Annotated in this window: 50 protein-coding genes and 1 tRNA gene (1 of these 51 running past the window's edge); 27 read left to right on the top strand and 24 right to left on the bottom strand. The window is 72.7% G+C overall.

What is annotated here, in order from left to right; all coding sequences use genetic code 11:
• From pknB to GHR20_RS17965, 6 genes are all read right to left on the bottom strand, one after another.
• On the bottom strand, positions 1–1,119 hold the 5' portion of the coding sequence (gene pknB, locus GHR20_RS17990; RefSeq protein WP_111583323.1) for a Stk1 family PASTA domain-containing Ser/Thr kinase. It extends 879 nt beyond the left edge of the window; only the first 1,119 of its 1,998 coding nucleotides appear in the window; its start codon is at positions 1,117–1,119; its stop codon lies beyond the left edge, outside the window.
• A gap of 182 nt (positions 1,120–1,301) precedes the next feature.
• Entirely contained in the window at positions 1,302–2,777 is a 1,476-nt protein-coding gene (locus GHR20_RS17985; protein ID WP_153813752.1) for a penicillin-binding transpeptidase domain-containing protein, read from the bottom strand.
• Positions 2,774–4,213 carry an FtsW/RodA/SpoVE family cell cycle protein gene (locus GHR20_RS17980; RefSeq protein ID WP_148024302.1) on the bottom strand — a complete coding sequence of 480 codons (1,440 nt, stop codon included), beginning with the start codon at positions 4,211–4,213 and terminating at the stop codon, positions 2,774–2,776. The genes GHR20_RS17985 and GHR20_RS17980 overlap by 4 nt, the downstream gene beginning before the upstream one ends.
• Positions 4,214–4,240: 27 nt before the next feature.
• On the bottom strand, positions 4,241–5,806 hold the full coding sequence (locus GHR20_RS17975) for a Stp1/IreP family PP2C-type Ser/Thr phosphatase (protein ID WP_194858911.1): 1,566 nt from the start codon (positions 5,804–5,806) through the stop codon (positions 4,241–4,243).
• Positions 5,807–5,946: 140 nt separating this feature from the next.
• Entirely contained in the window at positions 5,947–6,489 is a 543-nt protein-coding gene (locus tag GHR20_RS17970; protein WP_111583319.1) for an FHA domain-containing protein, read from the bottom strand.
• A gap of 10 nt (positions 6,490–6,499) precedes the next feature.
• Complete coding sequence (locus GHR20_RS17965; protein ID WP_153813751.1) at positions 6,500–7,381, bottom strand: DUF3662 and FHA domain-containing protein; 882 nt, start codon at positions 7,379–7,381, stop codon at positions 6,500–6,502.
• A 680-nt stretch (positions 7,382–8,061) separates the two neighbouring features.
• Between GHR20_RS17965 and GHR20_RS17960 the strand changes: the two genes are divergently transcribed.
• Together GHR20_RS17960 and GHR20_RS17955 are read left to right on the top strand one after the other, a co-directional pair.
• A tRNA-Leu gene (locus GHR20_RS17960) sits at positions 8,062–8,145 on the top strand.
• Between the two features lie 369 nt (positions 8,146–8,514).
• Positions 8,515–8,763: a helix-turn-helix transcriptional regulator gene (locus GHR20_RS17955; protein WP_111583317.1), complete on the top strand. Its 249-nt coding sequence runs from the start codon at positions 8,515–8,517 to the stop codon at positions 8,761–8,763.
• A 12-nt stretch (positions 8,764–8,775) separates the two neighbouring features.
• Here GHR20_RS17955 and GHR20_RS17950 read toward each other — a convergent pair whose 3' ends face one another.
• Both GHR20_RS17950 and GHR20_RS17945 read right to left on the bottom strand, forming a co-directional pair.
• Positions 8,776–9,288: a hypothetical protein gene (locus GHR20_RS17950; protein ID WP_153813750.1), complete on the bottom strand. Its 513-nt coding sequence runs from the start codon at positions 9,286–9,288 to the stop codon at positions 8,776–8,778.
• 110 nt (positions 9,289–9,398) lie between these two features.
• Positions 9,399–10,448, bottom strand: a complete 1,050-nt coding sequence (locus tag GHR20_RS17945; protein WP_153813749.1) for a LuxR C-terminal-related transcriptional regulator — start codon at positions 10,446–10,448, stop codon at positions 9,399–9,401.
• Positions 10,449–10,835: 387 nt separating this feature from the next.
• Between GHR20_RS17945 and GHR20_RS17940 the strand changes: the two genes are divergently transcribed.
• The 5 genes from GHR20_RS17940 to GHR20_RS17920 all read left to right on the top strand — a co-directional run bounded on the left by GHR20_RS17940 (position 10,836) and on the right by GHR20_RS17920 (position 16,249).
• The gene (locus GHR20_RS17940; protein WP_194858910.1) at positions 10,836–12,275 is read left to right on the top strand and encodes an MFS transporter; all 1,440 of its coding nucleotides are present in this window, start codon (positions 10,836–10,838) and stop codon (positions 12,273–12,275) included.
• Between the two features lie 286 nt (positions 12,276–12,561).
• A complete protein-coding gene (locus GHR20_RS17935; protein WP_153813748.1) occupies positions 12,562–13,095 on the top strand; it encodes a MarR family winged helix-turn-helix transcriptional regulator in 534 nt (177 codons plus the stop codon).
• Positions 13,096–13,291: 196 nt separating this feature from the next.
• A complete protein-coding gene (locus GHR20_RS17930) occupies positions 13,292–14,812 on the top strand; it encodes a DUF2252 domain-containing protein (RefSeq protein ID WP_153813747.1) in 1,521 nt (506 codons plus the stop codon).
• 215 nt (positions 14,813–15,027) lie between these two features.
• Positions 15,028–15,840 (top strand): hypothetical protein, encoded by an 813-nt coding sequence (locus tag GHR20_RS17925; RefSeq protein ID WP_153813746.1) that lies wholly within the window; start codon positions 15,028–15,030, stop codon positions 15,838–15,840.
• A 79-nt stretch (positions 15,841–15,919) separates the two neighbouring features.
• Positions 15,920–16,249: a rhodanese-like domain-containing protein gene (locus GHR20_RS17920; RefSeq protein WP_111583313.1), complete on the top strand. Its 330-nt coding sequence runs from the start codon at positions 15,920–15,922 to the stop codon at positions 16,247–16,249.
• Between the two features lie 125 nt (positions 16,250–16,374).
• On the opposite strand, the gene GHR20_RS17915 is transcribed toward GHR20_RS17920, so the two are convergent.
• The 6 genes from GHR20_RS17915 to paaA all read right to left on the bottom strand — a co-directional run bounded on the left by GHR20_RS17915 (position 16,375) and on the right by paaA (position 21,235).
• Positions 16,375–17,517 (bottom strand): acyl-CoA dehydrogenase family protein, encoded by a 1,143-nt coding sequence (locus tag GHR20_RS17915; protein ID WP_153813745.1) that lies wholly within the window; start codon positions 17,515–17,517, stop codon positions 16,375–16,377.
• A 77-nt stretch (positions 17,518–17,594) separates the two neighbouring features.
• Positions 17,595–18,659: a 2Fe-2S iron-sulfur cluster-binding protein gene (locus tag GHR20_RS17910; RefSeq protein ID WP_153813744.1), complete on the bottom strand. Its 1,065-nt coding sequence runs from the start codon at positions 18,657–18,659 to the stop codon at positions 17,595–17,597.
• Positions 18,659–19,195: a 1,2-phenylacetyl-CoA epoxidase subunit PaaD gene (gene paaD / locus GHR20_RS17905; protein ID WP_153813743.1), complete on the bottom strand. Its 537-nt coding sequence runs from the start codon at positions 19,193–19,195 to the stop codon at positions 18,659–18,661. Before paaD ends, GHR20_RS17910 begins: the two co-directional genes overlap by 1 nt.
• A complete protein-coding gene (paaC, locus tag GHR20_RS17900; protein WP_153813742.1) occupies positions 19,189–19,920 on the bottom strand; it encodes a 1,2-phenylacetyl-CoA epoxidase subunit PaaC in 732 nt (243 codons plus the stop codon). Before paaC ends, paaD begins: the two co-directional genes overlap by 7 nt.
• A complete protein-coding gene (paaB, locus tag GHR20_RS17895; RefSeq protein ID WP_014673816.1) occupies positions 19,917–20,204 on the bottom strand; it encodes a 1,2-phenylacetyl-CoA epoxidase subunit PaaB in 288 nt (95 codons plus the stop codon). Before paaB ends, paaC begins: the two co-directional genes overlap by 4 nt.
• On the bottom strand, positions 20,201–21,235 hold the full coding sequence (gene paaA / locus GHR20_RS17890) for a 1,2-phenylacetyl-CoA epoxidase subunit PaaA (RefSeq protein ID WP_148024293.1): 1,035 nt from the start codon (positions 21,233–21,235) through the stop codon (positions 20,201–20,203). The genes paaB and paaA overlap by 4 nt, the downstream gene beginning before the upstream one ends.
• Positions 21,236–21,966: 731 nt before the next feature.
• Between paaA and GHR20_RS17885 the strand changes: the two genes are divergently transcribed.
• Genes GHR20_RS17885 through GHR20_RS17875 form a run of 3 tightly spaced genes read left to right on the top strand, consistent with a single transcriptional unit; the run spans position 21,967 to position 24,847 of the window.
• Entirely contained in the window at positions 21,967–22,902 is a 936-nt protein-coding gene (locus tag GHR20_RS17885) for a DUF5819 family protein (protein ID WP_243878063.1), read from the top strand.
• Positions 22,899–24,098, top strand: coding sequence for an HTTM domain-containing protein (locus GHR20_RS17880; RefSeq protein ID WP_153813741.1), 1,200 nt, complete (start codon positions 22,899–22,901; stop codon positions 24,096–24,098). Before GHR20_RS17885 ends, GHR20_RS17880 begins: the two co-directional genes overlap by 4 nt.
• Positions 24,095–24,847, top strand: coding sequence for a TrmH family RNA methyltransferase (locus GHR20_RS17875; protein ID WP_111583305.1), 753 nt, complete (start codon positions 24,095–24,097; stop codon positions 24,845–24,847). Before GHR20_RS17880 ends, GHR20_RS17875 begins: the two co-directional genes overlap by 4 nt.
• A gap of 49 nt (positions 24,848–24,896) precedes the next feature.
• Here GHR20_RS17875 and paaN read toward each other — a convergent pair whose 3' ends face one another.
• A complete protein-coding gene (gene paaN, locus GHR20_RS17870) occupies positions 24,897–26,591 on the bottom strand; it encodes a phenylacetic acid degradation protein PaaN (protein WP_153813740.1) in 1,695 nt (564 codons plus the stop codon).
• A 159-nt stretch (positions 26,592–26,750) separates the two neighbouring features.
• Here paaN and GHR20_RS17865 point away from each other — a divergent pair, with 159 nt between their 5' ends.
• Both GHR20_RS17865 and GHR20_RS17860 read left to right on the top strand, forming a co-directional pair.
• Complete coding sequence (locus GHR20_RS17865) at positions 26,751–28,265, top strand: 3-hydroxyacyl-CoA dehydrogenase (RefSeq protein WP_153813739.1); 1,515 nt, start codon at positions 26,751–26,753, stop codon at positions 28,263–28,265.
• Positions 28,262–28,852 (top strand): TetR/AcrR family transcriptional regulator, encoded by a 591-nt coding sequence (locus GHR20_RS17860; protein ID WP_111583302.1) that lies wholly within the window; start codon positions 28,262–28,264, stop codon positions 28,850–28,852. The genes GHR20_RS17865 and GHR20_RS17860 overlap by 4 nt, the downstream gene beginning before the upstream one ends.
• Positions 28,853–28,931: 79 nt before the next feature.
• Here the strand turns inward: GHR20_RS17860 and GHR20_RS17855 are convergent, their stop codons facing one another.
• Positions 28,932–29,429, bottom strand: a complete 498-nt coding sequence (locus GHR20_RS17855) for an Lrp/AsnC family transcriptional regulator (RefSeq protein WP_181516269.1) — start codon at positions 29,427–29,429, stop codon at positions 28,932–28,934.
• 175 nt (positions 29,430–29,604) lie between these two features.
• Here GHR20_RS17855 and pdhA (GHR20_RS17850) point away from each other — a divergent pair, with 175 nt between their 5' ends.
• The 7 genes from pdhA (GHR20_RS17850) to GHR20_RS17820 all read left to right on the top strand — a co-directional run bounded on the left by pdhA (GHR20_RS17850) (position 29,605) and on the right by GHR20_RS17820 (position 37,745).
• Positions 29,605–30,759, top strand: coding sequence for a pyruvate dehydrogenase (acetyl-transferring) E1 component subunit alpha (gene pdhA, locus GHR20_RS17850; RefSeq protein WP_153813738.1), 1,155 nt, complete (start codon positions 29,605–29,607; stop codon positions 30,757–30,759).
• Complete coding sequence (locus GHR20_RS17845; RefSeq protein WP_111583299.1) at positions 30,756–31,760, top strand: alpha-ketoacid dehydrogenase subunit beta; 1,005 nt, start codon at positions 30,756–30,758, stop codon at positions 31,758–31,760. The genes pdhA (GHR20_RS17850) and GHR20_RS17845 overlap by 4 nt, the downstream gene beginning before the upstream one ends.
• Positions 31,760–33,181: a dihydrolipoamide acetyltransferase family protein gene (locus tag GHR20_RS17840; protein ID WP_153813737.1), complete on the top strand. Its 1,422-nt coding sequence runs from the start codon at positions 31,760–31,762 to the stop codon at positions 33,179–33,181. The genes GHR20_RS17845 and GHR20_RS17840 overlap by 1 nt, the downstream gene beginning before the upstream one ends.
• A 135-nt stretch (positions 33,182–33,316) precedes the next feature.
• Positions 33,317–34,168, top strand: coding sequence for an NTP transferase domain-containing protein (locus GHR20_RS17835; RefSeq protein ID WP_243878362.1), 852 nt, complete (start codon positions 33,317–33,319; stop codon positions 34,166–34,168).
• Positions 34,165–35,565, top strand: coding sequence for a molybdopterin molybdotransferase MoeA (locus GHR20_RS17830; protein ID WP_153813735.1), 1,401 nt, complete (start codon positions 34,165–34,167; stop codon positions 35,563–35,565). Before GHR20_RS17835 ends, GHR20_RS17830 begins: the two co-directional genes overlap by 4 nt.
• A gap of 128 nt (positions 35,566–35,693) precedes the next feature.
• Complete coding sequence (locus GHR20_RS17825) at positions 35,694–36,707, top strand: potassium channel family protein (RefSeq protein WP_111583407.1); 1,014 nt, start codon at positions 35,694–35,696, stop codon at positions 36,705–36,707.
• Between the two features lie 57 nt (positions 36,708–36,764).
• On the top strand, positions 36,765–37,745 hold the full coding sequence (locus tag GHR20_RS17820) for an NAD(P)H-quinone oxidoreductase (protein WP_153813734.1): 981 nt from the start codon (positions 36,765–36,767) through the stop codon (positions 37,743–37,745).
• 21 nt (positions 37,746–37,766) lie between these two features.
• Here the strand turns inward: GHR20_RS17820 and GHR20_RS17815 are convergent, their stop codons facing one another.
• The gene (locus tag GHR20_RS17815; RefSeq protein ID WP_153813733.1) at positions 37,767–38,450 is read right to left on the bottom strand and encodes a hypothetical protein; all 684 of its coding nucleotides are present in this window, start codon (positions 38,448–38,450) and stop codon (positions 37,767–37,769) included.
• Between the two features lie 181 nt (positions 38,451–38,631).
• Between GHR20_RS17815 and GHR20_RS17810 the strand changes: the two genes are divergently transcribed.
• On the top strand, positions 38,632–39,174 hold the full coding sequence (locus tag GHR20_RS17810; RefSeq protein WP_153813732.1) for a bacterial proteasome activator family protein: 543 nt from the start codon (positions 38,632–38,634) through the stop codon (positions 39,172–39,174).
• A 123-nt stretch (positions 39,175–39,297) separates the two neighbouring features.
• Here the strand turns inward: GHR20_RS17810 and GHR20_RS17805 are convergent, their stop codons facing one another.
• Positions 39,298–40,932, bottom strand: coding sequence for a protein kinase (locus GHR20_RS17805; RefSeq protein ID WP_153813731.1), 1,635 nt, complete (start codon positions 40,930–40,932; stop codon positions 39,298–39,300).
• A 344-nt stretch (positions 40,933–41,276) separates the two neighbouring features.
• Between GHR20_RS17805 and GHR20_RS17800 the strand changes: the two genes are divergently transcribed.
• The gene (locus tag GHR20_RS17800) at positions 41,277–42,905 is read left to right on the top strand and encodes a protein kinase (protein WP_111583291.1); all 1,629 of its coding nucleotides are present in this window, start codon (positions 41,277–41,279) and stop codon (positions 42,903–42,905) included.
• Positions 42,906–43,022: 117 nt separating this feature from the next.
• Here GHR20_RS17800 and GHR20_RS17795 read toward each other — a convergent pair whose 3' ends face one another.
• Positions 43,023–44,042 (bottom strand): phosphotransferase, encoded by a 1,020-nt coding sequence (locus GHR20_RS17795; protein WP_194858909.1) that lies wholly within the window; start codon positions 44,040–44,042, stop codon positions 43,023–43,025.
• A 521-nt stretch (positions 44,043–44,563) separates the two neighbouring features.
• On the opposite strand from GHR20_RS17795, the gene pdhA (GHR20_RS17790) reads away from it, so the two are divergent.
• Genes pdhA (GHR20_RS17790) through GHR20_RS17780 form a run of 3 tightly spaced genes read left to right on the top strand, consistent with a single transcriptional unit; the run spans position 44,564 to position 48,202 of the window.
• Positions 44,564–45,823: a pyruvate dehydrogenase (acetyl-transferring) E1 component subunit alpha gene (gene pdhA / locus GHR20_RS17790; protein ID WP_148024281.1), complete on the top strand. Its 1,260-nt coding sequence runs from the start codon at positions 44,564–44,566 to the stop codon at positions 45,821–45,823.
• Position 45,824: 1 nt separating this feature from the next.
• A complete protein-coding gene (locus GHR20_RS17785) occupies positions 45,825–46,802 on the top strand; it encodes an alpha-ketoacid dehydrogenase subunit beta (RefSeq protein WP_153813730.1) in 978 nt (325 codons plus the stop codon).
• A gap of 11 nt (positions 46,803–46,813) precedes the next feature.
• Complete coding sequence (locus GHR20_RS17780; protein ID WP_153813729.1) at positions 46,814–48,202, top strand: dihydrolipoamide acetyltransferase family protein; 1,389 nt, start codon at positions 46,814–46,816, stop codon at positions 48,200–48,202.
• 80 nt (positions 48,203–48,282) lie between these two features.
• Here the strand turns inward: GHR20_RS17780 and GHR20_RS17775 are convergent, their stop codons facing one another.
• The gene (locus GHR20_RS17775) at positions 48,283–49,128 is read right to left on the bottom strand and encodes a DUF5707 domain-containing protein (RefSeq protein ID WP_153813728.1); all 846 of its coding nucleotides are present in this window, start codon (positions 49,126–49,128) and stop codon (positions 48,283–48,285) included.
• A gap of 466 nt (positions 49,129–49,594) precedes the next feature.
• Between GHR20_RS17775 and GHR20_RS17770 the strand changes: the two genes are divergently transcribed.
• Positions 49,595–50,371, top strand: a complete 777-nt coding sequence (locus GHR20_RS17770) for a hypothetical protein (protein WP_153813727.1) — start codon at positions 49,595–49,597, stop codon at positions 50,369–50,371.
• A 25-nt stretch (positions 50,372–50,396) separates the two neighbouring features.
• Here GHR20_RS17770 and GHR20_RS17765 read toward each other — a convergent pair whose 3' ends face one another.
• The 3 genes from GHR20_RS17765 to GHR20_RS17755 form a co-directional block, all read right to left on the bottom strand.
• The gene (locus GHR20_RS17765; protein ID WP_243878062.1) at positions 50,397–51,401 is read right to left on the bottom strand and encodes a DUF1648 domain-containing protein; all 1,005 of its coding nucleotides are present in this window, start codon (positions 51,399–51,401) and stop codon (positions 50,397–50,399) included.
• Positions 51,401–51,748 (bottom strand): GntR family transcriptional regulator, encoded by a 348-nt coding sequence (locus GHR20_RS17760; RefSeq protein ID WP_111583286.1) that lies wholly within the window; start codon positions 51,746–51,748, stop codon positions 51,401–51,403. Before GHR20_RS17760 ends, GHR20_RS17765 begins: the two co-directional genes overlap by 1 nt.
• Before the next feature lie 201 nt (positions 51,749–51,949).
• Complete coding sequence (locus GHR20_RS17755; protein WP_153813726.1) at positions 51,950–52,852, bottom strand: serine hydrolase; 903 nt, start codon at positions 52,850–52,852, stop codon at positions 51,950–51,952.
• A gap of 188 nt (positions 52,853–53,040) precedes the next feature.
• Here GHR20_RS17755 and GHR20_RS17750 point away from each other — a divergent pair, with 188 nt between their 5' ends.
• Both GHR20_RS17750 and GHR20_RS17745 read left to right on the top strand, forming a co-directional pair.
• Complete coding sequence (locus tag GHR20_RS17750; RefSeq protein ID WP_111583403.1) at positions 53,041–53,712, top strand: GntR family transcriptional regulator; 672 nt, start codon at positions 53,041–53,043, stop codon at positions 53,710–53,712.
• Positions 53,709–55,004, top strand: coding sequence for an MFS transporter (locus GHR20_RS17745; RefSeq protein WP_153813725.1), 1,296 nt, complete (start codon positions 53,709–53,711; stop codon positions 55,002–55,004). Before GHR20_RS17750 ends, GHR20_RS17745 begins: the two co-directional genes overlap by 4 nt.
• A 21-nt stretch (positions 55,005–55,025) precedes the next feature.
• Here GHR20_RS17745 and GHR20_RS17740 read toward each other — a convergent pair whose 3' ends face one another.
• Positions 55,026–55,778, bottom strand: coding sequence for a class I SAM-dependent methyltransferase (locus tag GHR20_RS17740; RefSeq protein WP_153813724.1), 753 nt, complete (start codon positions 55,776–55,778; stop codon positions 55,026–55,028).
• Between the last annotated feature and the right edge of the window lie 97 nt (positions 55,779–55,875).

Raw genomic sequence — 55,875 nt, 5'->3', positions numbered from 1 at the left:
ACCGTGCCCGCTGAACGCGTACTTCCCGATCAGGATGGCGCCGATCAGCACCAGGACACCGGCGACGATCAGCAGGATCGTGGAGGTGTTCGACTTCTTCGGCTGCTGGCGGCGCCGGTCGGGGCGGTCGTCGTAGCCGAAGCCGCCGTCGTCCCCGTTCATCGGCGGGAGCATGGCCGTGGCGGCCGCGGGCGAGTCCGAGCGCAGCGCGGTGGTCGCCTGCTCGTCGCCGTAGCCGGCGTAACCGACCGCGCCCAGCGCGGCGGTCGCGCCGACCGGCTGGCCATCCAGGCACGCCTCGATGTCGGCCCGCATCTCGTCGGCCGACTGGTAGCGGTAGTTCGGGTCCTTGACCAGCGCCTTGAGGACGATCGCGTCCATCTCGGGGGTGATCTCGGGGTCGAAGACGGAGGGGGCCTGCGGCTCCTCGCGGACGTGCTGGTAGGCCACGGCCACCGGGGAGTCGCCGACGAAGGGCGGCCGGACGGTCAGCAGCTCGTAGAGGAGGCAGCCCGTGGAGTACAGGTCGGAGCGGGCGTCGACCTGCTCGCCCTTGGCCTGCTCGGGGGAGAGGTACTGGGCCGTGCCGATGACCGCGGCGGTCTGCGTCATCGTCATGCCGGAGTCGCCCATCGCCCGGGCGATGCCGAAGTCCATGACCTTGACCTGGCCGCCCCGGGTCAGCATGACGTTGGCCGGCTTGATGTCGCGGTGCACGATGCCGTTGCGATGCGCGTACTCGAGGCCCTGGAGGATGCCGATGGTCATCTCCATGGCGCGCTCCGGCAGCAGCTTGCGGCCGGAGTGCAGCAGCTCACGCAGGGTGGAACCGTCGACGTACTCCATCACGATGTACGGGATGGAGACCCCGTCGATGTAGTCCTCGCCCGTGTCGTAGACCGCGACGATGGCGGGATGGTTGAGCGAGGCGGCCGACTGGGCCTCCCGGCGGAACCGGGCCTGGAAGGACGGGTCGCGCGCGAGGTCGACGCGCAGCGTCTTCACCGCCACCGTGCGGCCGAGCCGGGTGTCATGCGCGAGGTGGACCTCCGCCATGCCACCACGGCCGAGCACGTGGCCCAGCTCGTACCGGCCGCCGAGGCGACGCGGCTCTTCCATAGCTACCTACCAGCCCTCTCCGTCGGTCCCGGCCGTCACATCGCTGTGCGCCGAGGCTGCCGTCCGGGCCTACGGTACCCGGCTCCCTTTGTATGACCTGGCCAAGCCCGGATCCCGATATCGGACCGGTACCGCAACGTGCGTCCTTGTGAAGTGGATGTGATGGTCGTCACTTCCGCTCGTCACTTCTTGGAGTTGATGACCGCCTCCATCACGTTCTTCGCGATCGGTGCGGCCAGGCCGCCGCCGGAGATGTCGTCACGGTTGGCGTGCTCGTCCTCGACGACCACGGCCACGGCCACCGGGGAGCTGCCGTCGGGCAGCTTGGCGTAGGAGATGAACCAGGCGTACGGATTGGCGCTGTTGGCCACACCGTGCTGGGCGGTACCGGTCTTGCCGCCGACCTTGACGCCGGAGATCCGGGCGTTGGTACCGGTGCCCTTCTCGACCACGGTCTCCATCATCGACTGGAGGACCTGCGCGTTCTGCGGAGACAGCGGCCGGCTCATCTCCTGCGGCTTGGTCTTCTCCACCGGGTCGAGGTTGGAAGCCTCCAGCTCGTCCACCATGTACGGCTTCATCAGCTTGCCGTCGTCGGCGACCGCCGAGGCGACCATGGCCATCTGGAGCGGGGTCGCGGCGGTGTTGTACTGGCCGATGGAGGACAGCGCGGTCTGCGAGGCGTTCATGTTGTCCGAGAACACCGAGGCGTTGGAGCGGACCGGGGTGAACTGCTGCGCGTCGAAGCCGAACTTCTTCGCCTCCGCCAGCATCTTGGCGTTGCCGAGGTCGGCGCCGATCTTGCCGAAGACGGTGTTGCAGGAGTACTGGAGCGCGACCCGCATGGTGGCGTTCTTGCAGGGCAGATTGCCCTCGTTGGGCAGCGGGGTCGTGGTGCCCGGCATGATGTACGGCAGCGGCGAGTCGGTCGGCTGGTCGGCCGAGGTGTACTTGCCGTTCTCCAGCGCCGCCGCCGCGGTGACCACCTTGAAGGTGGAGCCCGGCGGGTAGGTCTCGCGCAGCGCCCGGTTGAGCATCGGGTCGGCCGGGTCGTTCTCCTTCAGGAGCTTGTTCCTGGCCTTGGCGTCGTCGTCGGTGTTCCCCGCGAAGGACGAGGGGTCGTACGACGGGTACGAGGCCAGCGCCAGGATCTTGCCGGTGGCCGGGTCGAGGGCGGCGACCGCGCCCTTGCCGCCGACCCCCTTCAGGCCGTTGTACGCGGCCTTCTGCGCGGCGCCGTTGAGCGTGGTGACGACATTGCCGCCCTGCTTCGGCTTGCCCGTGATCATGTCCAGGGTGTTGCGGAAGAAGAGCCGGTCGTCGTTGCCGGTGAGGATGCCGTCGTCCAGGTTCTCCAGCTGGGTGCCGCCGAACGCCTGGGAGGAGAAGCCGGTCACCGGGGCCCACATGGGCCCGTTCTTGTACGTGCGCTTGTACTTGAAGTCGCCGTGCTTGACCTCGACCGAGCCGGTCACCGGGTTGCCGTCCACGATGATGTCGCCGCGCGGCGCGGAGTAGCGCTCGATGGCGACCCGCCGGTTGAGCGGGTCGGTGCGCAGGCTGTCGGCCTTGACGTACTGGAGGTAGTTGTCGCGGACGAGCAGGGCCAGCACGAGCAGGCCGCAGAAGATCGCGATCCGGCGCAGGGGCTTGTTCATGACGGGCGGACCACCTGGGTCATCTCGGCGTCGGGGTTGGCCGCGGGGGCGGGTGCCGGGCGGCGGGCGGTGTCGCTGATGCGGATCAGGATGCCGATGAGCGCCCAGTTGGCGATCACGGACGAACCGCCGTACGCGAGGAACGGCATGGTCATACCGGTCAGCGGGATGAGGCCCATCACACCGCCGGCCACGACGAAGACCTGGAGCGCGAAGGCGCCCGAGAGGCCGATGGCCAGCAGCTTGCCGAACGGGTCGCGGGCGGCGAGGGCGGTGCGCACGCCGCGTTCCGCGATCAGGCCGTACATCAGCAGGATCGCCATGAGGCCGGCCAGGCCCAGCTCCTCGCCGAAGGTGGCGAGGATGAAGTCCGAGTTGGCGGCGAACTTGATCAGCTCGGAGTGGCCCTGGCCCCACCCGGTGCCGAGGGTGCCGCCGGAGCCGAAGGCCCACAGGGCCTGCATGGCCTGCTCGGAGTGGCCGCCGACGCCCTGCTGGGAGAGCTTGTACTCCTTCAGCGGGTCGAGCCATGCCTGGACACGCATCTTCACGTGCGGCTCGAAGCTCGCCACGCCGACGGCGCCGACCGCGGACATCAGCAGACCGAAGACGATCCAGCTGGTCCGCTCCGTGGCGACGTACAGCATGATCACGAACATGCCGAAGAACAGCAGCGACGTACCGAGGTCGGTCTCGAAGACCAGGATCAGGATGGACATCGCCCAGACCACGAGGATCGGACCGAGGTCGCGGCCGCGCGGCAGGTAGAGGCCCATGACCCGGCGGCTGGCGAGGGCCAGCGCGTCGCGCTTCACCATCAGATAGCCGGCGAAGAAGATGGCCAGCACGATCTTGGCGAACTCACCGGGCTGGATGGTGAAACCGCCGACGGAGATCCAGATCTTGGCGCCGTAGACGTTCAGGCCGAGGCCCGGGACCAGCGGGAGCAGCAGCAGGAGCAGCGCGCTCATCATGGAGATGTAGGTGTAGCGCTGGAACGTGCGGTGGTCCTTGAGGAAGTACAGCACCGCCACGAACAGGGCGATGCCCATCGCCGTGTACATGAGCTGGTTGGTCGCCTTGCCGCCCGCGACATGGATCTGCTGGAGCGCCTTGGACTGGTCCAGGCGCCAGATGCAGACCAGGCCGAGCCCGTTCAGCAGGGTGGCCAGCGGCAGCAGCAGCGGATCGGCGTACGGGGCGAACTTCCGTACGACGAGATGGGCCACGCCGGCCAGCAGGCCGAGTCCCAGGCCGTAGCTCAGCAGCCCGGCGGGAACCTGGTTGTCGATGGCCAGGCCCACGTTGGCGTAGGCGAACACCGGGATCAGCACCGCGAAGACCAGCAGGGCCAGCTCGGTGTTGCGGCGGCTCGGCGCACCGATCGCGCCGATGGTGGACGTGTGGTGCGTCGGCGAGTTAGTCGTACTGCTCATCGTGTGACAGGGCCTCTCACGGCTTGCCTACTGCTTACCGCACAGCGAGACGACCTTCTGCTCATCCTCCGAGAGGGTGGGGCCGGGGCTGGGGGTCGCGGACGGGGTCGTGGACGGAGACTTCGAAGATCCCGGTGTGCCCGTGGTCGGGGACGCCTTCGGGTTCGCGGTCGCGGTCGTCTGGGTGAAGGCGGCGGTGCTCACGGTGCCGGTGGCGCCGCCCGCGTCGGGCTTGGTGCCGCTGGTCTTGCCCGTGTGCGGCTTGCCCGGCTGGGTGCGCTCGGCGTCCTGGCGCTCCGTCTCCTTCTTGCAGGCGGACGCCTGTACGGCCAGTTCCTGGATCTTCGACCGGGCGTCCTCGAGGCCGCCCTCGGCGATCGTGGCCTTGACCTGCTTCTGCTGGTACGACGGCAGGTACTTGAGTTCGATCTCCGGGTGGTCCTGCTGCATCTTCGACAGCGACACCCAGGCCAGGTCCTGGCTGATCCCGCGGTACAGCGCGACGTGCTCCTCGCTGGCGCCGACGTAGTACTGCGTCTGCGTCCAGCGGTAACCGCCGTACAGGCCGCCGCCGATGACCGCGAGGGCGAGGGCGCTGTACAGCGACGCCTTCAGCCATCTGCGGCCCTTGCGTTTGGTGAAGTCGCCCTCGGCGTAGTCGTCGAAGCTGCCCGTGGGGACGTAGCCGGTGCTGTCGCCGGAGCCGGGCGGGCCGAACTCGCCGCCGCCGTGGCCCTGGCGGCCCAGGTGGGAGGCGCGGCCGGCCGGGGTCTGCATGATCCCGTTGTCGTGCAGATGGCTCTGGTTCTCGGCGACCGCGCCGACCACGACCGGCTGGTCGGACAGCTGGCCCGCGAGCGTGTCGCCGGTGTCCAGGTCGAGGACGTCGGCCACGATGACGGTGATGTTGTCCGGGCCGCCGCCGCGCAGCGCGAGCTGGATCAGCTCCTGCACGGTCTCCTGCGGGCCCTGGTAGCTGGCGAGGGTCTCCTCCATCGTCTGGTGGGAGACGACGCCGGACAGGCCGTCGGAGCAGATCAGGTACCGGTCGCCGGCGCGCACCTCGCGGATGGACAGGTCGGGCTCGACGTGGTCACCGCTGCCGAGGGCACGCATCAGCAGCGAGCGCTGCGGATGGGTGGTGGCCTCCTCCTCGGTGATCCGGCCCTCGTCCACGAGGCGCTGCACCCAGGTGTGGTCCTGGGTGATCTGGGTGAGCAGACCGTCGCGCAGCAGATAGGCGCGGGAGTCGCCGACGTGCACCATGCCGAGCCGCTGCCCGGTCCACAGCAGCGCGGTCAGCGTGGTGCCCATGCCCTCGAGCTGGGGGTCCTCCTCGACCATGGAGCGCAGCTGGTCGTTGGCGCGCTGCACGGCCACGCCGAGGGAGGTGAGGATGTCGGAGCCGGGCACGTCGTCGTCGAGCGTGACCAGGGTGGAGATCACCTCGGAGGAGGCGACCTCGCCGGCCGCCTGGCCGCCCATGCCGTCGGCGATCGCGAGCAGGCGGGGGCCGGCGTAACCGGAGTCCTCGTTGCCCTCGCGGATCATGCCCTTGTGCGAACCGGCGGCAAAGCGCAGTGACAGACTCATGCGCACCTCGCCCGTCGGCTCCGAATGCAGCCGGTCGTGTCGAGCCACACTGCCCACCCTCCGGTCGGGAGCGCGCCGGGGACCGGAAGACGGTCCGCCGCCGCGTGCTCGCTCCGCTCGCGCTCACTCATGATGTAGCACTACTTCCGCAGCTCGATGACGGTCTTGCCGATGCGGATCGGCGCGCCCAGCGAGATCGGCGTGGGGGTCGTCAGCCGGGACCGGTCCAGGTAGGTGCCGTTGGTCGACCCCAGGTCCTCGACGATCCACTGGCCGTCGCGGTCGGGGTAGATCCTGGCATGGCGGCTGGAGGCGTAGTCGTCGTCCAGCACGATCGTGGAGTCGTGCGCCCGGCCCAGCGTGATGGTCTGGCCCTGGAGCGCGACGGTGGTGCCGGTGAGGGTGCCTTCGGTCACGACCAGCTTGCTGGGGGCGTTGCGCCCGCGCCGGCCGCCGCCACCGCCCTGCTGGCCGCGCTGCTGCGGGGGCGCGGCCTGGGCCTGCTGGCGGGCGGCCTGGCGGCCGCTCGGGGGCTGGGCCCGCGCGGCCTCCCTACGCGATCCGCGCTGAGTGACGCGCGTACCGAACAGGTCGCTGCGGATGACCTGCACGGCCACGATCACGAACAGCCACAGTACGGCCAGGAAACCCAGCCGCATGACCGTGAGGGTCAGCTCTGACATTGCCCCCGCTTCACCCTTCGGCTTGCCTATAGATAACGGTGGTGCTGCCCACGACGATCCGCGAGCCGTCGCGGAGCGTAGCGCGGGTGGTGTGCTGCCCGTCCACCACGATGCCGTTGGTGGAACCGAGATCCTGGATCGTCGAGGGCGTTCCGGTCCGGATCTCGCAGTGCCGGCGGGAGACGCCGGGATCGTCGATCCGCACATCGGCCTCGGTGCTGCGGCCCAGCACCAGGGTCGCCCGGGAGATCTGGTGGCGGGTGCCGTTGATCTCGATCCAGTAGCGGGTGCGTCCGCCGCTCATCGGGGCGGCCGCGGGGCGCTGGGTGGCGGGCTGCGGGTAGCCGTAGCCGCCGGGGCGGGCGCCGGGCGGCGGGGCGGCGGGCATGGGGGGCGCGCCGGCGGGCGGATAGCCGTACCCGTCCTGGTCCTGTGCGCCCGGTCCCGGGCGGCCCGGGGCGGCCGCGGGGCCCTGGCCCTGCGCGCCCTGCGCCGAGGGCCCGGCCTGCTGGTCGCTGGAGGAGGCGAGGGTACGCGAGCGCACCCGGTAGAGCCCGGTGTCCAGGTCCTCGGCCTTCTCCAGGTTCACCTTGATCGGGCCCATGAAGGTGTAGCGCTGCTGCTTCGCGTAGTCGCGCACCATGCCGGCCAGCTCGTCGCCGAGCTGCCCGGAGTAGGGGCTGAGGCGCTCGTAGTCGGGCGCGCTGAGCTCCACGATGAAGTCGTTGGGTACGACGGTGCGGTCACGGTTCCAGATGGTCGCGTTGTTGTCGCACTCCCGCTGGAGCGCGCCGGCGATCTCCACGGGCTGGACCTCGGACTTGAAGACCTTGGCGAAGGTGCCGTTCACCAGACCTTCGAGACGCTGCTCGAACTTCTTCAGGACTCCCATGGGGCACCTCCTCCGTCCCTTGTCGGTTCCTTGCCCTGCTCTGTGTGGTGCGTGTGGTGCTCTGTGCGTTGCCTTGCCCGGTACCGCCGGTACTGCTTACTGATCGTATCCACGCCCCGGGTAAACAGCCGGTTCCCCCAGCGGCTCCGCTTGGAACTCCTCCCCGGCATGGATCGTAGAGCCGGGCGAAGACCAGTGTCCCGCACCGGGCCCCGCCCCCGCCCCTCTCCTGGGGAGATGGCCGGGACCGGTACGAGGTTGATACGTGAACCGGGACTCCTTGATACGCGGTGAAACGGCCGGGCGCTGTGCGGATGGTCACGGGTGTGGGGACGGTCACGGTGCGGGAGGGGTGAGGCGGGGGTGGGAGGTGAGTACGGCGACGGGGGCGGCCGGGGCGCCGACCGGAGCGCGGAGGGGCGTGCGCGCGGTGCGTGGGCGGGGCGTGCGGACGGCGCCCGGTCGACGGCGGTCTTCCGCCGCGGTCCTCCCGTGGTCATCTTCCGGCGGTGCTCCGCGACAGGGGCGGGCCGGACCCGGCCGGTGCCGGGGGCCGGCCGCGCGCGGGCTGGTCAGGGGCCCTGGGGAAGGGATGTGAACCCACCCCGTACGACGTGCTAATGTTCTGCATGTCGGAAGGGGCCAGCCCGAAAGGGCAGAAGCCGGAAGACACACCCAATGCGCGGGTGGCGGAATAGGCAGACGCGCTGGATTCAGGTTCCAGTGCCCGAAAGGGCGTGGGGGTTCAACTCCCCCCTCGCGCACAGAGGGAATGGGCGGCATCGCGATGGCGATGCCGCCCATTCCTCTTTTTCGTGTTCCTCGTGATCCCCGTGTTCCTCGTGTCTCTCGTGTACTTACGTGGTGACACCCGTCTTCTTACGTGGTGACACCCGCCCCCGCCGGGCGTGGCGAACGAGGCCCGGCCGACGGGGAGTCGCCCGGGCGCGGCCGTGTGAGCAAGCTCTCAGCCGATGGTCGCGGCCGTCGGCTCCCGTCGTTCCTGATACCTCCCCTTGGTGTCGCGCACTTTGCTGAGGGGGGCGGGAGGTGGTGGGGCGGGGCGGGGGTTCGCATGCTGGAAGAGCGTTCCCAGCGCGCTTCCCGTGCGTTCGACGAATGAGAGGAACCCCATGTCTTCGCCCGCCGGCACGATGCCGTCACCGGATTTCTCCCCCCGCGAGCGGGAGGTGCTCGCCTCCCTGTGCGACGGGGAGACCTACCCGTCCATCGCCCGCCGGCTCGGCATCAGCCGGCACACGGTGGACACCTATGTGCGCCGGCTGCGCAGCAAGACGGGCGCGGTGAGCCGTTCGCAGCTCGTCGTCGCCGCGGTCAGGTGCGGGGTGTTCGACGTGCACACCCCGGCGGACCGTGGCTGAACGGATCCGGGATCAATGGGGGCGTTGGGCCGTGCGGAACGGTTCGCGGTCCGGCCGCCGCCCGTGGGCCGGGGCGGCCAGGGAGAGGGCGATGAGCCGGCTGCCGGCGGCCGCGGTGACCGTCGTCCGGGCGCCGCGCGGCAGATAGAGGACCTCGCTGGTCAGCAGCGGCAGGACCAGGGGCCGTTCGGGCTCCTGTGCCGTGGTGACGGACCAGTGGGTGCGGCCCGCGGTCTGCACCACCAGGGTGCGGGTCGGCGCGGGGCCGTCGAGCGACGTGCCGGAGGTTTCGTGCACGGGCACGCCCAGAGCGGACGTCAGGCTGCGCGCGAGGTACGCGGACAGCCGGCGGTCGGCCGCCGGGGAGGCCCGGTCCATCGTGTCGTACACGGTGGGTTCGTGCTCGGGCCACAGCAGGGCGGGCGAACGGTCCGTGCAGGCGCGGAGGAAGAGCACGACCTCCTCCACGTACGCCTCCCGGGACCCTGGAACGTCCGTGCCGTCGTACGCACTTCCCCAGAGCATGCAGGCTTCACCATCGTCGTCGTGACTCGCGGCCGTCCCGCGCTCCTCGCCCGTGGGCGGGAGCGGAGACACTTTCGTGCAGCATGCCGTATCGGCGCGCGCACCGTCAGTCACGGGTTCGCGTGACCGTCCACCTCCTCCAGCAGCCCGGAACGGACCGCGGCGACGCCCGCCTGGAAGCGGCTCGACACGTTCAACTCGGAGAGGATGTCGGCGACATGGCGGCGTGTCGTGCGCAGCGACATGCCGAGGCGCCGCGCGATCGCCTCGTCCTTGAGGCCGTCCGCGAGCAGCCGCAGGATCGTGCGGTGCAGTTCCCGGGAGACCGCCTCCATGGCGCGCCCGGTGGCGTCGACGAACGGCCTGGCGTGGGTCCAGGCCAGCTCGAAGACGTCGTACAGGTAGGCCACCACCGGCGGTTCGCTGATCAGGATCGCGCCCTGGCCGTCGTGTCCGGGCGCGGGGATGAACGCGGTCTCCCGGTCCACGATGATCAGGCGGCCGAACAGTTCGTGCAGCGTGCGGTACTCCGCGCCCCGGGCGGAGAGCTCCGCCACGTATGCCTGGCTCGGGCCGTTGAAACGCGCCGTGTGGTGGTAGAGCGTGCGGATGCGGACGCCCCGGTCGAGCATCGCCCGGTCGCGTCCCATGGCCTCGGCCATCGCCGCCGGGACCCGGGAGCCGCCGCCCGGCTGGCAGGAGACCAGTTCGGTACGGCAGCCGTCGCTCAGCCGGTTGAGCCGGTCGCGGACCTCGGCCACCGTGGAGATCTCCTGGAAACCGCCGCCCCAGGAGCGCGATTCCCGCTGGAAGACCAGGCTGAAGGGATCGACGCTGCTCCTGATGTGCGCGATCGCCTCCTGGCGCTCACGGATCTGCGCCTCCAGGGGCGCGGTACGACGGCTCGCCGCGGCCTCGGCGGGTACGACGGTCAGCCGGGACCCCGGCAGCGGCTCCTCGGCCACCAGCCCGGTCTGGAGGAGGCGGGAGAGGGCGAGGCGGACGTCGGCAGGGTCGGCGGGCAGCTCGCGGGCGATGGTCTCCGGGTCGTGCGCGCCCGCTCTCTGGTTGCGGACAAGCCAGGCGTAGACCCTTAAGTCCAGCGACTCCGACTTGAGTTCATCGGGGGTCGATCGTGGGCAATGAGGAGCTATGTCCATGTTCGCTCCGTCCTCCCCTTGCTGCCTTGCCGTTTGATGAGGCATCGGAAACCTGGCGGACGACATTGAGTTTTCCGAGACTGAGATCACCGTAACGTCCTTGTGTTTGGAACGGAGTTCGCGTCATGAGGCGCTTCCTCATTGCTGTGACCGGCCTGTTGGCCGTCTTCGCCCTCGGAATGACCTCCTCGCACCACGGCACCCCGGAGCGCGGCACGCAGGTCCAGGCGTCCTGCCATGCGCTGCCGCCCGGGATGAGCGGAACGTGTGGTGACAGCTCCTGGGGTGGGTGAGTGCATTTCCCGGGGGTTGGTTGCTCCGGGCCCGGGAGGAAGATCGGGATAGGACGCTAGCCAAGTATTTCGGTGACCGATGTAATCTGGAGACATGGTCACCGACACGCGACCGCACCCCTCCGTACGGCGCTCGCTCGCGCTGCTGACCTCGGAGCGGCCCCGCCCCGAGGCGATCCGCGCGCGGCCGAACGGCTGGTGGCTGGCCGTGGCCGCGGTGTGCTTCGGCGCCTTCATGGGCCAGCTGGACGCCAGCATCGTCACGCTCACCTACGGCGGGCTGCGCACCGGCTTCAACGCCTCGCTCGCGGCCGTCGAATGGGTCTCGCTGGCCTATCTGCTGGCCCTGGTGGCACTGCTCGTGCCCGCGGGCCGCCTTGCCGACGCCCACGGCCGCAAACTTCTCTACCTGTACGGCTTCGCCGTCTTCACCCTCGCCTCCGCGGCCTGCGGCTTCGCGCCCTCGCTCGGGGCGCTCGTGGCGTTCCGCGTGGTCCAGGCGGCCGGCGCGGCCATGATGCAGGCCAACAGCGTGGCGCTGGTGACCACCAGCGCGCCGCGCGAGCGGATGCGCAGCGCGCTCGGCGTGCAGGCCGCCGCGCAGGCCCTGGGGCTGGCCCTGGGACCGACGGTCGGGGGCGCCCTGGTGTCCACCCTGGGCTGGCGCTGGGTGTTCTGGGTGAACGTGCCCGTCGGTGTCGTCGCGCTCGTCGGCGGCCACTACCTGCTGCCCCGCACCCGGGCCCGTACCCGGGTCACCCGCTTCGACTGGCCCGGGCTCCTGCTGCTGGCCCTCGCCACCACCGGTGCCCTGATGGGCGTCTCCGCGGCCTCCGGGCTGCCGGTCCCCGGCTGGGGCGTGGCCGCGCTGTTCGCGGGCGCGGCCGGCGCGGGATGGGCCTTCGTACGGCGCCAGCGGCGGGCGGCCGCGCCCCTGCTCGACCTCGCCCTGCTGCGGGTACGGGCGGTGGCGTACGGCCTGGTGGGCGCCCTGAGCGGCTATCTGGTGCTGTTCGGGCCGCTGGTGCTGGTGCCCGTCGTGCTCACCGCGCGGGGCGTCTCCGAGCTGACGGCGGGGCTGGTGCTCACCGCGCTGCCGGCCGGGTTCGCGCTGGCCGCGACCGGGGGCGACCGGGTGCTGCCGCGCGGCCTCTCGGACCGGGCGCGGTGCCTGGCCGGTGCGGGGATCTTCACCCTGGCGTCGGCCGCGCTGCTGGTGGTGCCGCCGGGGATCGGCGCGCTGGTGCCGGTGCTCGCGGCGACCGGGCTGGGGCTGGGGGTGTTCACCCCGGCCAACAACGCGCTGATCATGGGCGCGATACCCGCGCGGTCGTCCGGGACGGGCGGCGGGCTGGTGAACATGACCCGGGGGCTGGGGACGGCCCTCGGGGTCGCGCTGGTCACGCTCGCCCTGGAGGCAGGGGGCGGCGGGAGCGCCGGGGCGGGCGGGGGTGCGGCGGCCGCGGTGGTGCTGGTGGTGGCGTCGGTGGTCGCGGTGGGGGCGGCTTGGTTCGGGCCCCGGGAGAGGGCGTAGGGGGCAGGGGGGGTGTGAGGCCGTGCCGGGGGCGGGGGCGTGAGGGGCGGCTCTCCGAGGTCCCTTGGGGGCCCTTGGGGGTTCCCTCGGGCTCCCTCGGGGGCCGGACTTCGGGGGGTCTCGCTGGCGGGGCTGCCGGGAGGGGCGAGGCCGGTCTCGGGGGCGTCCGCGCTCTGGACGGCGGGCGGCCTTGCCCGGATGCCACCCGGCCGGTCGGTCTCGGGGGCCGTCCGGGTGCTGCACGGCGGCCCGCCGTGCCCGGATGCCGCCCGGCTACGCTTTCGGCATGTCCGCGCAGTCACGCTCCGACGTCTCCGCGCCCGGCCCTGCCGCGGCGGCGGGGTCCGGCCCCGCCGCCCAGGCGCCCGAGGCGCGTCTGCTCACCGAGGCCGTCACCCGGCTGCGCCGCGCGCTGCGCTCCTCGATCCGCACGGACTACCCCTGGGAGACGCTCCCCATGGCGCAGGTCGAGCTGCTCCAGGTGCTCGGCGAACACTCGCCCGCGCGGATCAGCGACCTCGCCGCCCGCCGGCGCCTGGCGCCGAGCACGGTCAGCGGGCTGATCGGTCAGATGATCAGCGCGGGACTGGTCGCGCGGGACGTCGACGCCGCCGACCGCCGCGCCTCCGTCGTCACCCTCACCGACGCGGGCCGCGAGAAGCTCGCGGCCTGGACCACGGCGCACGAACGCCGCATCGACGCCGCGCTCGGCGCGCTGGACGACGACGCCCGCGAGGCCATCGGCAACGCCCTGCCCGCGCTGTTCCAGCTGGCGGAGAACCTGGGCGGGGAGCCGGGGGACGGCACGCCGGAGCGGTGAACCGGCTGCCGGGACGTTGGACTCGTCCACGACGGACGGGGTTGACGGACCGGCGGGCGGGCGGACCGGAGGGCGGCCGGACAGAACGGCCGGCGGGCCGCGGCGAGCGGGTTGTCCACAGCCGCCGGGTTGTCCACAGGGCTGACGCGGATTCCGGCAGCGGCTGTACGGTCTTGCCGAGTCGGTGTTCGTCGCGATGCGTGCGGTCGTGCCGCGTGCGGTCGTGAGGTGTACGGGGGAGGCGGTCGCTGTGGCCGGAAGCGGTGCGGGCGTGGTGAGCGAGCCGCGGCAGGAGGCGCGCGCGGAGCTGGGGGAGCGGTCCGCGGGCGGGGCGCGCAGGCTGCCCCGGGTGCGCGGATTCGCCGAGTGGCCCCGGCGGGGCTCGCCCAAGGCGGAGGGCAAGGCGCTGCGCAGGAAGGTGCCGCGCGGCGACCACGCCGTTCTCGCACCGGACGCCGCCCGCCCGGACGCGGTGAGCGCCGTCGCCGGGTCCAACGCCGGCCGGATACCCGAACTGACCCCGATCCGCGTGGGCCGGATGGCGGCCACCCCCTTCGCCTTCCTGCGGGGTTCCGCCGGACTCATGGCGTACGACCTGGCGCGCACCCCCGTCACCGGGCTGGGCGCACAGCTCTGCGGCGACGCGCACGCCGCCAACTTCGGGCTGTACGGCGACGCCCGCGGCGGCCTCGTCATCGACCTCAACGACTTCGACGAGACCGCGCACGGCCCCTGGGAGTGGGACCTGAAGCGGCTCGCCACCTCGCTGGTGCTGGCCGGCCGCGAGGCCGGTGCCGACGAGGACACCTGCCGTGCCGCGGCGCGGGACGCGGCCGGCGCCTACCGCCGCACCATGCGGCTGCTGGCGAAGCTCCCGGTGCTGGACGCGTGGAACGCCATCGCGGACGAGGAACTGGTCTCCCACGCCGACGCCCACGACCTGCTCGGCACCCTGCGACGGGTCTCGGAGAAGGCGCGGGCCAACACCAGCGGCCGGTTCGCGGCGAAGTCGACCGAGCCGCACCCGGACGGCGGGCGCCGTTTCGTCGACGCCTCCCCGGTGCTGCGCCGGACACCGGACGGCGAGGCCGCCGCGGTCGCCGCATCCCTGGAGGAGTACCTGACGACCCTGTCCGAGGACCGCCGCCCGCTGCTCGCCCGGCACACGGTCCACGACGTGGCCTTCCGGGTGGTCGGCACCGGCAGCGTCGGCACCCGCTCGTACGTGGTCCTGCTCCTCGACCACCGCGGGCATCCGCTGGTCCTCCAGGTGAAGGAGGCCCGCCCCTCCGCGCTGCTCCCGCACCTGGCCGCCGCCGGCTTCGGGAACCCGCCGGTCGCGCACGAGGGCCGCCGGGTGGTGCTCGGGCAGCAGCGGATGCAGGTGGTCAGCGACACCCTGCTGGGCTGGACCACGGTCGGCGGGCGGCCTTTCCAGGTACGGCAGTTCCGCAACCGCAAGGGCAGCGTCGACCCGGCCGCCCTCGCCGCCGACCAGGTCGACGACTACGCCCGCATGACCGGCGCCCTCCTGGCCCGCGCCCACTCCCACAGCGCCGACCCCCGCCTGATCGCCGGCTACTGCGGCAAGAACGAGGACCTGGACGACGCCATCGCCGCCTTCGCCCTGGCCTACGCCGACCTCACGGAGTCCGACCACGCCACCCTGCTCACCGCGATACGCGCCGGCCGCATAGCGGCGGAGCTGGGCGTATAGGCGGGGACCCTTTGGGAGGGGGCGCCACCGCAGCCCCCTGAGGGGCGCGGGGAAACCAGCAACGACCCACAACGCACCCGCACCCGCCGACGCACCCGCCCCGGAACGAGGCGTCACCCCCCGCCACCAGCGCACTTCCCCACCGACCCGCACCGATCCGGACGGCCCCCCTCCGCCCCCGCCCCGCGCCGAGCGCAGCGGCTACGCTGGGGCGGGTGACCACCCCGGAAGCCGAACAGCCCCAGGCCCCCCGCCCCGAGGCGCGGCTCGAACAGGCCGTACGGGCCGCCGAGCAGGCGTTGATCGAATACGAGATCGCCGTGGAGACCTTCCGCGTCGAGGTCGAGAACTTCTCCCGGCTGCACGAACAGCGACTCGGTCCGCTCTATCTGCGCCTGGAGGAACTGGACGCCGAGATCGCCGAGGCGACGGCCGCCCGCACCGGTGACCCGGAGGACGTGCGCCGCGCCCAGGAGGCCCGCGCCAACGTCCTGCCGCTCGCCGGCGTCGAGGAGCTGATGCACGGCTGGATGGACGGCCAGGGCCTCTACCCCGAGGCCGCCGCCATGCTCACCGACCAGGCGGTACGTCCCCCGGAGCGGGTACGGCCCAGCGAGGAGGCCCGCAAGCTCTACCGCGACCTCGCCCGCAAGGCCCACCCCGACCTGGCGCAGGAGGAGGACGAGCGCACCCGGCGCGAGGAGTTCCTCACCCGCGTCAACGCCGCCTACGCCCGCGGTGACGAGGCCCTGCTGAAGGAACTGGCCGAGGAGTGGGCCGCCGGACCGGTGCCGCCCGAGCGGCGCCCGAGCCCCGCCGAGGAGCTGTACGCCCGCCTCGAATGGCTCTCCCAGCGCAAGGAACTGCTCAACCTGGTCGCCCGCGAACTGGAGGACGGCGCCATCGCCGGCATGCTCCGCCTCGCCCCCGACGACCCGGACGCGCTGCTGGAGGAGATCGCCGGCAAGCTCCGCGCCGACATCACCCGGCGCGAGGAGGAGCTGGCGGCCCTGCTGGCGCAGGACTGAGCAGGACTGGGCAGAAATGAGCAGGACCGGGCCGGGCCCGCGGTCGGGTAGCGTCGGAGCCATGAATTTTGGAGCTGGTGTGCCCACCGTCGGTGTCACGGACCTCAAGGACGACGCTTTCCTGCTGGACGTCCGCGAGGACGACGAGTGGCAGGCGGGCCACGCCGAGGGAGCGCTGCACATCCCGACCAGTGAGTTCGTGGCCCGTTACGGCGAGCTGACCGAGGCCGCCCCGCAGGACGGCCGCGTCCATGTGATCTGCCGCTCCGGCGGCCGGTCCGCCCAGGTCACCATGTATCTGGTGCAGCAGGGCATCGACGCGGTCAACATCGACGGCGGCATGCAGTCCTGGGCCGCCGCGGGCCGCCCGGTCACCACCGACGACGGCCGCCCGGGCCACGTGATCTAGAGCCTCTCGTTCGGATCATGCCGGGCGCGCGGGTCCTGGCACCGCGCCTCGCGGCACCGGACCCCGCTCCCTGATCCGGCCTGGTCCAGACGAAAGACCCTGGCTTCTCCGGCGGCCACCGGCGGTCAGCCCAGCGGGTGCGCCGCCAGCAGGTCGCCGAGCCGCTCCTCGTACGCCGCCGCCGGACCGAGCGCCAGTTCCAGGTGCTTGGCCCAGGCGTGGTAGCGGTGCAGGGGGTAGTCGGTGTCCGCGCCGAAGCCGCCGTGCAGATGCTGCGCCGTCTGCACCACCCGGCGCACGCCCTCCGCCGCCCAGATCTTCGCCACCGCGACATCCCCGGCGGCGGGCAGCGCCCCCGGCGCCCCGGAGGCGATCCGCCACGCGGCCTGCCACAGGGTGGCCGCCATGGCCCGCAGATCGATGTACCGGTCGGCGACCTGCACGGCCACCGCCTGGAAGGTCGCGATCGGATGCCCGAACTGCTCGCGCCTGCCGGTGTATTCACCGGTCATCTCCAGCACCCGCTCACCCAGCCCGAGCGCCTGCGCGCAGGTGCCGGTGGCGAGCAGCGCGTGCAGCCACTCCCAGGCGCCCTCGGTCTCGATGACCTCGCCCGCATCGAGGCGCGCCCCCGCCAGCCGCAGCTCGGCCAGCCGCTCCCCGCTGGTGGACACCTGCTCGACGAGCAGCACCCCGTCCAGCCCCCGGGGCAGCAGCGCGAGCACGCTCCCCCCGGCCGCCGCGCCCTCGAGGTGCGCCGGTACGACGACGAGGTCCGCGTCGTACGCCCACGGCACCGCCGTCTGCACCCCGTCCAGCACCCAACCCGGGCCCTCACGGCGCGCGGTGACGGCGAGTTCGGCCGGGTCATGGCCGCTGCGGCCGCTCGCGGCGACGGTCAGCACCAGCTCCCCGCGCCCGGCACGCTCCAGCAGTCGCTCCCCCGACTCCTTGCTCCCGTAGGCCCCTACGACCGCCGCCGCCGCGCTGTGCTCCAGCAGCGGAACCCGCGCGAGGACCTTCGCCGACTCCCGCAGCACCAGGCACAGGGCGATCGCGTCCAGGCCCGCCCCGCCGTACGCCTCGTCGAGCAGCAGGCTCAGCAGATCCGCGCCGGCCAGCCGGGACCACAGCTCCCGGTCGAGGCCCTCGGCGACGGCGCCCGGGGTCAGCGCCGGGCTGGGCACCGCGTCCGGCGCGACACCGGCGAACACCCCCCGCGCCGCCTCGGCCGCCGCCTGCTGCTCCTCGGTGAAGGTGAAGTCCACGGCCTGTCCCTCCGACGGTGCGGCGTCATCTGACGGGCCGTCAAGATAGAACAGGTTCTAGAAGAAGGGAACCTCCCTCAGCGGTCGAAGTCCAGCTCCACCTGTTCGGTCAGCGGATGGGACTGGCAGGCCAGTACGTACCCGGCGTCCGTCTCCTCCTCTTCCAGGGCGAAGTTGCGGTCCATGCTGACCTCGCCGGAGACCAGGAAGGCCCGGCAGGTGCCGCAGACGCCGCCCTTGCAGGCGTAGGGCGCGTCGGGGCGGTTGCGCAGCACGGTCTCCAGCAGGGACTCGCCTTCCCGCACCGGCCAGGTGCCGCCGCGTCCGTCGAGGCGGGCGGTGACGGTGCTGTGCGCGGCCCCGGGCACGCTGCCCGCCGCGGTCGGACCCGCGTCCACGTGGAAGATCTCCTGGTGGATCCGGGCGCGGTCCACGCCCAGCTCGCGCAGCGCCCCCTCGGCGCCCTGCACCAGCCCGTAGGGCCCGCACAGGAACCATCCCGCCACCCGCCCGGGCGGCAGCAGCGCGGGCAGCAGCGCGGTGAGGCGCCCCTGGTCGAGCCGGCCGGACGGCAGGCCCGCCTGCTGCTCCTCCCGGGAGAGCACGGTCACCAGCTGAAGCCGTTCCGGATAGCGGTCCTTCAGGTCGGCGACCTCTTCCAGGAACATCGTGGACGCGGCCGTGCGGTCGCCCCGTATGAGGCAGAACCGGGCCGCCGGCTCCCGCGCCAGCAGGGTGGAGACGATGGACAGCACCGGGGTGATGCCGCTGCCGCCGACGATCGCCGCGTACAGCCCCGGCGCCGGGTCCAGGGTGAAGCGGCCGGCCGGGGTCATGACCTCCAGCTCGTCCCCGACGTTGATCTCCTTCAGCGCGTAGGTGGAGAAGGCGCCGCCCTCCACGAGGCGCACCCCCACCCGCAGGCTGCTCGGGCCCTCGCCGTCCGGGGCGGGGGCGGGGGAGCAGATCGAGTAGGTCCGCCGCACCTCCGTGCCGTCCACCCGGCGGCGCACCGCGAGGTGCTGGCCGGGCGCGTGCCGGTACTCCGCGCGCAGCTCGGCGGGGACGGCGAGGGTGAGGGCGACGGAGTCGTCGGTGAGCCGGTCGACCGCGGCCACCTGGAGCGGGTGGAAGCGCGCCATCACAACTCCTTGAAGTGGTCGAACGGTTCGCGGCAGGACAGACAGCGGCGCAGCGCCTTGCACGCGGTGGAGGAGAACCTGCTCAGCAGCTCGGTGTCGGCCGAGCCGCAGTGCGGGCAGTCGACCGGCTCGGCCTCGGCGGTGCCGCCGGTCCCGGTGCGGGTCGGGCCGAGGGCCAGCGGTACCGGACCGGGGGTCCCGAGCGTCCTCGGGGGAGCTATGCCGAACTCCCGCAGTTTGCGGCGGCCTTCGGGGGTGATGTCGTCGGTCGACCAGGCGGGCGAGAGCACCGTACGCACCGAGACCTCGCGCAGGCCGTGCTCCCGCAGGACCCGTTCGATGTCGAGGGACATCGCCTCGATGGCGGGGCAGCCGGTGTAGGTGGGGGTCAGATCGACCTCGGCGGCATCGGTGCCGCGCAGGCGCAGCGCGCGCACCACGCCCAGTTCGTGGAGCGTGAGCACCGGAAGCTCGGGGTCGGGGACCGAACCCGCCAGCTCCAGCAGCTCCGCCTCCAGGGCGGTGGCGGTCACCACGACGCCCCCGGATGACTGCGGTGCAGATGCTGCATCTCGGCGAGCATCCGTCCGAAGGACTCGGTGTGCACGCCCTGGCGCCCGGCGCCCGCCGACCAGGCCCCGGTGCGGGGCCCCTCCGGGACGGTCAGGGTGGCCCGGCCGAGTACCTGGGTGACCGACTCCAGCCAGCGGGACTCCAGGACTGCCCGGTCGACGTCCAGCCCCTCCACGGGCTGGAACATCTCCCCGGTGAACCGCCACAGCGCGTCGCAGGCGCGCCGCATCCGCTCATGGCTGGTCTCGGTGCCGTCGCCGAGGCGCAGCGTCCACTGCTCGGCGTGGTCGCGGTGGTAGGCGACCTCCTTGACCGCCTTCGCGGCCAGCGGGGCGAACGGGCCGTCGCCCGAGGCGAGTTCGGCGTGCAGCAGGTGCTGGTAGGTGGAGAAGTACAGCTGCCGGGCGATGGTGTGGGCGAAGTCGCCGTTCGGCTGCTCGACCAGCTGGAGGTTGCGGAAGGACCGCTCCTCGCGCAGGAAGGCCAGTTCGTCCTCGTCGCCCGCCAGGGACAGCAGCACCCGGGCCTGGCCGAGCAGGTCGAGGGCGATGTTGGCGAGGGCGACCTCCTCCTCCAGGACGGGGGCGTGCCCGGCCCACTCCCCCAGGCGGTGGGAGAGCACCAGGGCGTCGTCGCCGAGCGCGAGCGCGGCGGTCACCGGGACGGTGGCGGGGCCGGTGGCGGTCACAGGTGCTTCACCCCTTCCGGGATCTCGTAGAAGGTCGGGTGCCGGTACGGCTTGTCGGCGGCCGGCTCGAAGAAGGGGTCCTTCTCGTCCGGCGAGGACGCGGTGATCGCGGCGGCCGGGACGACCCAGATGGAGACGCCCTCGCCGCGGCGGGTGTACAGATCGCGGGCATTGCGCAGCGCCAGCTCGGCGTCCGGCGCGTGCAGGCTGCCGGCGTGGGTGTGGGACAGGCCGCGGCGCGAGCGCACGAAGACCTCCCACAGGGGCCAGTCGGTGGTGCTCATGCTCGCTCCGCTCCCGTCGTCCGGTGTCCGGCGGCTCCGGTGCCGCCGCTGTGCTTGGCCGCGTGGGCGGCGGCCGCTTCCCGTACCCACGCGCCCTCGTCGTGGGCGCGCTTGCGCTGGGTCAGGCGCTGCTCGTTGCACGGCCCGTTGCCCTTGAGGACCTCCCAGAACTCCGTCCAGTCGATGGTGCCGAAGTCGTGCTTCCCGCGCTCCTCGTTCCACGTGAGGTCCGGGTCGGGGAGGGTGAGGCCCAGGGACTCGGCCTGGGGGACGCAGATGTCGACGAAGCGCTGGCGCAGCTCGTCGTTCGAATGGCGCTTGATCTTCCAGGCCATCGACTGGGCGGAGTGCTGGGACTCGTCGTCGGGCGGGCCGAACATCATCAGCGAGGGCCACCACCAGCGGTCCACCGCGTCCTGCGCCATCGCGTGCTGCTCCGGGGTGCCCCGGCTCAGGGCCAGCAGCAGCTCGTAGCCCTGGCGCTGGTGGAAGGACTCCTCCTTGCAGACCCGCACCATGGCGCGCGCGTACGGGCCGTAGGAGCAGCGGCACAGCGGCACCTGGTTGGTGATCGCGGCGCCGTCCACCAGCCAGCCGATCGCCCCGACGTCGGCCCAGGTCAGCGTGGGGTAATTGAAGATCGAGGAGTACTTCTGGCGGCCGCTGTGCAGCTTGTCGAGCAGTTCGTCCCGGCCGGTGCCGAGGGTTTCCGCCGCGCTGTACAGATACAGGCCGTGCCCCGCCTCGTCCTGGACCTTGGCCATCAGGATCGCCTTGCGGCGCAGGGAGGGCGCGCGGGTGATCCAGTTGGCCTCCGGCTGCATTCCGATGATCTCGGAGTGCGCGTGCTGGGCGATCTGGCGGACCAGCGTCGCGCGGTAGGCGTCGGGCATCCAGTCGCGCGGTTCGATGCGCTCGTCGGCGGCCACCGCCGCGTCGAAGGCGTCCTGGTACTGCACCTCGTCCCCGGTGGTGTTCCGGGCGCCGTCCGCCTCCGGGCGGGCCGTGCCCTGCGCGGCTGCTGTGGCCATGCGATCCCCCTGACCTCGGGCTCTGCGGCGGGAGTCTCCCGACCGATCGTTCGGTCCGTGCGTCATCAATGGTTGCCGGGCCGCCGGACAGTGTCAACCGCTGTGGAAAACTCCGCGCGCAACCTGTGGACGAGCGGTACCTGTGGACGAGCGGGGGCGGTGGGCGAGCGCGATCCGCGGGCGCGGGGATCCGGGCGGCGGTGTCTGTGGACGAAGCGTGCGGGGACGGCGGGGTCCGGGCCCCGGGGCTGCGCTCGGTGGCCGGGGCTGAGTACCGTTCCGTGCATGTGCCGCGACGGGGGCGCTCGCGTACCGCGCGGCGTCCGGGCCGGGCGGCCGTATCGAAGGGGCCGGCTGCTGGGGGCCGGCCCGGTGGGCCGACCCACGACTGAGCGGGAATTGGGGGACGGGGCGGAATGGACGCGTACGACGAGGACCCGAGGGCCGCGCGCGGCCCGGACGGGCCGGCCGGGGCGCGTCCCCCGGAGAAACCAGAGGCTCCGGAGCATCCGGGAGACCCCGAGAACTCGGAGACCCGTGGGGGTCCGGAGATCTTTGAGAGCCCGGCGGCCCCTCAGCGCCCGGAGGCTCCTGCGAGTCCGGAAATCCCTGCGAACCCGGAGGCCCCCGAGAACGCGGGGCGTTCGGAGTCCCTGAGGAACTCCGAAGACGCTCCGAACCGCCCGGACCGCCTTCCGGAGGGCGAACGCGTCGGCGGATCCGCCGAGCGGGTGGCGGATCAGGGGTCACCGGACGAGGAGCCGGGCCACGGCCCGGCGGACGAGAAGCCGACGGGCCACCAGCCGACGGGCCACGAACCGGAGAGCCAGAAGCCTCTTCGTCACGAGGCGACGGGCCACGAGCCGACGGGCCACGAGCCGGAAGGTCAAGAGCCCTCTCGTCCCGAGCTGACGGGCCAGGAGCCCCCTCGTCACGAGCCGACGGGTCAGAAGCCCCCGAGCCACCAGCCCCCGGAGCCGGCCCCGGCCCCGGCCCCCGACCCGACCTCCGGCCCGGCCCGCCGCGGTCTCGCCGCCCTCTCCCCCCGCTATCAGGCCGGCGCCGCGCTGGCGGTCGCCGTCATCGTCGTCGGCGTCGGGGTGCACCTGCTGATGGTGTTCCTCAGCCTCGCGCCGCAGAACACGGTGTCGAAGCAGCACGGCAAGGCCATCGACGCATGGGTCTTCCCGGAGTTCGAGCAGAACTGGAAGCTGTTCGCCCCCAACCCGCTCCAGCAGAACATCGCCGTGCAGGTGCGCGCCGATGTGCGGATGAAGGACGGCAGTGTGCGCACCACCGGCTGGACCGACCTGTCCGCCCAGGACGGCGCCGCCATCAAGGGCAACCCGGCGCCCAGCCACACCCAGCAGAACGAGCTGCGCCGCGCCTGGGACTTCGTCACCGCGACGCACACCGCGGACAACCGGCCCGTCGGCATGCGCGGCGCGCTGTCCGAGGAGTACCTGCGCCGGATCGCGGTGATGCGCCTGTACCGCACCGATCCGACCAGCCGGATCGGCGTCGTCCAGCGGGTGCAGATCCGCTCCTGCACCATCAATGTGCCGCCCCCCTCCTGGAGCGGTGAACAGGTGCCCGACAAACCCGTCTACCGGCTGCTGCCCTGGTGGACGGTGAGCGCCGCCGAGGCCGCCGGAGGTGTGCGGTGAACCAGCCCTCCCAGGCCCTGTCGCGCGGGCTCGCCCGGATCACCGAGGCGGCGCTCGGGCCGTACCAGAGCGCCGTGATCCGGATCGGCTTCGCCGGCACCTGGCTGTTCTTCCTGCTGCGCGAGTTCTCCCACCGCCAGGAGCTGTACGGCCCCGACGGTCCCTGGGACTGGAACATGGGCCGGCGGCTGACCCTGGACAACCACGCCTTCACGGCCCTCATGTGGTCGAGCGGGCAGCTGTGGTTCGAGTGCTTCTACGTGCTCGCGATCCTCGCCAGTGCCGCGCTGCTGCTCGGCTGGCGCACCCGTACGGCGTCCGTGCTGTTCATGGTGGGCGTCCTGTCGCTCCAGAACCGCAGCGTCTTCGTCGGCGACGGCGGCGACAACGTGCTGCACCTGATGGCCATCTACCTCGTGTTCACGCGCTGCGGGCAGGTGTGGTCCCTCGACGCGCGGCGCCGGGCCCGCGAACGGCGGACCTCCACCGACCCGACCGGCCTCGTGCTGTGGACGGTCCTCGGGTTCGTCCTGGTCACGATGACCGCGGCGGGCACGCTCTTCGACGCGACCTGGCTGATCCCCGCCCTGCTGTGGGCGGCGTGGGTGGGCCTCGCCCTGTGGTGGCTGGTCCAGCGCCTGGCGCGCTCGGCCGAGCCGCGCATCCTGCTGGACGTGATCGCCAACGTCCTGCACAACGGCGCCCTTGTGGTGATCATGGCCGAGGCGTGCCTGATCTACGCCACGGCCGGCTGGTACAAGATCCAGGGCTCGCGCTGGCAGGACGGCACCGCCGTCTACTACCCGCTGCACCTGGACTACTTCTCGCCCTGGCCCGGTCTCGCCGATCTGATGTCCGCCAGCGGCACCATCATGACGGTCGTGGCGTACGGCACCGTCATCGTGCAGGTCGCCTTCCCGTTCACCCTGCTCAACCGGCGGGTGAAGAACGTGCTGCTGGTGCTGCTGATCCTGGAGCACTTCGTGATCGCGATCGCGCTCGGGCTGCCGTTCTTCTCGCTGGCGATGATCACCGCCGACGCGGTCTTCCTGCCGACGTCCTTCCTGCGCCGGCTCGGCGCCCTGGCCGCCCGCGCGCGGGGACGGTTCGGCCGGGGCGGCGGCGAGGACGGTGCGGTGCCCGCGCCCCGCTCCCCAAAGGACAGCACGCCCGGCCGCGTAGGGTTCACGGCATGACCGACCCGCTGACCCGCTGGCGCGAGCACGCCTCCGGTGCCGTGCTGCTCGACGGCTTCCACGCCCTCAAGCACGCGCTGCGCTTCGGGGCCGAGGTGCCGGTGGCGGTCACCACCGACCGGCGGGCCGCGCTCGCCCTGGCCGGGGAACTGGCCGGGGACGTACGGGAGGCCCTGGACGGACTGCTCGTCGAGGTGCCCGAGCGGACGTACGCCGCGCTCGTGGCCCGCCCGCATCCGACCGGCGTCGCCGCGCTCGCCGTACGACCCGCGCGCGAGGCCGGTCTGGAGGCGCTCGCCAGGATGCCGCGCACCGCCCCCGTGGTGGTCCTCGACAACCCCCGCAACCTCGGCAACGCGGGCGCCGTGATCCGGCTGGCCGCCGGCTTCGGGGCGACCGGCGTGGTCACCACGGGCACGCTCGACCCCTGGCACCCCACGGTGGTGCGCGGCGGGGCGGGCCTGCACTTCGCGACCGCCGTGGAGCGCCTCGGCGCCGACGAACTGCCGCCGGGCCCGCTGTTCGCCCTCGATCCGGAGGGCGAGGACATCCGGGGCACCGAGCTGCCCGACGACGCCGTCCTCGCGTTCGGCTCGGAGCGCACCGGCCTCTCGGCGGAGGTACGCGCGCGGGCCGACCATCTGCTGCGGCTGCCGATGCGCCCCCAGGTCTCCAGCTACAACCTCGCCACCAGCGTGGCGATGACGCTGTACCACTGGAGCGCCGGCGCGGGCGCACCCGCCGCCTAGGCTCCGCGGCCGTCGGGAGGAGAAACCCGCTCCTCCCGACGGATTTCGCTCACTGGCCCTGGTGGCGCACCTCGACCACGCGGAAGCGGTTCGCCACGAAGGCGCCGTCGCACAGGGCCGCGTTCGCCGCCGGGTTGCCGCCCGAGCCGTGGAAGTCGGAGAAGGCGGCCGTCTGGTTCACGAACACCCCGCCCGTGAGGTTGAAGGACAGCTGGGCGGCCTCCTCCAGGCACACCTCCTCGATGGCCCGCTCCACCTCGCTGTCGGTGGTGTACGCGCCGACCGTCATCGCGCCCTTCTCGCGGACCGTGCGCCGCAGCAGCTCCACCGCGTCGGCCACCGAGTCGAGGGCGACGGCGAAGGAGACCGGGCCGAAGCACTCGCTCATGTAGGCGGCCTCGGCGTCCGGCTTGGCGCCGTCCAGCTTGACGATCACCGGGGTGCGCACCACCGCGTCCGGGAACTCCGGGTTGGTGATCTCCCGCGAGGCGAGGGCGACCTCGCCGAGGCCGGCCGCGGCCTCCAGCCGGGCCTTGACGTCGGGGTTGACGATCGCGCCCAGCAGTCCGTTGGCCCGGGCGTCGTCGCCGAGCAGGCCGTCGACCGCGCGGGCGAGGTCGGCGGTGACCTCGTCGAACGTCTTCGGGCCCTGGTCGGTGGCGATGCCCTCGCGCGGGATCAGCAGGTTCTGCGGGGTGGTGCACATCTGGCCGCTGTACAGGGACAGCGAGAACGCCAGGTTGGACAGCATGCCCTGGTAGTCGTCCGTGGAGTGCACGATCACCGTGTTGACGCCGGCCTTCTCCGTGTAGACCTGCGCCTGGCGGGCGTTGGCCTCCAGCCAGTCGCCGAAGGACGTCGAACCGGTGTAGTCGATGATCCGGATCTCCGGGCGGGTCGCGAGGGCCTTGGCGATGCCCTCGCCGGGGCGCTCGGCGGCCAGCGCGACCAGGTCGGCGGCGAAACCGGCCTCGGTGAGCACCTCACGGGCGATCCGCACGGTCAGCGCGAGCGGGAGCACCGCGCGCGGGTGCGGCTTGACCAGGACCGCGTTGCCGGTCGCCAGGGAGGCGAACAGGCCCGGGTAGCCGTTCCACGTCGGGAAGGTGTTGCAGCCGATGACCAGGCCGATGCCGCGCGGCACGGGCGTGAACTTCTTGGTGAGCACCAGCGGGTCGCGCTTGCCCTGCGGCTTGGACCACTCGGCGCCGAGGGGGGTGCGGACCTGCTCCGCGTACGCGTACGCCACCGCCTCCAGGCCGCGGTCCTGGGCGTGCGGGCCGCCCGCCTGGAACGCCATCATGAATGCCTGGCCGCTGGTGTGCATCACGGCGTGCGCGAACTCGTGCGTCCGGTCGCTGACGCGCTTGAGGATCTCCAGGCAGACCACGGCACGCACCTCGGCGCCCGCGTCCCGCCAGGCCGGCTGCCCGGCCTTCATCGCGGGCAGCAGCACGTCCAGGTCCGCGTGCGGGTAGCTCACGTCCAGCTCGATGCCGTACGGCGAGATCTCACCGCCGACCCAGTCGTCCGTGCCCGCCTGGCCGAGGTCGAGGCGGGTGCCGAGCAGGGCGTCGAAGGCGGCCTTGCCGGCGGCCGCGTCCAGGCTGCCGTGCTCGCCGTACGCCTTGGGGTGCTCGGGGTGCGGGGACCAGTACGCGCGGGTGCGGATCGCTTCCAGGGCCTGATCGAGAGTGGGCCGGTGCTTCGCGATCAGCTCGGGGGCGGTCAGTTCGGCGGCCATGCGGGACCAACTCCTCGTCTGGAGAACTCGCCTTCGAGTTCAGGACCTGGCGGAAAGAGCAGCGGGATGGGACGGTCAGGGCTAGAGTAACCGAACGATCGGTCGGTTCAAGGGGGTCCGCCGCATCTGTGGAAAACCCCGTGCGGGAGGATCGCGCACATGACAGCACTCGACCTCAGCAGCCCCGTGGCAGTCGTCGGCACCGGCACCATGGGCCAGGGCATCGCCCAGGTCGCACTGGTCGCCGGCCACCCGGTGCGGCTCTACGACACCGCACCCGGGCGGGCCCGGGAGGCGGCCGCGGCGATCGGCGCGCGCCTGGACCGGCTGGTGGAGAAGGGCCGGCTCGACGCCGCCGCCCGGGACGCGGCCCGCGCCCGTCTCGAACCGGCCCAGGCGCTCGCGGAGCTGGCCGACTGCGGCCTCGTCGTGGAGGCCGTGCTGGAGCGGCTGGACGTCAAGCAGCAGCTCTTCGCCGAGCTGGAGGACGTCGTCGGCGAGGACTGCCTGCTCGCCACCAACACCTCCTCGCTGTCGGTGACGGCGATCGGCGGCGCCCTGCGCCATCCGGGCCGCTTCCTCGGCCTGCACTTCTTCAACCCCGCGCCGCTGCTGCCGCTGGTCGAGGTGGTCTCCGGCTTCGCCACCGACGTCACCTCCGCGACCCGGGCGTACGAGACCGCCCGCGTCTGGGGCAAGACCCCGGTGGCCTGCGCGGACACCCCCGGCTTCATCGTCAACCGGATCGCCCGGCCCTTCTACGCCGAGGCGTTCGCCGTCTACGAGGCCCAGGGCGCGGACCCGGCCACCATCGACGCGATCCTGCGCGAGTCGGGCGGCTTCCGCATGGGCGCGTTCGAACTCACCGACCTGATCGGCCAGGACGTCAACGAGGCGGTGACGCACTCGGTGTGGCAGTCCTTCTTCCAGGACGTGCGCTTCACGCCCTCGCTGGCCCAGCGCCGCCTGGTGGAGTCCGGCCGCCTGGGCCGCAAGGCCGGTCACGGCTGGTACGAGCACGGGGAGGGCGCCGAGACGCCCGAGCCGCACACCGCCGACAAGGAGCGGCCGCCCGCCTACGTGCTCGTCGACGGCGACCTCGGCCCCGCCGCCGCACTGCTCCCGCTGATCCGCGAGGCGGGCATCCAGGTCCGCACGGAGGACGGCGACGAGGACGGCCACCTGGAGCTGCCCGGCGGCGGCCAGCTGGTCCTCGCCGACGGCCAGACCTCGGTGGAGTTCCGCGACGTCGTCTACTTCGATCTCGCCCTCGACTACCGCAAGGCCACCCGTATCGCCCTGTCCGCCTCCCAGGACACCGCGCAGGCGACCCTCGCCGAGGCCATCGGCCTGTTCCAGGCGCTCGGCAAGGACGTCAGCGTCATCGGCGACGTCCCCGGCATGATCGTGGCGCGCACGGTGGCCCGGATCATCGACCTCGCCCATGACGCGGTCGCCAAGGGCGTCGCCACCGAGGAGGACGTCGACACCGCGATGCGCCTCGGCGTCAGCTACCCGCTCGGCCCCTTCGAGTGGGACCGCAGGCTGGGCGACGAGTTCGCCTACGACGTCCTGGACGCGATGCACGAGCGCGACCCCTCCGGACGCTACGCGCCCTCCCTCGCGCTCTACCGCCACGCCTACGCCGACGAGAAGCGGGAGGGCACCTCATGACCACGCCCCGGCGCGACACGTACACCCCCGAGACGCTGCTCTCCGTCGCCGTCCAGGTCTTCAACCAGCGCGGTTACGACGGGACCTCCATGGAGCACCTGTCCAAGGCGGCCGGCATCTCCAAGTCGTCGATCTACCACCACGTCAGCGGCAAGGAGGAGCTCCTGAAGCGGGCCGTCAGCCGCGCCCTGGACGGCCTTTTCGCCACCCTGGAGGAGCCGGCGGCACGCGAGGGGCGGCCCGTGGAGCGCCTGGAGCACGTCGTACGGCGCATGGTCGAGGTGCTCATAGCCGAGCTGCCCTACGTGACCCTGCTGCTGCGGGTGCGCGGGAACACCGCCACCGAGCGCTGGGCGCTGGACCGCCGCCGCGACTTCGACCACCGGGTCGCCGAGCTGCTCAAGGCGGCCGCCGCCGACGGGGACGTACGCCCCGACGTGGAGGTGCGGCTGGCCACCCGGCTGGTCTTCGGCATGATCAACTCCATCGTGGAGTGGTACCGGCCGGAGGCCCGCGGCGCCTCGGGCCGCGAGGTGGCCGACGCGGTCGTCCAGCTGGTCTTCTCCGGACTGCGCCGGGCCGCCTGACGTTCCGGTGATCTGACGAAAACGGCCGCCTGTTCAGAAAATCCGGAACAGGCGGCCTAGGCGTCCAATCCGGAACGGCCTAGGCGTCCGGTTCCAGGTCCTCCTCCTCGAACACCAGCAGCGTGCGGGTGCTCAGCACCTCCGGGATCGCCTGGAGCCGGGTGAGCACCAGCTCCCGCAGCGCCCGGTTGTCGGGCGTGTGCACCAGCAGCAGGACGTCGAAGTCGCCGCCCACCAGCGCGATGTGCGAGGCGCCGGGCAGCTGGCGCAGCTGCTCGCGGACCGTGCGCCAGGTGTTCTGGACGATCTTCAGCGTGATGTACGCCGAGGTGCTGTGCCCGGCCCGCTCGTGGTCCACGCGGGCGCCGAAGCCCCGGATCACCCCGTCCTCGACCAGCCGGTTGATGCGCGCGTAGGCGTTGGCCCGCGAGACGTGGACGCGTTCGGCGACCGACCGTATCGAGGCGCGGCCGTCGGCCTGGAGGATGCGCAGGATGTCCTGATCGATGGCGTCCAGTGGCCGCGCCGGCGGTGGCAGCGCCTCCTGCGCCGGCTCGGCCATTTGTTCAGGTGCCATGTCCCCCCGCTTCATCGCCGTGGACGTCCTGCGTTCATTGCAGGCTGTGGAGAACCGTTTGTCCACAGCCTGGAGGTGCCTGTAGCCAAAATGTGCCGGCGACCGAACAATCGGTAGGTGAGGCGGGTCACAGCCGACCCGTCTCCCGTAGCCGCTCCCACGAGGAGGTGCCGTCATGACGGTTCTGGAGCAGCGGGGTGCGTACCGGCCATCGCCGCCGCCCGCCTGGCAGCCCCGTATGGACCCCGCGCCGCTGCTGCCCGACGCCGAGCCGTACCGCGTCCTCGGCACCGAGGCGGCCGCCCAGGCCGATCCCGGTCTGCTCCGCAGGCTCCACGCCCAGCTGGTGCGCGGCCGCCGCTACAACACGCAGGCCACCGCGCTCACCAAGCAGGGCCGCCTCGCCGTCTACCCCTCCAGCACCGGTCAGGAGGCATGCGAGGTCGCCGCCGCCCTGGCCCTCGAAGAGCGCGACTGGCTCTTCCCGAGCTACCGCGACACCCTGGCCGTCGTCGCCCGCGGGGTGGACCCGGTCGAGGCCCTCACCCTGCTGCGCGGCGACTGGCACACCGGCTACGACCCGTACGCGCACCGGGTCGCCCCCCTCTCCACCCCGCTGGCCACCCAGCTGCCGCACGCCGTCGGCCTCGCCCACGCCGCCCGCCTCAAGGGCGACGACGTGGTCGCGCTCGCCATGGTCGGCGACGGCGGCACCAGCGAGGGCGACTTCCACGAGGCACTGAACTTCGCCGCCGTCTGGCAGGCACCCGTCGTCTTCCTGGTGCAGAACAACGGCTTCGCCATCTCCGTCCCGCTGGCCAAGCAGACCGCCGCGCCCTCCCTGGCCCACAAGGCCGTCGGCTACGGCATGCCGGGCCGCCTGGTCGACGGCAATGACGCGGCCGCGGTGCACGAGGTGCTCACCGACGCCGTACGGCACGCCCGCGCGGGCGGCGGACCGACGCTGATCGAGGCGGTCACCTACCGCATCGAGGCTCACACCAACGCCGACGACGCCACCCGCTACCGGGGCGACGCCGAGGTCGAGGCATGGCGCGCGCACGACCCGGTGCGCCTGCTGGAGACCGAGCTGACCGAGCGCGGCCTGATCGACGCGGCCGGCCTGGAGGCCGTACGGGAGGACGCCGAGGCGATGGCCGCCGATCTGCGGGAACGCATGAACCAGGACCCCGGGCTCGACCCGATGGACCTCTTCGACCACGTCTACGCCGAGACCACCTCCCAACTGCGCGAACAGCGGGACCTGCTGCGGGCCGAGCTGGCGGCCGAGCAGGACGGCCCCGACCAGCAGGAAGGCGACCGCCGATGACCACCGTGGCCGTCAAGCCCGCCACCATGGCCCAGGCCCTCACCCGCGCGATGCGCGACGCGATGGCCGCCGACCCCACCGTGCACGTGCTCGGTGAGGACGTCGGCACCCTCGGCGGTGTCTTCCGTGTCACCGACGGACTCGCCAAGGAGTTCGGCGAGGACCGCTGCACCGACACCCCGCTCGCGGAGGCCGGCATCCTCGGCGCCGCCGTCGGCATGGCCATGTACGGCCTGCGCCCGGTGGTGGAGATGCAGTTCGACGCCTTCGCCTACCCCGCGTTCGAGCAACTGGTCAGCCATGTCTCCCGGATGCGCAACCGCACCCGCGGCCGGATGCCCCTGCCGATCACCGTCCGCATCCCCTACGGCGGCGGCATCGGCGGCGTCGAGCACCACAGCGACTCCTCCGAGGCGTACTACATGGCCACCCCCGGCCTGCACGTGGTCACGCCCGCGACCGTCGCCGACGCCTACGGACTGCTGCGCCGCGCCATCGCCTCCGACGACCCGGTCGTCTTCCTGGAGCCCAAGCGGCTCTACTGGTCCAAGGACACCTGGAACCCCGAGGAGCCGGCCGAGGTCGAGCCGATCGGGCGCGCGGTGGTCCGGCGCACCGGCCGCAGCGCCACGCTGATCACCTACGGCCCCTCCGTGCCCGTCTGCATGGAGGCCGCCGAGGCCGCGCGGGCCGAGGGCTGGGACCTGGAGGTCGTCGACCTGCGCTCCCTGGTGCCGTTCGACGACGCGACGGTCTGCGCCTCCGTGCGGCGCACCGGACGCGCGGTCGTGGTGCACGAGTCCACCGGGTTCGGCGGGCCGGGCGGCGAGATCGCGGCCCGCGTCACCGAGCGCTGCTTCCACCACCTGGAGGCCCCTGTGCTGCGCGTCGCCGGGTTCGACCTCCCCTACCCGCCGCCCATGCTGGAGCGGCACCATCTGCCCGGTGTGGACCGCGTCCTGGACGCCGTGGCCCGGCTCCAGTGGGAGGCCGAGGGCTGATGGCACAGGTACTGGAGTTCAAGCTGCCCGACCTCGGCGAGGGGCTGACCGAGGCGGAGATCGTGCGCTGGCTGGTCCAGGTCGGTGACGTGGTCGCCGTCGATCAGCCGGTGGTCGAGGTCGAGACGGCCAAGGCGTCGGTGGAGGTCCCCTGCCCCTACGGCGGCGTGGTCACCGCCCGCTACGGCGACGAGGGCACCGAACTCCCGGTCGGCGCCCCGCTCCTGACGGTCGCCGTCGGCGAACCGGACGCGGAGTCCACGGCCGGTTCGGGCAATGTCCTGGTCGGTTACGGCACGTCCGAGGCGCCGGGCCGACGCCGGCGGGTGCGGCCGGTGGCCCTGACCGGCGGCGGCGCGGGCGGAAACGGTGCCACGGGCGGGAGTTTCGCGGTGGACGGCGCCCAGGCCGCGGGTTCCGGTGTGGACGGCGCCCAGGCCGCCGCTGGTTCCGGTGTGAACGGCACGGCCGCCGCGCCGGCTTCGAGTCTGCCCGCCACCGCGCTGCTGTCCGACGGGCCGGTGCCCGTGATCTCCCCGCTGGTGCGCAGACTCGCCCGCGAGGGCGGACTGGACCTGCGGAGGCTGGCGGGCTCCGGACCGGAGGGGCTGATCCTGCGCGCCGACGTGGAGCGCGCCCTGCGCACCGGAGCGGACCGGGAGAGCGGTCGTACGGCCGAGGTTCCTGTCCCGGCCGCGTTCGTCCGGGCCGCTGCCTCGGCCTCGGCCTCGGGCGAGGTGCGTGTTCCGCTCAAGGGCATCCGCGGTGCCGTCGCCGACAAGCTGTCCCGCAGCCGCCGGGAGATCCCGGACGCCACCTGCTGGGTGGACGCCGACGCGACGGAACTGATGCGCGCCCGCACCGCGATGAACGCGGCGTCCGGTGCGAAGATCTCCCTCGTCGCGCTGCTCGCCCGCATCTGCACCGCGGCCCTCGCCCGGTTCCCGGAGCTGAACTCCTCGGTGGACACCGAGGCCCGCGAGATCGTCCAGCACCCGTACGTGCACCTCGGGTTCGCGGCACAGACCGAGCGCGGTCTGGTCGTGCCGGTCGTCCGGGACGCCCACACCCGCGCCGCGGAGTCGCTGACCGCCGAGTTCGCCCGGCTCACCGAGGCGGCCCGCGCCGGGACGCTGACCCCGGGGGAACTCACCGGCGGCACCTTCACGCTGAACAACTACGGCGTCTTCGGCGTCGACGGCTCCACGCCGATCGTCAACCACCCCGAGGCGGCCATGCTCGGCGTCGGCCGGATCGTCCCCAAGCCGTGGGTGCACGAGGGCGAACTGGCCGTACGCCAGGTCGTCCAGCTCTCGCTCACCTTCGACCACCGGGTCTGCGACGGCGGCACGGCGGGCGGCTTCCTGAGGTACGTGGCGGACTGCGTGGAACAGCCGGCGGTGCTGCTGCGCACCCTGTGACCCCCCGGGTTGCCGCCGGCCTCGGTTCCCTGTGACCGGCCCGGCCCGCATACTCGGGGAGTGACCGACAACGCCACCGCCGGGCCGGCGGCCGCCCGCGCGGCCGACGCGGCGCCGGGGCCGTACGACGCCGTCGTGCTGGCCGGAGGTGCCGCACGGCGGCTCGGCGGCGCCGACAAGCCCGGCGTCCGGGTCGGCGGCCGGGCGCTGCTGGACCGGGTGCTCACGGCCTGCGCGGCCGCCCGTACGACCGTCGTCGTGGCCGCGCCCCGGAGCACCGCCCGCCCGGTGCGCTGGGCGCGCGAGGAGCCGCCCGGCGCGGGACCGGTCGCCGCGCTGGCGGCCGGGCTGCGGCACACCACGGCCGAACACGCCGTCGTCCTCTCCGCCGACCTGCCCTTCCTGCGTGCGGACACGCTGCGGCGGCTGCTGACCGCCTTGGGCGAGAGCGGCGCCGACGGCGCGCTGCTCACCGACGCGGACGGCCGCGATCAGCCCCTCGTCGCCGCGTACCGCACCGCCGCGCTGCGCCGCGAACTGGCTGCCCTGGCCGCCGCGCACGACGGCCTCACCGGGCTGCCGCTGCGCCGCCTCACCGGCGCCCTCCGCCTCACCCGCGTCCCGGACCCGCACGCCTCCTTCGACTGCGACACCTGGGACGACATCGTCAACGCCAGGGCACGCATCAGGGAGCATGGGCACGTGTTGGATGAATGGATCTCCGCAGTCAAGGACGAGCTGGGCATCGACCTGGACGTCGACACGAACGTCCTGCTCGACCTGGCCCGGGACGCCGCGCACGGGGTCGCCCGGCCCGCCGCCCCGCTGACCACCTTCCTCGTCGGCTACGCCGCGGCCCGGGGCGAGGGCGGCCCCGAGGCCGTCGCCGAGGCCGCCCGCAAGGCCGCCGCGCTGGCCCTGCGCTGGGAGGAAGAGGCGGCGCGGGCCGGGGAAAGCGGGGGCCCGAGCGCCCCGGACGCCGGATGACCGCGCCCGGCCTCCGGGACGGGGCACCCGTGGAGGGCAGTGACGACCTCGATGTCGAGGAGGCCCTGGCCCTCGTGAGGGACGCCAAGGACGACGGCACCGGCACGGCCCGCGACCCGCGGTCCGCCGAGCCGCACGGCCACGCCCCGGCGGAACGGCACCGCGCCACCCCCTGGCCCCAGGCCCGCGAGACCGCCGCCCGCGCCGCCCGGGCCACCCGCGCGCCCCGGACCGCCACCACCGCGTCGGCCGCCCCCCGCCGCGCCCCCGTCTCCGTGCCCCTCGGCGACGCCCTCGGCCTCGTCCTCGCCGCGCCCCTCGACGCGCTCAGCGACCTGCCCTCCTTCGACACCTCCGCGATGGACGGCTGGGCGGTCGCCGGACCCGGGCCCTGGACCGTACGCGAGGAGGGCGTGCTCGCCGGGCACGGCCAGTCCGAGCCGCTCACCGACGGGGAGGCGGTCCGCATCGCCACCGGCGCCCGCGTCCCCGCCGACACCACCGCCGTGCTGCGCACCGAGCACGGCCGCACGGACGCCCAGGGCCGGCTGCACGCCACCCGCGAGACCGTCCACGGCCAGGACATCCGCCCGCGCGGCCAGGAGTGCCGCAACGGCGACCAGTTGCTGCCCGTCGGCACCCAGATCACCCCGGCCGTCCTCGGCCTGGCCGCCGCCGCGGGATACGACACCGTCACCGTGGTCCCCCGGCCCCGCGCCGAAGTCCTCGTCCTCGGGGACGAGTTGCTGACCGAGGGGCTGCCGCACGAGGGGCTGATCCGGGACGCGCTCGGTCCCATGCTGCCGCCCTGGCTGCGGGCGCTCGGTGCCGAGGTCGTCGCGGTGCGCCGGGTCCGCGACGACGCCAGGGCCCTGCACAAGGCGATCACCGCCTCCACGGCCGACCTGGTCGTCACCACCGGAGGCACGGCCGCCGGGCCCCTCGACCACGTCCACCCCACCCTGGAACGCATCGGCGCCGAACTCCTCGTCGACGGCGTGCAGGTGCGCCCGGGGCACCCCATGCTGCTGGCCCGCACCAGGGACGACCAGCACCTCGTCGGCCTCCCCGGCAACCCCCTCGCCGCCGTCTCCGGCCTCATCACGCTCGCCGAGCCGCTGCTGCGCACCCTCGCCGCCCGCCCCGCCCCCGAGCCGTACACGCTGCCGCTGACGGAGACCGTGCACGGGCACCCGTACGACACCCGGCTCGTCCCCGTGGTGCTGCGCGGCGACCGCGCCGTACCGCTGCACTACAACGGCCCGGCCATGCTGCGCGGCATCGCCGCCGCCGACGCGCTGGCCGTCGTACCCCCGGGCGGGGCCCGGCAGGGCGCGGAGACGGAGCTGCTGGACCTGCCCTGGACGACCGCGGGGATCGGGGTTTGTTTCACGTGAAACGTGCGGACAGCGGCACCCTCGGCACCTCCGACAGCACCCCCGGCCGCACCGGGACCCCGCGGGACGACGCCCTCACGGCGGACGAGCGCCCGGTCACCCACCAGGTGAAGCTGCCGGTGAAGGTGGTGGAACGGCCGCTCCGCCAGGTCGCCAAACGGCTGATCGTGGCGCTGCTGGTGCTGGTCCTCACCGCGCTGGTCGTCTACGCCGACCGCGCGGGCTACCGCGACAGCGCCGACGACTCCGTGGACCTGCTCGACTCGTTCTACTACGCCACCGTCACCCTCTCCACCACGGGATACGGCGACATCACCCCGGTCAGCGACAGTGCCCGGCTGACCAACATCTTCGTCATCACCCCCCTGCGCGTGCTGTTCCTGATCATCCTGGTCGGCACCACGCTGGAGGTCCTCACCGAACGCACCCGGGAGGAATGGCGGCTGAAACGCTGGAGGTCCGCCTTGCGCGAGCACACCGTCGTCGTCGGCTTCGGCACGAAGGGGCGCTCGGCGGTGCAGACCGTCTGCGCGACCGGGCTGAAGAAGGAGCAGGTGGTCGTGGTCGACCCCAGCGCCAAGGTGATCGACGCGGCGACCGCCGACGGCTACGCCGGGGTCATGGGCGACGCCACCCGCAGCGACGTGCTCAGGCGGGCCGAGGTGCACAAGGCCCGGCAGATCATCGTGGCCCCGCAGCGCGACGACACCGCCGTGCTGGTCACCCTGACCGCCCGTCAGCTCAACCGCAGCGCGAAGATCGTGGCCGCGGTGCGCGAGGAGGAGAACGCCCCGCTGCTGCGGCAGTCCGGTGCCGACGCCGTCATCACCAGCGCCAGCGCGGCCGGCCGGCTGCTCGGCCTGTCGGTCCTCAGCCCCGCCGCCGGCATGGTCATAGAGGACCTCATCCAGCAGGGCAGCGGCCTGGACCTCGTGGAGCGGCCGGTGGTGCGCGCCGAGGCCGGCAAGGGGCCGCGCGAGATCGACGACCTCGTGGTGAGCGTCGTACGCGGGCACCGGGTGCTCGGTTACGACGACCGGTCCATCGGCACCCTCCAGCTGACCGACCGGCTCATCACCATCGTGCGCGCCAGCCCCGGCACCCAGATCACCCCGCACCCGCGGCCCCTGCCCCGGGACTGAGGCGGGGCGGCGAGCGCCGCGGCCGACCGGCGGGTCAGGGGGAGTAGCGTCGCGGACATGCATGCGATCACGATTCCCGAACCTGGTGGTCCCGAGGCGCTGGTGTGGGGCGAGGTCCCCGACCCGGTGGCCGGCGAGGGCGAGGTGCTGGTCGAGGTGGTGGCCGGCGCCGTCAACCGCGCCGACATCCTGCAACGGCAGGGCTTCTACAACCCGCCGCCCGGCGCCTCCCCCTACCCCGGCCTGGAGTGCTCCGGCCGGATCGCCGCGCTCGGCCCCGGGGTGTCCGGCTGGGCCGTCGGCGACGAGGTGTGCGCGCTGCTCGCGGGCGGCGGCTACGCGCAGAAGGTCGTCGTACCGGCCGGACAGCTGCTGCCGGTGCCGGAGGGCGTCGACCCGGTGCGGGCCGCCGCGCTGCCCGAGGTGGCGTGCACGGTCTGGTCCAACGTGTTCATGATTTCCCACCTGCGGCCGGGCGAGACCCTGCTGGTGCACGGCGGCTCCAGCGGTATCGGCACCATGGCGATCCAGCTGGCCAAGGCGGTCGGCGCCAGGGTCGCGGTGACCGCCGGGACCAAGGAGAAGCTGGAGCGCTGCGCCGAACTGGGCGCGGACATCCTGATCAACTACCGGGAGCAGGACTTCGTCGCCGAGGTGAAGGAGGCCACCGGCGGCGCGGGTGCCGACGTCATCCTCGACAACATGGGCGCCAAGTACCTCGACCGCAATGTGCAGACCCTGGCGGTCAACGGGCGCCTGGCGATCATCGGCATGCAGGGCGGCGCCAAGGGCGAGCTGAACATCGGCGCGCTGCTGCACAAGCGGGCGGCCGTGACCGCGACCTCGCTGCGGGCGCGGCCGGTGGAGGAGAAGACGGCCATCGTCGCCGCGGTCCGCGAACACGTCTGGCCGCTGCTCGCCGCGGGGCGGGTACGCCCGGTGGTGGACCGTGAGCTGCCGATGGAGCGGGCCGCCGAGGCGCACCGGGTGGTGGAGGAGAGCGGCCACATCGGCAAGGTGCTGCTCGTGGCCCCGTAGCGGACCGCCCGGGCCCGGGGCTCAGCCCCTGCGCAGCCGCAGCCCCAGGAAGGCCAGGCCGAGACCCAGGCCGATGAGGACGAGCCCGCTGCCGAGCGGCAGGATGCGCAGGGTCGGCTCGCCCGCGGTCTCGGTCTGCCGGGCGGCGTTGCGGTCGGCCGACTGCCCCGGTGTGGGGTCGAGGCCCGCCTCCTCGGTCGGCCGGGCGGCCGTCGGGGTCTCCGCGGTCTCCGGTTCCGCGGGCCGCGCGGCGGCGGAGTCGGGGACGGAGTCCTCCTCGCCCTCCACCTGGGCCCAGGGCCCGTCCTGCCGCCCCGGGCGCAGCCTCCCCTCACCGGCCCCGCTGCCCGCCCGGGAAGGCTCGCCGGACGGCACGCTGTACGAGGCGGAGGCCGCGCCGGAGGGCGCGTCCGGGTGCTGGGGGCCGGCGCCGTCGTGTCCCGGGCGGTCCTGGTGATCGTGTCCGGAGTGACCGGAAGCGGCGGCGTTCGCGGCCGCCGCGGATCCCCCGGCACCGCCCGGGTGGCCGGAGGGTGCGGACGAGGGCGCGACCGAGGGCGTGGCGGCGGGGCGGCCCGCGGTGGGGGAGTGCGGGCGGCCGGCCTCGGCGGCGCACGCGGCGGCGGTGCCGTAGGCGGGCAGGGCCGCCGTGAGGACGAGCAGCAGCCGCAGACAGGGGTGGGTGAGTCGCAGCCATGGAGTCACGTCGGTGACCTCCCGGAGCCCAGCTGGCGTGAGCGCGTGATCGATGATGAACCGACGGGAACAGCGTCACATCGCGGGCCTCCTGGGGCATTCCGGATTGGGCCGACGGGTCTAACCCGCGGATCCGCTGCGCCGGGGGGCGCCACGGTGGTGAGGTGGGCGGGTGCGAGAGAATGACGGCATGGAGATGCCGAGGAACGAACGGTCGCCCAAGAATCCCCAGATCCTCGTGGTGGGCCAGGACGGGATGGCGCTCGGCGGAGGTGGCGGGGACGACGATTCCCGCGAGATTCCGGTCACCGAGCAGGTCGAGCAGCCCGCCAAGGTCATGCGGATCGGCAGCATGATCAAGCAGCTCCTGGAGGAGGTGCGCGCCGCTCCCCTCGACGAGGCCAGCCGGGTCCGGCTGAGGGAGATCCACGCCAGCTCGGTGAAGGAGTTGGAGGACGGTCTGGCGCCGGAGCTGGTCGAGGAACTGGAACGGCTGTCGCTGCCGTTCACCGACGACGTCACCCCGAGCGACGCCGAGCTGCGTATCGCGCAGGCCCAGCTGGTGGGCTGGCTGGAGGGACTCTTCCACGGGATCCAGACCACGCTGTTCGCCCAGCAGATGGCCGCGCGGGCCCAGCTGGAGCAGATGCGCCGGGCGCTGCCGCCGGGTGTGGCGGGCCCCGAGGGCGACGACCAGCACATGGGCGGGCACTCGGGCGGCCCGTACTTGTAGGTCCCGGACACTCGTAGCTCGCGGACACGCGCAGGTCCCGTACCCGCGAAAGGGGCCCGGCGGTCGGTCACCGCCGGGCCCCTTCTCCTAACGCGCGCCACCACCGCGCTCACACGCTGGTCACTACTGCGGCGGATTGCCCGTCGACACGCTCAGCTCGATGGTGCCGGGGTTCTTGGCGTTCACATCCGTGCCCTCGGAGGGGAACTGGTCCATGACCGTGCCGTCGCCCCAGGTGTTGTCGTCCACCTTCTTGACGTGCAGCGTCCAGCCCGCGGCCTGGAAGCACGCCTTCACGGAGTCGATGTCCTTGTAGCGGAAATCGGGCAGCTGGATCTTGTTCGGGTCGTCGTAGGACTCGTTCGGCTGCGTGCACTTGGTCTTGTCGATCACCCGGGTGGTGTCCGGGCCCCGGTAGCCCACCTGGTGGGTGGGGGACGACGAGGCGCTGGCGCCACCGTGGCCGCCCGTGTCGTCACCGTCGTCGCCGCTGTTCATGGTCAGCGCGACGCCCAGGCCGACGACCGCGACGAGCGACACCCCGATCGCGCCGATGATCACGGCCTTGCCGCTCCTGCCGCCGCCCGAGCCGGATCCCTGCCCCGCCGTCTGCGGCGGCTGCCCGTACGGCGGCGGGGTGCCGGGCCCGTAGCCCACCGGAGGAGTCTGGTAGCCCGCCTGCTGCGGATAGCCGTAGGACGGCGCGGGCGTGGCCGGCGCCGGCGTGCCGGGGCCGTACGGACCGGGCTGGTACGGCGTCTGCACCGGTCCGGGCGGCGGCTGCCGGTTCTGGTCGACCGGCGGGAACACCGCGGAGCCGACGCCCGCGCCGCTCTGCTGCGGACCGGCGTCCGGCACGATGTTCGGCGCGGCCGCCTGGAGGGAGGCGGCGACCCGCAGGCACTCCTCGCGCATGGCGTCGGCGGTCGGGAAGCGCTCGTTCGGGTTCTTCCGCAGGGCGCGGGCGACCAGCGCGTCCACCGCCGGGGGCAGCGAGCGGTTGACGGAGGACGGAGCGACCGGCTCCTCCTGCACATGCGCGTAGGCGATCGCCAGCGGGGAGTCCGCGTCGAACGGCAGCCGCCCGGTCACCAGCTGGAAGAGCATGATGCCGACCGAGTACAGGTCGGAGCGGGCGTCCACGCCGCGGCCGAGGGCCTGCTCGGGCGAGAGGTACTGCGGGGTGCCCACGACCATGCCGGTCTGCGTCATCGAGGTCACGCCGGACTGCATGGCGCGCGCGATGCCGAAGTCCATGACCTTGACCACACCGCGCTTGGTCACCATCACGTTGCCGGGCTTGATGTCGCGGTGGACCAGCCCCATCTCGTGGCTGATGTCCAGCGCCGCGAGCACGTCCGCGGTGACCTTCAGCGCCTGGTCGGCGGGCATGGCGCCGTACCGCCGTATGTCCTCTTCCAGGACCGAGCCGAGCGGGCGGCCCTCGACGTACTCCATGACGATGTACGGGGTCGCGAGGCCGCCCAGGTCGTCCTCGCCCGTGTCGAAGACGGAGACGATGTTGGTGTGCGTGAGCTTCGCCACGGCCTGGGCCTCGCGGCGGAAGCGCTCGCGGAACGCCTGCTCCCGGCCCAGCTCGGTGTGCAGCGTCTTGATCGCGACCTGGCGGTCCAGCACGGCGTCGTACGCGAGGTGCACCGAGGCCATGCCACCCTCGCCGAGCAAGTCGCGCAGCTGGTATCGGCCACCGGCCAGACCCTGCCCCGAGTACCGGCCGTGTGTGCCGTCCTGGCTCATCTCTCCGCGTCCCCCATCGGCCGTCCGGCACATCGGCTCGTCGCACGGGCCTTGATCGAATGTGTCATTCCCGGCCAAGTCTGCCCCAGGGCACCGACACGTCAAGCTCGGTGCCCGTTCCGTGACCGTACGGGCAAGAAGCGTCGCGCAAGCGTTACAGGGGGCGTGCGAGCAGCACACAGAATTTGCACGACGGCCCGTGCTGAGGGTTTCATGGCCGGTCCGTCGCAGAGTCGGTCCCGGTTCCGGTTCCGAACCGGCGGCCCCCACGGAGGCTGTAGCGTGGCCGACGGAGACCGTGACAACACCGCGCGCACCGCGGGCAGAAACGACGGCGAGGACTGATGGCACAGACGCACAGCGCCCAGGGCCCGTCCGACCCGGAGGCGTCTGGCGGCGGCGGCATCTCGGACGGGCCGGAGAACTGGGGCAACGCGGGGCTGGTCGGCGACGGCCGGTACCGGCTCACGCACCGCCTCGGCCGGGGTGGCATGGCCGAGGTCTTCGCGGCCGAGGACGTCCGTCTGGGCCGTACGGTCGCGGTCAAGCTGCTCCGTGCCGACCTGGCCGAGGATCCCGTCTCCAAGGCGCGGTTCACGCGTGAGGCACAGTCGGTCGCCGGGCTCAACCACCACGCGATCGTCGCCGTGTACGACTCCGGCGAGGACGTCGCGGGCGGCCACTCGGTGCCGTACATCGTGATGGAGCTGGTCGAGGGCCGCACCATCCGGGATCTGCTGATCAACGCGGAGGCGCCCGGCCCCGAGCAGGCGCTGATCATCGTCTCCGGCGTCCTGGAGGCGCTCGCCTACTCGCACCAGCACGGCATCGTGCACCGCGACATCAAGCCCGCGAACGTGATCATCACCGACAGCGGCGCCGTCAAGGTGATGGACTTCGGCATCGCCCGCGCCCTGCACGGCGCGCAGTCCACGATGACGCAGACCGGCATGGTCATGGGCACCCCTCAGTACCTCTCCCCGGAGCAGGCGCTCGGCAAGGCCGTCGACCACCGCTCCGACCTGTACGCGACCGGCTGCCTGCTGTACGAACTGCTCGCGCTGCGGCCCCCGTTCACCGGTGAGACACCGTTGTCCGTGGTCTACCAGCACGTCCAGGACACCCCTGTCGCGCCGTCGCAGGTCCTCCAGGCGTGCCCGCCGGAGCTGGACGGCCTGGTCATGCGCTCGCTCGCCAAGGAGCCGGACGACCGGTTCCAGACGGCGGAGGAGATGCGCGGCCTGGTCCAGTACGGCCTCCAGATGCTCTACGACCAGGGCGGCCACACCGGCACCTGGAACACCGGCCCGGTGGCGGTGCACGACACCCGGCACACCCCGGCGGGCGGCTTCGCGGGCACCACCGCGATGTCGCACCCGATGGCCGGCTCCGGCACCACGCAGATCCCGCAGCCGCTGCTGCCGCAGGGCTACGGTCACGGCGACGACGGCGGGTTCGAGGGGCACGGCAACAAGGGCAGCGGCCGCGGCAAGCTGTGGATCCTCGCCGTGCTCGCGGTCATCGCCATCGCGGCGGGCGTGGCGCTGGCGCTGAAGGGCGCGGGCGGCGGCAGCGGCGCCGGTACGGACACCAAGCCCCCGGCGACGCACACCAAGAGCACCGACGACGACTCCGCGAGTTCGAGCCCGAGCGACGACAGCACCGGGCAGCCCACGGACACCTCGACCGACGACGGCTCGGGCAGCGGTTCCGGGTCGGGCTGGACGCCGTCGTACACGCCGTCGTACACCCCGACCGACCCGGAGACCACCGGTCCGACGAACCAGCCGACGAAGACCCCGCCCACGTCGACGCAGCCCACGGACCCGACGGACGGCGGCAACCAGGACGGCGGCGCCGCGGACGGTGGCACCGACACGGGCGCCACGGGCGGCACGGACACCGGCAGCACGGCCGGCAACACCACCGACGGCAACGCGGCGGCCGGTGCGGCGGGAGTGCCCACCGGGTGAGCGCCGGCGGGGATGCCCGCCAGGAGGATATTCGCGGGGCCCGGGAAACCGGGCCCCGGTCGCATTCCGGGCCGCCGGAGAAACCACCCTCGGTCGCCGGCAGGGACGCAAACCCGCTCACCCGGTGAACGCGTCGCACACCGCGTCGTACTCGCGGGTCCACCACACCACGAGCGCCGAGGCGGCCGGGAACTGGCAGTCGGCGCGGGTGTCGCCGCGCTCGTAGTGCCAGCGCAGCATCCAGAAGTCGTTCAGGCGTTCCCACCACACCCGGCGTACGGCCGCCGCCAGCTCCTCGGGCGTGGCATCGGCCGCACGCCGGTACGCGCGGGCGTACGCCCGCACCTTCGGCAGGTCCAGGGCGCCCGCGGGCCGCACGAAGAAGATCGCCGCGGCGCGCACGGCCTCCTCGGCGCGGGGCTGCACGCCGAGCCGGTCCCAGTCCACGATGGCCGCCGGGGCGCCGTCCTTGTAGAGCAGGTTGAACGGATGGAAGTCGCCGTGCACCCAGCCCACCGGACCGCCGGGCGGCGGGCGCCGCTCCGCGTGCCGTTCCAGCAGCTCACGCCGCTCCCGGAGCCGGAGCCGGGCCAGCGCGTCGAAGGCGTCGGCCGGGCGGTGCCGGCGCACCCGGGCGAGCAGCTGGTCGATGAGCGCGAACGTGTCGGCCGGGTCGGCGCTCTCCACGGGATGGGGGCCGGTGGCCGGGCGGGTGCGGCCCTTGGGCGGCATCACGCGCTCCAGGCAGGCGTGCACGGCGCCCAGCAGCGCTCCGAGGCGCGCGCTCTCCGAGCGGGTCAGCTGGCCACCATGGCGGTGTCCGCCGTCGACCCAGGGGTGCAGGGCGTAGGCATGGCCGCCGACGACGGCGACGGTACGGCCCTCGCGGTGCGCGAGCGGTACGGCGACCGGCACGCCGAGGGCGGCCAGGCGCTGGGTGGCCCGGTGCCGGCGTTCGATGGCGGCCGGGTCGGCGGTGTCGGGGTCGAAGTGGTGCTTGAGGAAGTACCGGCCGCGCGTGGTGCACAGCCGGTAGCCGCGGTTGAGCAGCCCCTGGTCGACCGGTTCGCAGGCCAGGGGCGTCCCGGCGGCGTCGTACAGGCGGAGCAAGGCGCCCAGAGGGGGCGCGTGGGGCATGGGGGGTGGTACACAAGAGCGCGGCACGCCGCAGATGCTAGGCCACGAAAAATACCCTGTGAGCTGGGCTTTTCACAGTCAGTCATCGATAGTCGCAATCGGTCACAGGTGAACTCGGCCGAACGGTGAATGTCCGCGGTGTTCGCGCAGGTCTTGCGCCCTTTTCAGGGTTTCGGAGTTTTCCCCCCGCAAAGCACCGGGCCGTTCTTGGCCCGGGAACTCTTCCCGTCACCTGGGTGAGCGGGATAACGTTCGTCTGCTTCGGCCTTGCCGCAAGGCTGTGACCAGCGCGCTTCCGCATCTCCTCGATTTACTTGGAAATCCAAGCAAAATCGCAGGTCAAGCGGGGTTTCACAGAAATGTGGAGCACTGGGTAACGTAATGGTCGCAGGGCGCTCGCCGGGGCACCTGTCACGCCTGTTCCCGGCCGAGTGGCACCCACCCCGTGCCCGGTGGTCGAAACAGGTGAGCCGCACTGGCCTACCGGCAACCCCGGGGGCCGGAACGACGGAGGAGCACACGTGACCGTGGACAGCAGTGCCGCGCGCAAGCGCAGCGCCGCAGGCAAGGCCGGCACCACCGGCAGCAAGGCCGGTTCGGCCGGGACCGAGTCCGGAGCCACCGGCGCCAGCGCCAAGCGCACCACCAGCACGACCCGGGCCCCGCGCGCCGCGCGTGCCGGCGCGAAGAAGGGCGCCGAGCCCGAGCTCGTGCAGCTTCTGACGCCGGAGGGCAAGCGGGTCAAGAACGCCGAGTACGACTCCTACGTCGCCGGCATCACCCCCGAAGACCTGCGCGGCCTCTACCGCGACATGGTGCTCACCCGTCGTTTCGACGCCGAGGCCACCGCCCTGCAGCGCCAGGGCGAGCTGGGCCTGTGGGCCTCCCTGCTGGGCCAGGAGGCCGCCCAGATCGGCTCCGGCCGGGCCACCCGGGCGGACGACTACGTCTTCCCGACCTACCGTGAGCACGGCGTCGCCTGGTGCCGCGGGGTGGACCCGACCAACCTGCTCGGCATGTTCCGCGGTGTGAACAACGGCGGCTGGGACCCCAACAGCAACAACTTCCACCTGTACACGATCGTCATCGGCTCGCAGACGCTGCACGCCACCGGCTACGCGATGGGCGTGGCCAAGGACGGCGCGGACTCCGCGGTCATCGCCTACTTCGGCGACGGCGCCTCCAGCCAGGGCGACGTGGCCGAGTCGTTCACCTTCTCCGCGGTCTACAACGCGCCCGTGGTGTTCTTCTGCCAGAACAACCAGTGGGCGATCTCCGAGCCGACCGAGAAGCAGACCCGGGTGCCGCTCTACCAGCGCGCCCAGGGCTACGGCTTCCCGGGCGTGCGCGTGGACGGCAACGACGTGCTGGCCTGCCTCGCGGTCACCAGGTGGGCCCTGGAGCGCGCCCGCAACGGGGAGGGCCCGACCCTGGTCGAGGCGTTCACGTACCGCATGGGCGCCCACACCACCTCCGACGACCCCAGCCGCTACCGGGGCGACGAGGAGCGGCAGGCATGGGAGGCCAAGGACCCGATCCTGCGCCTGCGCCGCCATCTGGAGGCGTCGAACCACGCGGACGAGGGGTTCTTCGAGGAACTCGAGGCCGAGTCCGAGGCGTTGGGCAAGCGGGTGCGCGAAGCGGTCCGTGCCATGCCCGACCCGGACCACTTCGCCATCTTCGAGAACGTGTACGCGGACGGGCACGCGCTCGTCGACGAGGAGCGGGCCCAGTTCGCCGCCTACCAGGCGTCGTTCGCGGACGCAGAAGGGGGTCACTGAGATGGCCGAGAAGATGGCGATGGCCAAGGCCATCAACGAGTCGCTGCGCCGCGCCCTGGAGGCCGACCCCAAGGTCCTGGTCATGGGCGAGGACGTCGGCAAGCTCGGTGGCGTCTTCCGGGTCACGGACGGCCTCCAGAAGGACTTCGGCGACAGCCGGATCATCGACACCCCGCTCGCCGAGTCCGGCATCGTCGGCGCCGCGATCGGCCTGGCCCTGCGCGGCTACCGGCCGGTGGTGGAGATCCAGTTCGACGGCTTCGTCTTCCCGGCCTACGACCAGATCGTCACCCAGCTCGCCAAGATGCACGCGCGCTCGCTGGGCAAGGTCAAGATGCCCGTCGTCGTGCGCATCCCCTACGGCGGCGGCATCGGCGCGGTCGAGCACCACTCCGAGTCCCCCGAGGCCCTGTTCGCGCACGTCGCCGGCCTGAAGGTCGTCTCCCCGTCGAACGCCTCGGACGCCTACTGGATGATGCAGCAGGCGATCCAGAGCGACGACCCGGTGATCTACTTCGAGCCCAAGCGCCGCTACTGGGACAAGGCCGAGGTGGACTCCGAGGCGATCCCGGCCCCGCTGCACAAGGCCCAGGTGGTCCGCGAGGGCACCGACCTGACCCTCGCCGCCTACGGCCCGATGGTGAAGCTGTGCCAGGAGGTCGCCGCCGCGGCCGCCGAGGAGGGCAAGAGCCTGGAGGTCCTGGACCTGCGCTCGGTCTCCCCCCTCGACTTCGACGTCATCCAGACGTCGGTGGAGAAGACCCGCCGCCTGGTCGTCGTCCACGAGGCGCCGGTGTTCTTCGGCTCCGGCGGCGAGATCGCCGCCCGGATCACCGAGCGCTGCTTCTACCACCTGGAGGCCCCGGTGCTCCGGGTCGGCGGCTATCACGCCCCGTACCCGCCGGCCCGCCTGGAGGAGGAGTACCTGCCGGACCTGGACCGCGTGCTCGACGCCGTCGACCGCTCGCTGGCGTACTGAGGGAGAAGGTCGTGACGACGATGACGGACGCGTCCGTACGCGAGTTCAAGATGCCCGACGTGGGCGAGGGTCTGACCGAGGCCGAGATCCTCAAGTGGTACGTCCAGCCGGGCGACACGGTCACCGACGGCCAGGTGGTGTGCGAGGTCGAGACTGCCAAGGCGGCCGTCGAACTGCCCATCCCCTACGACGGCGTGGTCAGCGAGCTGCGGTTCCCCGAGGGGACCACGGTCGACGTGGGTACGGCGATCATCACCGTGCAGGTGGGGGGCGGGGCTCCGGCTCCGGTTCCCGCACAGGCCGAGGCGGCGGCGCCCGCGGCTCCGGCGGCCCCGGCTCCGGCCGAGGAGGCCAAGCCCGCGGCGCGTCAGCCGGTCCTGGTGGGCTACGGCGTGTCGACCTCCGCGACCAAGCGCCGCCCGCGCAAGGGTCCCGAGGTCACCGTCCCGGCGCCCGCCCAGCCCGAGCTGAACGGGCACGCCCCGGCGGCGGACGCCTCCCGCCCGCTGGCCAAGCCCCCGGTGCGCAAGCTGGCCAAGGACCTCGGCGTCGACCTGACCGCGGTCACCCCGTCCGGCCCGGACGGGATCATCACCCGCGAGGACGTGCACGCGGCGGCCACCCCGGCGGCTTCGGCCGCGTCCGCGCCGGTGGCGGCTGCCCCGGCCGCGCCCGCACCCGTCGCGTCGTACGACGGCGCACGCGAGACCCGCGTCCCCGTCAAGGGTGTGCGCAAGGCGACCGCGGCGGCGATGGTCGGCTCGGCGTTCACGGCCCCGCATGTCACGGAGTTCGTGACGGTGGACGTGACCCGCACCATGAAGCTGGTCGAGGAGCTGAAGCAGGACAAGGAGATGCAGGGCAGGCGGGTCAACCCGCTGCTGCTGATCGCCAAGGCCCTGCTGGTCGCGATCAAGCGCAACCCGGACGTCAACGCGTCCTGGGACGAGGCCAGCCAGGAGATCGTGCTCAAGCACTACGTCAACCTGGGTATCGCGGCGGCCACCCCGCGCGGCCTGATCGTGCCGAACATCAAGGACGCGCACACCAAGACGCTGCCCCAGCTGGCCGACTCCCTCGGCGAGCTGGTGTCCACGGCGCGCGAGGGCAAGACCTCCCCGTCCGCCATGCAGGGCGGCACGGTGACGATCACCAATGTCGGCGTCTTCGGCGTCGACACCGGCACGCCGATCATCAACCCGGGCGAGTCGGCGATCCTCGCCATCGGCGCGATCAAGCTCCAGCCGTGGGTCCACAAGGGCAAGGTCAAGCCGCGCCAGGTGACCACCCTGGCCCTGAGCTTCGACCACCGCCTGGTCGACGGCGAGCTCGGCTCCAAGGTCCTGGCCGACGTGGCCGCGATCCTGGAGCAGCCGAAGCGGCTGATCACCTGGGCGTGACCGGCCCCTCCCCATGACGTCCGAAGGCCCTGTGGATCGCTCCACAGGGCCTTCGTCATGCCGCCGTCCCCGGCGAAGGGTCAGCGCACGTCGACGTAGTCGTAGGCGTCCGCGACCGAGGAGGTGCTGTTACCGGCGTAGTGGAAGCGCCAGGTGCCGTCCACCGAGGCGGTGACGGTGGTCTTCAGGTAGCCGGTGGACGAGCTCTTGATCGTCTTCACCGTGCTGTAGGTGCTGCTGTTGGCGGGCTTGAACTGCAGCTGCACGGACTGGCTGCCGTAGCCGTAGTACTTCATGTACGACCAGCTGGCACGGTTCAGGGTGCCGGAGACCGTGATGGTCCTGCCCTTGGAGACCGGCTCCGGAGCGGCGTTGAAACCGCTGAAGCCGGCGGCACGCTTGACCCAGCGGTTCTTGTAGACGTCCGTCTCGACGTAGTCGTTGTTGTTGGCGACCGCGAGCACGGCCACGTTCCACTTGCCGTTCAGGGCGCTGTCGTACAGGTCGGTGCCCGGCGTGGCGGTGATCGTGATCTTGCAGGTGGCGCTCGTGGCGCTCCAGTTGTCGCAGGTGGCGTCGGAGTCCGTGTAGAGCGCGGCGTCCGCGTCGCTGTCCAGGCTGGTGCCGTGCCACAGCATGGCGTCGGCGGTGGCGATCCCGGACGGGGCGGTGGCCGTGACGTAGATGGTGAAGGTCTTCTTGCCGAGGCCGACGACGACGTCCTTGTTGCCGTTGTCGGTGACCTTGGTGATCTTGACGTTGCCCTGGGACTCGTCGGCCGGCGCGTTGCGCCCGACGGACGGCTTCGAGGCGAAGCCGTGCGGAATCTTCGGGCTGTCCGCCGCCTGCGCGGCGGGAGCGAGAAGCGCGGTGAGCGCCACGGCGCCGGACATCGTCGCGGCGGCCAGGCCGGCACGAATACGCATCTGTGTTCCCCACGTGGAGAGAGCCGCGCGCACGATGCATGGGGGGTATGCGGGCTCTGAACGATGTAGTGAGCCTGTTGGCTCGCAAGAAAGACACGTGACACCTACGAACGGTTGTACGGACCGCCGCCTTTCTTCGAACCGAATACAGCCGCCGTACGACACGGGCCCTGGATATGGCGGGAGTTCGCCGGTGGAGCGGAGGGAAAGGGTGCGCTTGCCGCAATTCGACCGTGAATTGGGCGGGGACGGAGGCGGGGGCGGGGCGGGGACGAGGGGATAGGCGGAGAGGAGATAGGGAGAGGACGGGATAGGGGGATAGGGAGAGGGGTGGGGAAAGGGGGAGCGAAGCCGATCCCTGAGCCTTTCCCGGCCCGGGCCCTGACCTGGTGTCAGGGGTGGGTCAGGGGCCCGCCAGGGGTGTCACGGATGGTGAGGGCGCGGTGGCCGGCGGCAGGCTGGGGGCATGACGAAATCCATTGCCGCCGGGGCCGGTTCGGGTCCTGTTCGCCGTTCCGCCCTCGGGCGGCGCGTGTCCGTCCGTCGCGCCGCCGCCCTCGCGGGTGCGGCCGTCCTCGCCGGTACGGCGGCGGTGTGCGCGCCCGGTGTCGCGGTCGCCGCGCCCCGGCCCGCCGTCTCCGCCGCGTCCGCCGTGCCCGTGACCGGCTTCCGGGACTGCCCGTCCCTGCCCGGCGGGGCCGACCCGGCCCGCTGGAGATGCGAAGTGCACTCCGCGGCACCGGTGCTGACCATCGGAAAGGTGACGGTGCGGCTCGCCCCGATCACCATGACGCACGCGGAAGGTCCCCTGCCGGACGGCGGCGACGGACAGGTGTGGGGCGCGATGCACAGCGCGCCGACGGCCGTGCCGGGTGTCCGGGGCCTCGCGATACAGCCCGAGTACGGAGGCCGGTCCGACTTCTACACCGGCACGTTCAGTCTCCGCTTCCACCTCCTCGGCCGCCTGTGGGGACCGGACTGCGCCATCGGCGCCACCGCCCCCGTCGACTTCCGGCTGAAGCGCTCGGGTCCCTCCACCTGGGTCTCCCAGGACCCGCCGCTGATCGAGTTCTCGGCCTACGACGACACCTTCGCCGTCCCCGCCGCCGAGCACTGCGGCCCGCTCGCCCCGCTCGTCGACCACCGCCTCGGCCTGCCGGCGGCCGCGGGGAACCTGATGACGTACGACGCGTCGTACACCTTCAGGACCTACGACCGGCTCCCCCGCATACCGGCGCGGTAGCGGGGACGGCGCGCCGGGCCACGGCTCACCGGCCGGGCTCGGGCCGGCGGGCGCGGAGGGCGTTGAGCAGGGCCGCGCCCCGTTCCGCGTCGTCCACACTCACCGCGAAGTCGGAACGCCGGCCCCGGGGGCGTACGACCAGACAGTCACCGGCGCGCAGCATGACCGTGGTGCCGAGGCCGCTGAACCGGTAGCCCCAGCCGCCGACCTGGGAGGGCAGGCGCCGTTCGGCGCGGGCGGATTCGAGGGCGTCCGGGGTCCAGCGGCGGACGGGCCAGCCGAGAGGGCCGAAGGAGACCTCCAGGCCCGCCTCCGAGACCTTCGCCCGGACCGAGGAGAAGACGCCGCCCGCGAGGGCGACGGCGGCGCAGGCGGCGCACACCGGCCAGAGCGCCGCGCCGGGCGCCAGTCCGAGGACCAGCCCCAGTCCCGCGCCGACGGCGACCAGAGCCGCCACCGCCGAGAGCGACTGGAGCCAGGGGTTGGCCGTGCGGGAGAACCAGGCCAGGCGTTCGTCCCGGGCCAGGTCCAGCTCCGGGGCCCCGGCCCGGGGCGCGGTGGCGGCGGTGGTGGCCCGGACGGTCAGCCGCCAGGCGAGTACTCCGGCCGCCGCGGCGAGGGCCAGGGTGACGGCGATCCACCAGACGGGCTGGCGGGCCTGGTGCCAGTCCGCGCGGTCCAGGTTCGCCCGCACGACCGAGACCTGGGCGCCGACGAGGACGACGGCGGTGGGGGCGAGGGCGATGGGCAGCCAGGAGCGGGGTCCGGGCCAGGAGCGGCGCCGGCGCACGCTCAGGGCGAGGGCGAGCACCAGCCAGACCGCGGCCGGTATCAGGGAGGCCGACCACAGCGGCATCGAGCCGTCGGGTGCCGGGCCGCCGCTCCAGTGGGTGGCCAGCCGGTCCGGGAGCCGGTCCCGCTGGAGCCAGGGAAGCCCGGCGACCAGCGCGGCGACGGCCGCCGTACCGCCCACCAGGGCGCAGCGCCCGGCACGGCGCCGGCCGCGTCCCCCGTCGTGCCCGTCCGTCATCACAACTCCCGGATCATGTCGATGAGATCGGTCCGGCTGTACCCCAGCCGGGATGCCTCGGCCACCAGCTCCCGCACCTTGATGCGGAGTCCCGAGCGGGGGGCCGCGGCGCCCTCGGCGACGGTGATGCCCCGGCCCCGGCGGAACTCCAGCAGGCCCTCGTCGCGCAGGTCGCGCAGGGCCCGCAGGACCGTGTTGACGTTGAGGTCCAGGGCCGTGGAGAGATCGCGGGCCGAGGGCAGGCGCTCGCCCGCCCGGCATTCGCCCTCGGCGATGGCCCGTCGGATCGCCGCCGCGACCTGCTCGTGCAGGGGGCGGGTGTCGGTGGTGTCCAGGCGCAGCAACATGGTGCTAATGAAGCTAGCACCATTCACTTCATCGCGGCACCCCGCCCGGACCCGCGGCCCCGGCGGCTCCCCGGGCGCGGTGGCCCGCCCGGGCCCGGACAGCACGACGGGCCCGCCGCTGGGTGCGACGGGCCCGGGTGTGGAGCGGGTGAGCCGGTGAACCGGCGTCGGTGTCAGGCGTCAGGCGTCAGGCGCCCGGCGTCAGCCGAGCTTGGCGAAGCCGTAGTTGAGGAGCTTCGTGGCGTCCGACTCGCGCTGGGGGATGGAGGTGGAGGACAGGACGGTGCCGATGACGGTCTTGCCGTGGCGGGTGGCGGCGAAGACCAGGCAGTAGCCGGCCTCGGGGCCGGATCCGGTCTTCACGCCGATGGTGCCGCTGTAGCTCTTGAGGAGGCCATTGGTGTTGACCCAGGCCGTCATCGTGCGGGTGCTGCCGGTCTTGGTCTTCGTCTTGGCCGTGTACGACTTGGTCTTGACGATGGTGCGGAAGGTGGAGCTCTTCATCGCGCTGCTGGCGATCTTCGTCAGGTCGCGCGGCGTCGAGTAGTTCTTGCCGTTGCCGATGCCGTCGAAGGAATCGAAGTGCGTGTTCTTCAGGCCGAGGCTCTTGGCGGCGCTGTTCATCTTGCCGATGAAGTTCGACACGCGGGCGGTGCGGGTCGAGCCGGAGCCGTACTTGTCCGCGAGGGCGTAGGCGGCGTCGCAGCCGGACGGCAGCATCAGCCCGTACAGCAGCTGGCGGACGGTCACCTTGTCGCCCACGATCAGGTGGGCCTGGGAGGCGTTGTTCTTGACGACGTAGTCGCTGTACGCCTTCTGGACCGTCACCGTGGCGTCGAGGTTCAGGTTCTTCTGCGCCAGGACGACCTTGGCCGTCATGATCTTGGTCGTGGACCCGGTGGGCCGCTTGGTGTCCGCGGCCTTGGTGTAGAGGGTCGAACCGCTCCCGTTGTTCATCACGTAGCCGCCCTTGCCTCCGATGGAGGGCGCGGTGACGGCCTGTGCGGGCGCCGCGGTCAGGGCGCCGGTGGCGATCAGCGCACCGGAGGTGATCGCGACGGCGGTGGCTCGGCGGAGGCGGATGCCCTGGATGCCGGTAATCAAAGTGAATACCCCGATTGTCTGGAATGCCCCTGGATGCGGCCGAGTTGAGGTGCTCAGAGAAAAAGGCCGCATCTGTCTGACACGTAGGTAGCACAGAAGGTTGTGCGGCAAACGGGGGGAGATCGGTGTCACGTCCGCATCGTGGACGCCGGCGTGTGTTGCGTACCTGTTGTATCTATCCTGTGGGCATGAAGACGGCCGTCCCGCACTCCGCCCCGCCCGCCAAACAGCCACCCGCCGCCGACCGCGTCTACGCGCACGTCAAACAGAGCGTCCTCGACCGGAGCTACGAGGGCGGCACCCTCCTCACCGAAGGCGAGCTGGCCGAGGCCGTGGGCGTGTCGCGCACGCCCGTGCGGGAGGCGCTGCTGCGGCTGGAGGTCGAGGGTCTGATCCGGCTCTACCCGAAGAAGGGCGCCCTGGTGCTGCCCGTCTCCGCGCAGGAGATCTCCGACGTGGTGGAGACCCGGCTGCTGGTGGAGGAGCACGCGGCGCGCAAGGCCGTGCCCGCCCCGCCGGGCCTGCTGGAGCGGCTGGCCGAGCTGCTGGAGCGGCAGAAGGCGCAGGTCGCCGCCGGGGAGCTGACCGAGGCCGCGGTGACCGACCGCTGCTTCCACGCCGAGATCGTGCGCAGCGGGGGCAACGAGATCCTGGCGCGCCTCTACGACCAGCTGCGCGACCGCCAGCTGCGGATGGGCGTCGCCGTCATGTACTCCCACCCCGACCGGGTGGCCACCACGCTCGCCGAGCACGAGGAGATCCTGGAGGCGTTGCGGGCCGGGGACGCGGAGGCGGCCGTCGGGGTCGTGCACCGGCATGTGAGCCGGGTGTCGCTTCTCGCGCGGGGGGAGGTCCGATGAACAAGCTCACCCTTCCGGGTGACCCGCCGGGCGGTGCGCGGGCCGTCGGCGTGTGGTCCATAGGCGTCGCGGTCTACTTCGTCGCCGTCATCTTCCGCACCTCGCTGGGCGTGGCGGGTCTCGACGCGGCCGACCGCTTCCATGTGAACGCCTCGGCGCTGTCCACCTTCTCCATACTCCAGCTGCTGGTCTACGCCGGCATGCAGATACCCGTCGGCCTGATGGTCGACCGCCTCGGCACCAAGAAGGTGCTGGCCCTGGGCACCGTCCTGTTCACGATCGGCCAGCTGGGCTTCGCCTTCTCGCCGTCGTACGGCACCGCGCTCGCCTCCCGGGCGCTGCTGGGCTGCGGTGACGCGATGACGTTCATCAGCGTGCTGCGCCTGGGCACCCGCTGGTTCCCGGCCCGCCGCGGCCCCCTGGTCGCGCAGCTCGCCGCCCTGGTCGGCATGGCGGGCAACCTCGTCTCCACCCTCGTCCTGGCCCGGCTGCTGCACAGCATCGGCTGGACGCAGGCGTTCGCCGGCAGCGCGCTGGCCGGCGTGGTCGTCCTCGTCCTGACCCTGCTGTTCCTGAAGGACCACCCCGAGGGCCACGAGCCCGCGCCGTCCGCGCACCAGGGCTCCGCCTACGTCCGCCGGCAGATCGCCGAGGCATGGCGGGAGCCGGGCACCCGGCTCGGGATGTGGGTGCACTTCACCACCCAGTTCCCGGCGATGGTCTTCCTGCTGCTGTGGGGCCTGCCGTTCCTGGTCGAGTCGGAGGGGCTCAGCCGGGCCACGGCCGGTGAGCTGCTGACCCTCGTCGTGCTCTCGAACATGGTGGTGGGGCTGGTCTACGGCCAGGTCATCGCCCGGCACCACACCGCCCGGCTGCCGCTCGCGCTGGGCACGGTGGCGGCGACCGCGCTGCTGTGGGCGGCCACGCTGGCCTACCCCGCGCCGCACGCCCCGATGTGGCTGCTGATCGTCCTGTGCGCGGTGCTCGGCGCCTGCGGGCCCGCCTCGATGATCGGATTCGACTTCGCCCGCCCGGCCAATCCGCCCGAGCGTCAGGGCACCGCGTCCGGGATCACCAACATGGGCGGTTTCATCGCCTCGATGACCACCCTGCTCGCGATCGGCGTGCTGCTGGACGCGACGGGGGACGAATACCGGGTGGCGTTCAGCGCGGTGTTCGTCCTCCAGGCGATCGGCCTCAGCCAGATCCTGCGGCTGCGGGCCCGGGCGGCCCGCCGTGAGCGTGAGCGGCTGGTGGCCAGCCGGGTGGAGACGGTGCACGTACCGGCGTGAGCCGGCCGCCGGGGTCCGGGGTCAGCGCAGGTCGGGTACGAGGGTGAGGTACGCGATGCCGAGGACGCCCCGGTAGCTCATCCACTGGCGGCGGCGCCGGTCCAGGCGGGCGCGGGTCTCGGGCGCCAGCGGATGGCCCGGGTGCCGGGCGAGCCAGACCTCCAGGCCCGCCTGGTAGCCCGACTCGAACTCCTCCCACTCCTGGAGGCTCGCCGTCTCGGTCCACTCCGGGCGGAAACCGGCCTCGACCGCGAGGTCGAGGAGCCCGCCGAGGTCAGAGTGGTCGTCCGGGGTGGCGCCCGGCCACATGCCGGACAACTCGGCCCCGGTGGGTGGCCGCTGCCAGAAACCCTCGCCGACCAGCACCCGGCCCCGGTCGGTCACCAGGCGGCGCAGGGCGCGCAGGGCCTCGGCGGTCGGCGGCTCGGCCTCGCTGAGGGCCTGGGTGGCGCCGAGGCAGAGCACCAGGTCGGCCGGGCCCCGCTCGGTGCCCACGGCGGACTCCTCGGCGAACCGCACCCGGTGGCCGAGCCCGCGTTCCTCGGCGTTCTTCCGGGCGCGGGCGAGGTCCTCGGCATTCAGATCGACGCCGGTCCCGGTGGCGCCCGGTACGGCGTCCAGCACCCGGAGCAGCAACTCGGCCCAGCCGCAGCCGATGTCCAGCACGGTGCGGGGGCGGTTGGCCGCGAGCCGCTGGACCAGGGCGGTCGCGCGGGCTTCCGAGAGGGGACCGTGGAAGGTGAGCCGGGCGAGCCTGGGCAGGTCGATGGTCATACCGGTGAACGCTAGAAGGTCGCCCCGACCGCCACCACCGAATTGCCGGCGCCCCGAATTCCCCTCCGGGGAAAGGGCGGTCGCGGCATCACGGGAC

This window comes from Streptomyces sp. SUK 48 (genome assembly GCF_009650765.1).
Classification (GTDB): domain Bacteria; phylum Actinomycetota; class Actinomycetes; order Streptomycetales; family Streptomycetaceae; genus Streptomyces.
Note: the sequence above shows the minus strand (reverse complement) of the source record. Positions and strands in the feature narration are given on the sequence as shown.

Bases quoted from the DNA above. Each gene is read 5' to 3' on its own strand.
- GHR20_RS17760 (WP_111583286.1), bottom strand. From the start codon at position 51,748: ATGTTGCTGCGCCTGGACACCACCGACACCCGCCCCCTGCACGAGCAG.
- GHR20_RS17935 (WP_153813748.1), top strand. From the start codon at position 12,562: ATGTCCGCGCAGTCACGCTCCGACGTCTCCGCGCCCGGCCCTGCCGCG.
- GHR20_RS17770 (WP_153813727.1), top strand. From the start codon at position 49,595: ATGACGAAATCCATTGCCGCCGGGGCCGGTTCGGGTCCTGTTCGCCGT.
- GHR20_RS17800 (WP_111583291.1), top strand. From the start codon at position 41,277: ATGGCACAGACGCACAGCGCCCAGGGCCCGTCCGACCCGGAGGCGTCT.
- GHR20_RS17745 (WP_153813725.1), top strand. From the start codon at position 53,709: ATGAACAAGCTCACCCTTCCGGGTGACCCGCCGGGCGGTGCGCGGGCC.
- paaN (WP_153813740.1), bottom strand. From the start codon at position 26,591: ATGGCCGCCGAACTGACCGCCCCCGAGCTGATCGCGAAGCACCGGCCC.
- GHR20_RS17740 (WP_153813724.1), bottom strand. From the start codon at position 55,778: ATGACCATCGACCTGCCCAGGCTCGCCCGGCTCACCTTCCACGGTCCC.
- GHR20_RS17970 (WP_111583319.1), bottom strand. From the start codon at position 6,489: ATGTCAGAGCTGACCCTCACGGTCATGCGGCTGGGTTTCCTGGCCGTA.
- GHR20_RS17855 (WP_181516269.1), bottom strand. From the start codon at position 29,429: ATGGCACCTGAACAAATGGCCGAGCCGGCGCAGGAGGCGCTGCCACCG.
- GHR20_RS17940 (WP_194858910.1), top strand. From the start codon at position 10,836: ATGGTCACCGACACGCGACCGCACCCCTCCGTACGGCGCTCGCTCGCG.
- pdhA (WP_153813738.1), top strand. From the start codon at position 29,605: ATGACGGTTCTGGAGCAGCGGGGTGCGTACCGGCCATCGCCGCCGCCC.
- GHR20_RS17865 (WP_153813739.1), top strand. From the start codon at position 26,751: ATGACAGCACTCGACCTCAGCAGCCCCGTGGCAGTCGTCGGCACCGGC.
- paaB (WP_014673816.1), bottom strand. From the start codon at position 20,204: ATGAGCACCACCGACTGGCCCCTGTGGGAGGTCTTCGTGCGCTCGCGC.
- GHR20_RS17830 (WP_153813735.1), top strand. From the start codon at position 34,165: ATGACCGCGCCCGGCCTCCGGGACGGGGCACCCGTGGAGGGCAGTGAC.
- GHR20_RS17965 (WP_153813751.1), bottom strand. From the start codon at position 7,381: ATGGGAGTCCTGAAGAAGTTCGAGCAGCGTCTCGAAGGTCTGGTGAAC.
- GHR20_RS17795 (WP_194858909.1), bottom strand. From the start codon at position 44,042: ATGCCCCACGCGCCCCCTCTGGGCGCCTTGCTCCGCCTGTACGACGCC.
- GHR20_RS17845 (WP_111583299.1), top strand. From the start codon at position 30,756: ATGACCACCGTGGCCGTCAAGCCCGCCACCATGGCCCAGGCCCTCACC.
- GHR20_RS17945 (WP_153813749.1), bottom strand. From the start codon at position 10,448: ATGGACATAGCTCCTCATTGCCCACGATCGACCCCCGATGAACTCAAG.
- GHR20_RS17765 (WP_243878062.1), bottom strand. From the start codon at position 51,401: ATGACGGACGGGCACGACGGGGGACGCGGCCGGCGCCGTGCCGGGCGC.
- GHR20_RS17955 (WP_111583317.1), top strand. From the start codon at position 8,515: ATGTCTTCGCCCGCCGGCACGATGCCGTCACCGGATTTCTCCCCCCGC.
- GHR20_RS17860 (WP_111583302.1), top strand. From the start codon at position 28,262: ATGACCACGCCCCGGCGCGACACGTACACCCCCGAGACGCTGCTCTCC.
- GHR20_RS17750 (WP_111583403.1), top strand. From the start codon at position 53,041: ATGAAGACGGCCGTCCCGCACTCCGCCCCGCCCGCCAAACAGCCACCC.
- GHR20_RS17980 (WP_148024302.1), bottom strand. From the start codon at position 4,213: ATGAGCAGTACGACTAACTCGCCGACGCACCACACGTCCACCATCGGC.
- GHR20_RS17805 (WP_153813731.1), bottom strand. From the start codon at position 40,932: ATGAGCCAGGACGGCACACACGGCCGGTACTCGGGGCAGGGTCTGGCC.
- GHR20_RS17910 (WP_153813744.1), bottom strand. From the start codon at position 18,659: ATGGCGCGCTTCCACCCGCTCCAGGTGGCCGCGGTCGACCGGCTCACC.
- GHR20_RS17840 (WP_153813737.1), top strand. From the start codon at position 31,760: ATGGCACAGGTACTGGAGTTCAAGCTGCCCGACCTCGGCGAGGGGCTG.
- GHR20_RS17975 (WP_194858911.1), bottom strand. From the start codon at position 5,806: ATGAGTCTGTCACTGCGCTTTGCCGCCGGTTCGCACAAGGGCATGATC.
- paaA (WP_148024293.1), bottom strand. From the start codon at position 21,235: ATGGCCACAGCAGCCGCGCAGGGCACGGCCCGCCCGGAGGCGGACGGC.
- GHR20_RS17950 (WP_153813750.1), bottom strand. From the start codon at position 9,288: ATGCTCTGGGGAAGTGCGTACGACGGCACGGACGTTCCAGGGTCCCGG.
- GHR20_RS17930 (WP_153813747.1), top strand. From the start codon at position 13,292: ATGCGTGCGGTCGTGCCGCGTGCGGTCGTGAGGTGTACGGGGGAGGCG.
- GHR20_RS17820 (WP_153813734.1), top strand. From the start codon at position 36,765: ATGCATGCGATCACGATTCCCGAACCTGGTGGTCCCGAGGCGCTGGTG.
- GHR20_RS17785 (WP_153813730.1), top strand. From the start codon at position 45,825: ATGGCCGAGAAGATGGCGATGGCCAAGGCCATCAACGAGTCGCTGCGC.
- GHR20_RS17985 (WP_153813752.1), bottom strand. From the start codon at position 2,777: ATGAACAAGCCCCTGCGCCGGATCGCGATCTTCTGCGGCCTGCTCGTG.
- GHR20_RS17775 (WP_153813728.1), bottom strand. From the start codon at position 49,128: ATGCGTATTCGTGCCGGCCTGGCCGCCGCGACGATGTCCGGCGCCGTG.
- GHR20_RS17810 (WP_153813732.1), top strand. From the start codon at position 38,632: ATGGAGATGCCGAGGAACGAACGGTCGCCCAAGAATCCCCAGATCCTC.
- GHR20_RS17875 (WP_111583305.1), top strand. From the start codon at position 24,095: ATGACCGACCCGCTGACCCGCTGGCGCGAGCACGCCTCCGGTGCCGTG.